At 35.8% G+C, this 57,671-nt stretch carries 52 protein-coding genes and 1 tRNA gene (2 of these 53 cut by a window edge); 29 read left to right on the top strand and 24 right to left on the bottom strand.

What is annotated here, in order from left to right; all coding sequences use genetic code 11:
• From hemW to ABD692_RS09985, 5 genes are all read left to right on the top strand, one after another.
• Nucleotides 1-656 carry the 3' portion of a radical SAM family heme chaperone HemW gene (gene hemW, locus ABD692_RS10005; protein ID WP_344766681.1) on the top strand. Its footprint begins 472 nt before the window's first position, so the window shows 656 of its 1,128 coding nt (coding positions 473-1,128); the start codon falls outside the window, past its left edge; the stop codon is at nt 654-656.
• 82 nt (nt 657-738) lie between these two features.
• Nucleotides 739-1,521 (top strand): SDR family oxidoreductase, encoded by a 783-nt coding sequence (locus tag ABD692_RS10000; protein ID WP_316755878.1) that lies wholly within the window; start codon nt 739-741, stop codon nt 1,519-1,521.
• 349 nt (nt 1,522-1,870) lie between these two features.
• On the top strand, nt 1,871-2,422 hold the full coding sequence (locus tag ABD692_RS09995) for a fasciclin domain-containing protein (RefSeq protein ID WP_344766679.1): 552 nt from the start codon (nt 1,871-1,873) through the stop codon (nt 2,420-2,422).
• 223 nt (nt 2,423-2,645) lie between these two features.
• A complete protein-coding gene (locus tag ABD692_RS09990; protein ID WP_344766677.1) occupies nt 2,646-3,431 on the top strand; it encodes a DUF3050 domain-containing protein in 786 nt (261 codons plus the stop codon).
• Between the two features lie 128 nt (nt 3,432-3,559).
• Nucleotides 3,560-4,438, top strand: coding sequence for a cupin-like domain-containing protein (locus ABD692_RS09985; RefSeq protein ID WP_316755873.1), 879 nt, complete (start codon nt 3,560-3,562; stop codon nt 4,436-4,438).
• Between the two features lie 155 nt (nt 4,439-4,593).
• On the opposite strand, the gene ABD692_RS09980 is transcribed toward ABD692_RS09985, so the two are convergent.
• The 11 genes from ABD692_RS09980 to ABD692_RS09930 form a co-directional block, all read right to left on the bottom strand.
• Nucleotides 4,594-5,847, bottom strand: coding sequence for a pyridoxal phosphate-dependent aminotransferase (locus tag ABD692_RS09980; RefSeq protein WP_344766674.1), 1,254 nt, complete (start codon nt 5,845-5,847; stop codon nt 4,594-4,596).
• Between the two features lie 96 nt (nt 5,848-5,943).
• Entirely contained in the window at nt 5,944-7,275 is a 1,332-nt protein-coding gene (gene argH / locus ABD692_RS09975) for an argininosuccinate lyase (RefSeq protein ID WP_344766672.1), read from the bottom strand.
• Between the two features lie 146 nt (nt 7,276-7,421).
• The gene (locus ABD692_RS09970; RefSeq protein WP_316755867.1) at nt 7,422-8,489 is read right to left on the bottom strand and encodes a M20 family metallo-hydrolase; all 1,068 of its coding nucleotides are present in this window, start codon (nt 8,487-8,489) and stop codon (nt 7,422-7,424) included.
• An 89-nt stretch (nt 8,490-8,578) separates the two neighbouring features.
• Complete coding sequence (gene proC, locus ABD692_RS09965; RefSeq protein WP_316755865.1) at nt 8,579-9,388, bottom strand: pyrroline-5-carboxylate reductase; 810 nt, start codon at nt 9,386-9,388, stop codon at nt 8,579-8,581.
• A gap of 376 nt (nt 9,389-9,764) precedes the next feature.
• On the bottom strand, nt 9,765-10,595 hold the full coding sequence (gene argB, locus ABD692_RS09960) for an acetylglutamate kinase (protein ID WP_316755863.1): 831 nt from the start codon (nt 10,593-10,595) through the stop codon (nt 9,765-9,767).
• Nucleotides 10,596-10,678: 83 nt separating this feature from the next.
• The gene (locus ABD692_RS09955) at nt 10,679-11,650 is read right to left on the bottom strand and encodes a Rossmann-fold NAD(P)-binding domain-containing protein (RefSeq protein ID WP_344766669.1); all 972 of its coding nucleotides are present in this window, start codon (nt 11,648-11,650) and stop codon (nt 10,679-10,681) included.
• Nucleotides 11,651-11,755: 105 nt separating this feature from the next.
• Nucleotides 11,756-12,058: a four helix bundle protein gene (locus ABD692_RS09950; RefSeq protein ID WP_316755859.1), complete on the bottom strand. Its 303-nt coding sequence runs from the start codon at nt 12,056-12,058 to the stop codon at nt 11,756-11,758.
• 129 nt (nt 12,059-12,187) lie between these two features.
• Entirely contained in the window at nt 12,188-13,318 is a 1,131-nt protein-coding gene (locus ABD692_RS09945) for an aspartate aminotransferase family protein (RefSeq protein ID WP_344766667.1), read from the bottom strand.
• A 154-nt stretch (nt 13,319-13,472) separates the two neighbouring features.
• The gene (gene argC / locus ABD692_RS09940; protein WP_344766665.1) at nt 13,473-14,459 is read right to left on the bottom strand and encodes an N-acetyl-gamma-glutamyl-phosphate reductase; all 987 of its coding nucleotides are present in this window, start codon (nt 14,457-14,459) and stop codon (nt 13,473-13,475) included.
• 107 nt (nt 14,460-14,566) lie between these two features.
• Nucleotides 14,567-15,760: an argininosuccinate synthase gene (argG, locus tag ABD692_RS09935; RefSeq protein WP_316755853.1), complete on the bottom strand. Its 1,194-nt coding sequence runs from the start codon at nt 15,758-15,760 to the stop codon at nt 14,567-14,569.
• Nucleotides 15,760-16,455, bottom strand: a complete 696-nt coding sequence (locus ABD692_RS09930; RefSeq protein ID WP_316755851.1) for a GNAT family N-acetyltransferase — start codon at nt 16,453-16,455, stop codon at nt 15,760-15,762. Before ABD692_RS09930 ends, argG begins: the two co-directional genes overlap by 1 nt.
• A 502-nt stretch (nt 16,456-16,957) precedes the next feature.
• Between ABD692_RS09930 and ABD692_RS09925 the strand changes: the two genes are divergently transcribed.
• The 7 genes from ABD692_RS09925 to ABD692_RS09895 all read left to right on the top strand — a co-directional run bounded on the left by ABD692_RS09925 (nt 16,958) and on the right by ABD692_RS09895 (nt 27,918).
• Nucleotides 16,958-17,668 carry a DUF4397 domain-containing protein gene (locus tag ABD692_RS09925; RefSeq protein WP_344766661.1) on the top strand — a complete coding sequence of 237 codons (711 nt, stop codon included), beginning with the start codon at nt 16,958-16,960 and terminating at the stop codon, nt 17,666-17,668.
• Nucleotides 17,669-17,933: 265 nt separating this feature from the next.
• On the top strand, nt 17,934-20,321 hold the full coding sequence (locus tag ABD692_RS09920; RefSeq protein ID WP_344766659.1) for a TonB-dependent siderophore receptor: 2,388 nt from the start codon (nt 17,934-17,936) through the stop codon (nt 20,319-20,321).
• 9 nt (nt 20,322-20,330) lie between these two features.
• Nucleotides 20,331-21,491, top strand: a complete 1,161-nt coding sequence (locus tag ABD692_RS09915; protein WP_344766657.1) for a PepSY-associated TM helix domain-containing protein — start codon at nt 20,331-20,333, stop codon at nt 21,489-21,491.
• A gap of 13 nt (nt 21,492-21,504) precedes the next feature.
• Nucleotides 21,505-22,422, top strand: a complete 918-nt coding sequence (locus ABD692_RS09910; protein WP_344766655.1) for a DUF6607 family protein — start codon at nt 21,505-21,507, stop codon at nt 22,420-22,422.
• A gap of 195 nt (nt 22,423-22,617) precedes the next feature.
• The gene (locus tag ABD692_RS09905) at nt 22,618-23,670 is read left to right on the top strand and encodes a M28 family metallopeptidase (protein ID WP_344766653.1); all 1,053 of its coding nucleotides are present in this window, start codon (nt 22,618-22,620) and stop codon (nt 23,668-23,670) included.
• Between the two features lie 177 nt (nt 23,671-23,847).
• On the top strand, nt 23,848-24,924 hold the full coding sequence (locus tag ABD692_RS09900) for a DUF5694 domain-containing protein (RefSeq protein WP_316755838.1): 1,077 nt from the start codon (nt 23,848-23,850) through the stop codon (nt 24,922-24,924).
• 213 nt (nt 24,925-25,137) lie between these two features.
• On the top strand, nt 25,138-27,918 hold the full coding sequence (locus ABD692_RS09895) for an outer membrane beta-barrel protein (protein ID WP_316755837.1): 2,781 nt from the start codon (nt 25,138-25,140) through the stop codon (nt 27,916-27,918).
• Between the two features lie 47 nt (nt 27,919-27,965).
• Here the strand turns inward: ABD692_RS09895 and ABD692_RS09890 are convergent, their stop codons facing one another.
• The 3 genes from ABD692_RS09890 to ABD692_RS09880 all read right to left on the bottom strand — a co-directional run bounded on the left by ABD692_RS09890 (nt 27,966) and on the right by ABD692_RS09880 (nt 30,470).
• Nucleotides 27,966-28,652 (bottom strand): class I SAM-dependent methyltransferase, encoded by a 687-nt coding sequence (locus ABD692_RS09890; protein WP_344766650.1) that lies wholly within the window; start codon nt 28,650-28,652, stop codon nt 27,966-27,968.
• Between the two features lie 135 nt (nt 28,653-28,787).
• Nucleotides 28,788-30,188, bottom strand: a complete 1,401-nt coding sequence (locus tag ABD692_RS09885; protein WP_344766648.1) for an MBL fold metallo-hydrolase RNA specificity domain-containing protein — start codon at nt 30,186-30,188, stop codon at nt 28,788-28,790.
• 63 nt (nt 30,189-30,251) lie between these two features.
• On the bottom strand, nt 30,252-30,470 hold the full coding sequence (locus ABD692_RS09880) for a YtxH domain-containing protein (RefSeq protein WP_344766646.1): 219 nt from the start codon (nt 30,468-30,470) through the stop codon (nt 30,252-30,254).
• A gap of 79 nt (nt 30,471-30,549) precedes the next feature.
• Here ABD692_RS09880 and ABD692_RS09875 point away from each other — a divergent pair, with 79 nt between their 5' ends.
• Complete coding sequence (locus ABD692_RS09875; RefSeq protein ID WP_344766644.1) at nt 30,550-31,179, top strand: HAD family hydrolase; 630 nt, start codon at nt 30,550-30,552, stop codon at nt 31,177-31,179.
• Nucleotides 31,180-31,221: 42 nt separating this feature from the next.
• Here the strand turns inward: ABD692_RS09875 and ABD692_RS09870 are convergent, their stop codons facing one another.
• Nucleotides 31,222-32,901 (bottom strand): DUF6600 domain-containing protein, encoded by a 1,680-nt coding sequence (locus tag ABD692_RS09870; protein ID WP_344766643.1) that lies wholly within the window; start codon nt 32,899-32,901, stop codon nt 31,222-31,224.
• Between the two features lie 279 nt (nt 32,902-33,180).
• Between ABD692_RS09870 and ABD692_RS09865 the strand changes: the two genes are divergently transcribed.
• Both ABD692_RS09865 and ABD692_RS09860 read left to right on the top strand, forming a co-directional pair.
• Complete coding sequence (locus ABD692_RS09865; RefSeq protein WP_316755825.1) at nt 33,181-33,882, top strand: SAM-dependent methyltransferase; 702 nt, start codon at nt 33,181-33,183, stop codon at nt 33,880-33,882.
• A 32-nt stretch (nt 33,883-33,914) separates the two neighbouring features.
• Nucleotides 33,915-34,694, top strand: a complete 780-nt coding sequence (locus ABD692_RS09860; RefSeq protein ID WP_316755823.1) for a nucleotidyltransferase domain-containing protein — start codon at nt 33,915-33,917, stop codon at nt 34,692-34,694.
• A gap of 206 nt (nt 34,695-34,900) precedes the next feature.
• Here the strand turns inward: ABD692_RS09860 and nadD are convergent, their stop codons facing one another.
• The 3 genes from nadD to ABD692_RS09845 all read right to left on the bottom strand — a co-directional run bounded on the left by nadD (nt 34,901) and on the right by ABD692_RS09845 (nt 37,005).
• Complete coding sequence (gene nadD / locus ABD692_RS09855) at nt 34,901-35,473, bottom strand: nicotinate (nicotinamide) nucleotide adenylyltransferase (RefSeq protein WP_316755821.1); 573 nt, start codon at nt 35,471-35,473, stop codon at nt 34,901-34,903.
• 29 nt (nt 35,474-35,502) lie between these two features.
• Complete coding sequence (gmk, locus tag ABD692_RS09850; protein ID WP_316755819.1) at nt 35,503-36,072, bottom strand: guanylate kinase; 570 nt, start codon at nt 36,070-36,072, stop codon at nt 35,503-35,505.
• A gap of 69 nt (nt 36,073-36,141) precedes the next feature.
• Entirely contained in the window at nt 36,142-37,005 is an 864-nt protein-coding gene (locus ABD692_RS09845; protein ID WP_316756829.1) for a YicC/YloC family endoribonuclease, read from the bottom strand.
• Between the two features lie 372 nt (nt 37,006-37,377).
• On the opposite strand from ABD692_RS09845, the gene ABD692_RS09840 reads away from it, so the two are divergent.
• Nucleotides 37,378-38,091 (top strand): hypothetical protein, encoded by a 714-nt coding sequence (locus ABD692_RS09840; RefSeq protein ID WP_344766640.1) that lies wholly within the window; start codon nt 37,378-37,380, stop codon nt 38,089-38,091.
• A gap of 352 nt (nt 38,092-38,443) precedes the next feature.
• On the opposite strand, the gene rnc is transcribed toward ABD692_RS09840, so the two are convergent.
• The 3 genes from rnc to ABD692_RS09825 all read right to left on the bottom strand — a co-directional run bounded on the left by rnc (nt 38,444) and on the right by ABD692_RS09825 (nt 40,779).
• The gene (gene rnc, locus ABD692_RS09835; protein WP_316755814.1) at nt 38,444-39,172 is read right to left on the bottom strand and encodes a ribonuclease III; all 729 of its coding nucleotides are present in this window, start codon (nt 39,170-39,172) and stop codon (nt 38,444-38,446) included.
• A 95-nt stretch (nt 39,173-39,267) separates the two neighbouring features.
• Complete coding sequence (gene fabF, locus ABD692_RS09830; protein ID WP_316755812.1) at nt 39,268-40,521, bottom strand: beta-ketoacyl-ACP synthase II; 1,254 nt, start codon at nt 40,519-40,521, stop codon at nt 39,268-39,270.
• A 21-nt stretch (nt 40,522-40,542) separates the two neighbouring features.
• On the bottom strand, nt 40,543-40,779 hold the full coding sequence (locus ABD692_RS09825) for an acyl carrier protein (protein ID WP_008508386.1): 237 nt from the start codon (nt 40,777-40,779) through the stop codon (nt 40,543-40,545).
• Between the two features lie 157 nt (nt 40,780-40,936).
• On the opposite strand from ABD692_RS09825, the gene ABD692_RS09820 reads away from it, so the two are divergent.
• The 6 genes from ABD692_RS09820 to ABD692_RS09795 all read left to right on the top strand — a co-directional run bounded on the left by ABD692_RS09820 (nt 40,937) and on the right by ABD692_RS09795 (nt 47,225).
• The gene (locus ABD692_RS09820; RefSeq protein WP_316755810.1) at nt 40,937-41,356 is read left to right on the top strand and encodes an IPExxxVDY family protein; all 420 of its coding nucleotides are present in this window, start codon (nt 40,937-40,939) and stop codon (nt 41,354-41,356) included.
• 146 nt (nt 41,357-41,502) lie between these two features.
• Nucleotides 41,503-42,933, top strand: coding sequence for a pyruvate kinase (gene pyk, locus ABD692_RS09815; protein ID WP_344766637.1), 1,431 nt, complete (start codon nt 41,503-41,505; stop codon nt 42,931-42,933).
• An 88-nt stretch (nt 42,934-43,021) separates the two neighbouring features.
• Nucleotides 43,022-43,106: transfer RNA gene (locus tag ABD692_RS09810), tRNA-Ser, on the top strand.
• Nucleotides 43,107-43,491: 385 nt separating this feature from the next.
• A complete protein-coding gene (locus ABD692_RS09805; RefSeq protein WP_344766635.1) occupies nt 43,492-45,627 on the top strand; it encodes a S9 family peptidase in 2,136 nt (711 codons plus the stop codon).
• A 134-nt stretch (nt 45,628-45,761) separates the two neighbouring features.
• A complete protein-coding gene (locus ABD692_RS09800) occupies nt 45,762-46,514 on the top strand; it encodes a peptidase associated/transthyretin-like domain-containing protein (RefSeq protein ID WP_344766633.1) in 753 nt (250 codons plus the stop codon).
• Between the two features lie 33 nt (nt 46,515-46,547).
• A complete protein-coding gene (locus tag ABD692_RS09795) occupies nt 46,548-47,225 on the top strand; it encodes an NAD-dependent epimerase/dehydratase family protein (RefSeq protein WP_344766631.1) in 678 nt (225 codons plus the stop codon).
• 159 nt (nt 47,226-47,384) lie between these two features.
• On the opposite strand, the gene ABD692_RS09790 is transcribed toward ABD692_RS09795, so the two are convergent.
• On the bottom strand, nt 47,385-48,038 hold the full coding sequence (locus ABD692_RS09790; RefSeq protein WP_344766629.1) for a hypothetical protein: 654 nt from the start codon (nt 48,036-48,038) through the stop codon (nt 47,385-47,387).
• A gap of 143 nt (nt 48,039-48,181) precedes the next feature.
• Between ABD692_RS09790 and ABD692_RS09785 the strand changes: the two genes are divergently transcribed.
• The 7 genes from ABD692_RS09785 (at nt 48,182) to ABD692_RS09755 (ending at nt 54,468) form a co-directional block, all read left to right on the top strand.
• A complete protein-coding gene (locus tag ABD692_RS09785; protein ID WP_316755797.1) occupies nt 48,182-48,667 on the top strand; it encodes a hypothetical protein in 486 nt (161 codons plus the stop codon).
• 671 nt (nt 48,668-49,338) lie between these two features.
• Nucleotides 49,339-50,130 carry a sensor histidine kinase gene (locus ABD692_RS09780; RefSeq protein WP_344766627.1) on the top strand — a complete coding sequence of 264 codons (792 nt, stop codon included), beginning with the start codon at nt 49,339-49,341 and terminating at the stop codon, nt 50,128-50,130.
• Nucleotides 50,131-50,132: 2 nt separating this feature from the next.
• Entirely contained in the window at nt 50,133-50,774 is a 642-nt protein-coding gene (locus ABD692_RS09775) for a response regulator (RefSeq protein WP_316755791.1), read from the top strand.
• Nucleotides 50,775-50,882: 108 nt separating this feature from the next.
• A complete protein-coding gene (locus ABD692_RS09770; RefSeq protein ID WP_316755789.1) occupies nt 50,883-51,260 on the top strand; it encodes a BlaI/MecI/CopY family transcriptional regulator in 378 nt (125 codons plus the stop codon).
• Nucleotides 51,257-53,260 (top strand): TonB family protein, encoded by a 2,004-nt coding sequence (locus ABD692_RS09765; RefSeq protein WP_344766624.1) that lies wholly within the window; start codon nt 51,257-51,259, stop codon nt 53,258-53,260. The genes ABD692_RS09770 and ABD692_RS09765 overlap by 4 nt, the downstream gene beginning before the upstream one ends.
• A gap of 10 nt (nt 53,261-53,270) precedes the next feature.
• Nucleotides 53,271-53,942: a TonB-dependent receptor plug domain-containing protein gene (locus tag ABD692_RS09760; RefSeq protein WP_344766622.1), complete on the top strand. Its 672-nt coding sequence runs from the start codon at nt 53,271-53,273 to the stop codon at nt 53,940-53,942.
• A gap of 133 nt (nt 53,943-54,075) precedes the next feature.
• Nucleotides 54,076-54,468 (top strand): energy transducer TonB, encoded by a 393-nt coding sequence (locus ABD692_RS09755; RefSeq protein ID WP_344766620.1) that lies wholly within the window; start codon nt 54,076-54,078, stop codon nt 54,466-54,468.
• A gap of 406 nt (nt 54,469-54,874) precedes the next feature.
• Here the strand turns inward: ABD692_RS09755 and ABD692_RS09750 are convergent, their stop codons facing one another.
• The gene (locus tag ABD692_RS09750) at nt 54,875-55,645 is read right to left on the bottom strand and encodes a succinate dehydrogenase/fumarate reductase iron-sulfur subunit (RefSeq protein WP_316755779.1); all 771 of its coding nucleotides are present in this window, start codon (nt 55,643-55,645) and stop codon (nt 54,875-54,877) included.
• Between the two features lie 88 nt (nt 55,646-55,733).
• Nucleotides 55,734-57,671, bottom strand: the 3' portion of a protein-coding gene (locus ABD692_RS09745) for a fumarate reductase/succinate dehydrogenase flavoprotein subunit (RefSeq protein ID WP_316755777.1). Its footprint extends 42 nt past the window's final position; 1,938 of the gene's 1,980 nt are visible here — the last part of the coding sequence; the start codon falls outside the window, past its right edge; its stop codon occupies nt 55,734-55,736.

The raw sequence follows: 57,671 nt of genomic DNA, 5'->3' as shown, positions 1-57,671 counted from the left end.
ACGGTTATCCATTGCTTACTGATTCGAAATGGTTGAGTAACATCGAAAAAGCTATAGCCTTGGAAATTTCGCATATTTCTGCTTATGCACTAACAGTTGAGCCAAGAACCGCATTGGCACACGCAATAAAGACTAAAAAACAAACTCCAGTAAATGACAACCAAAGCGCCAACCAATTTGTGATGTTAATGGAGCAGCTCGATCGAGCAGGCTTTGAACATTACGAAATCTCTAATTTTGCTAAACCGGGTTGCTATGCGGTTCATAATACAAATTATTGGAGAGGAGTAAATTATATTGGAATTGGGCCATCAGCGCACGGCTTTGATGGTCAGAACAGATACATGAACCCTGCGAATAATGCGCAATACATAGAAACTTTGGCCAGTAATAAACTGCCAGAAATTATTGAAGAGCTAAGTTTAAACGATAGGTTTAACGAATATGTAATGACTGCGTTAAGAACCATTTGGGGAATTGATTTAACGAAAATTAATAGTGATTTTGGTAAAGATTTTTATGATGAAACATTATATAATCTTCGCGGTTTTGAAGATAAAGACTGGCTGATTATTAACGACAAAAAAGTTAAACTAAGTCAAAACGGAAAACTTTTTGCAGATCACATTGCATCGGAATTGTTTATAGTACAGTAGCAAATTATTGAATTTTGAATGGTTGAATAATTTGCAATCTGAAGGGATAACAAACTCAATCGTTGTATAATTAAAAGCATATATGTCGAAAATTGTATGGATTACAGGAGCTTCATCAGGAATTGGCGAAGCTTTAGTGTACAAATATTTTAAAGCTGGAGATAAATTAATTATCTCTGGACGTAACCGAGATGAACTTTTTAGAGTAAAAGGAAATTGCCAAAATTCTTTCAACGTTCATGTTTTGCCTTTCGATTTAAGTGAAACTGAAATTTTGAAAAGTAAGGCTGAAGATGCCATTAAAATATTCGGAAAAATTGACTTGTTAATTAATTCTGGTGGCGTAAGCCAAAGAGCATTAGCTTTAGATACAGCTTTAGAAACAGAGCAGCAAATTATGAATACCAATTTTTGGGGAACTGTTACTTTAAGCAAAGCGGTTTTACCCATAATGATTAAAAATGGTGGTGGCCAGATTGTTGTAATAAGTAGCTTAGTCGGAAAATTTGGTACAAAATTACGCTCTGCGTATTCAGCATCTAAACATGCCTTACACGGCTATTTCGATTCCCTTCGTTCGGAAGTTTACGATAAAAATATAGCCATAACAATTGTTTGTCCTGGTTTTATTAAAACAAATGTTTCGATAAATGCTTTAACCGCAAGCGGAAAAGAACAAGGAACAATGGATGATGCGCAAGCAAACGGAATGAGTGCAGATGAATGTGCAAATCAAATTATTACTGCAATAAATGCTAAAAAAGAGGAAATTTATATTGGCGGAAAAGAAACAAAAGCCATATTCTTGAAGCGTTTCTTCCCGAATTATTTTTCAAAGAAAATTAGGAAGACCAAGGTTACTTAAATATTTTTTTGTTGATGTAAGCCTGCAAGTTATCGGAAACTTTGCAGGCTTTTTTATTTAAGATTTGCTTAGAAAACGGGCTGAACTGCAAAGAAACCGCGTTAAATAAACCCCATTTAAGCGATATACTTTTTGGGTAGTTATACTAAAATGTTTACACAAACTTTAACGAACAAGATATAGCGAAAAGGCGGACTGTCTTATCAAAAGAATTTCGGAAGCACCTTTACAAATAAAATTAAACACCTAAATTTCAGATGATTACATATTTATTTTCATTTCTAAAATCCAAGCATCTGTGTACCGTCGTAAATGGAATCAAATAACAGAAACTTAAAAATTAGAAATAATGAAAAAATTAATCCTATCTGCAATTGCCGTTGTAACTATGGCCTTTACAAGTCAAGTTTACGCTCAAAAAAATCCGATGGTTGGTGGCGCAGCCATGTATGCTACTAAAGACATTGTAGACAATGCTGTAAATTCAAAAGATCATACTACACTTGTTGCTGCTGTTAAAGCTGCAGGCTTAGTAGAAACTTTAAAAGGTGCTGGTCCTTTCACCGTTTTTGCACCAACTAATGCTGCTTTCGATAAGTTGCCTGCTGGAACTGTTGAAACTTTAGTGAAACCAGAAAACAAAGCTACTTTAACTAAAATTTTAACTTACCATGTTGTTGCTGGTAAAATGGATAGCAAAGCGATTGCTAAAGCAATTAAAGCTGGTGGCGGTAAAGCGGAACTAACAACTGTTGAAGGAGGAAAACTTTGGGCTTGGATGGAAGGCAAAAAATTAGTTTTAAAAGATGAAAAAGGTGGTATGAGTACAGTTACTATTGCTGACGTAAACCAAAAAAATGGTGTAATTCATGTAGTAGATACTGTTTTAATGCCAAAATAATATTCACATCCCTATAACTGTAATGAGAACGTTTCTACTTCGGTAGAAGCGTTTTTTTGTTAAAAATCAATCAGCTGCTCATTTATTTGTCAGTTGTTTTTCAGGTTTTAGATTTTGAACAAATTGCTGCTTATTAGTATTTAATTTTGCAGCACGTAAATTGAGTGAATTTTGAATAATTAAATCGTATCACTTAAAGCTCAATCGTTTAAAAACAAGCACAATGCATCCCAACATTAAAAAAATTCAGGAGAATATTGAGCCTTTAAGGCAGCAGATAATTAACCATAAAGTTTACGGTGAAATTAGTGAACTAGAAGATTTACAAATTTTTATGGAGCACCATATTTATGCAGTATGGGATTTTATGTCGCTTTTAAAAGCTTTACAAATAAATTTAACTTGTACAACTTTACCTTGGTTTCCTGTTGGGGATGCAGTAACCCGCCAGTTAATAAATGAAATTGTTGCTGGTGAGGAAAGCGATGTAGATGTAGAAGGAAATATTAAAAGCCATTTCGAATTATATTTGGATGCCATGGTACAATGTGGAGCTAAGGTAGAGCCAATCCGTAACTTTTTAACTTCATTACAAAAAGGAAGAGACTTCGACATGGCTTTCGAATTGGCTCAGGTTCCTGCTGCTGCAAGAGATTTTGTAAAATCTACTTTCGATACTATAAACAGCGAAAAAACACATCTACAAGCTGCAAGTTTTACGTTTGGCCGCGAAGATTTAATTCCGAATATGTTTTTTAGCATGGTTAACGATTTAAATAGCTCGCAGCCAGAAAAGGTTTCGATTTTTAAATACTACCTGGAACGCCATATTGAAGTGGACGGTGATCATCATAGTCATTTGGCGCTATCTATGACTGAAAAACTTTGTGAAAAAGATGAAACTTTTTGGGCTGAAGCAGAAGCGACCACTAAAATTGCTTTGCAAAAGCGTATTGATTTATGGGATGCTGCTTATGCAGAAATAGTAAAAAATAAAGTTTTAGCTTAGTTATTAAATTGTTAGGGAATTACTAATTTTAAATTACGTGATTTTCGTCACATTTGCTGGTTAGTATATATATTGTAAAATAAAATTTACACATTTGTTGTTCGGCACAAATAACCGATTTTAAGCGCATGAGTTTCATTTTAAAACCCGTTGATATCGTTGAGAGCATTACTCCTGAGGATTTCAAGAAAAATTATCTGAAAACAAAACGTCCGTTAGTAATTAGAGGCCTTACCAAAGATTGGCCTGCAAGAGAAAAATGGACTACTGAATACCTAAAAGAGATTGGTGGCGATTTAGAAGTGCCATTATACGATAACTCTAAAGCAGATCCATCGAAGCCAATTAATGCTGCAACAGCACACATGAAATTTGGTGATTATCTGGATTTAATCAAGCGTGAGCCAACTGAATTAAGGATTTTTTTCTTCAATTTATTTAAAAAGGTGCCAAGCTTAATCAACGATGTAAAAATTCCAAAAGATTTAATGGGTGGCTTTATCGAAAGTATGCCAGCTATGTTTTTTGGTGGCTCAAATTCAGTAACCTTTTTACATTACGACATCGATTTACCTCATATTTTCCATACGCATTTCGGCGGCCGTAAACACATTGTTCTTTTCGATAATAAATGGAAAGACCGTTTATATTGTTTACCAAACGCAACTTATGCTTTAGAAGATTACGATGTTGCTAATCCAGACTTCAAGAAATTTCCTGCGTTAAATGGTGTTGAGGGTTATGAAGTTTTCTTAGAACATGGCGATACTTTATTTATGCCAACAGGTATGTGGCATTGGATGAAATATCTTGATGGTTCGTTTTCATTGAGCTTACGTGCTTGGGACCAATCGATAACACGAAAAGTTGCTAGTGTATGGAGTTTATTTACTCACGGCGCAATTGATAGTTTAATTAAAATGACTTTCAAAGAAAAATACGCACACTGGAGAGAGAAAAGAGCAGTAAAAATTGCGGAGAGCGCTTTAGCAAAAGGCAAACCTTAATAAAACAAAAAAAGCGGAGTATCAAGTACGATACCCCGCTTTTTTTGTAATCAGGATTATATTTTTTTTTATTGAAAACGTGCATTATCCAATCATTAAACAAAATAGGCTGCTTTTAATTCAAAAGCAGCCTATTTTTATATTAACTTAAAAATTTATTTCAACTTGCTAAGTGCAGTTTTAATTCGCGGTAACATATCTTTAATATCTTGCAAAGTACAAGCACCAACCGATGCTCTGAACCAAGGCATGCTGTGTTCGTTTCCAAAAGCAGAGAAAGGAACTAATGCTGCTCCAGCTTCTTTAATCAGATAGAAATTCACATCTGCACTATCTTTTAAAAGCTGACCATCTTCAGTTGTTTTTCCGATATAATCAATTTTAATAGTCAAATAAATTGCACCCATTGGCTCCACGGCATCAACATTAAAGCCTTCGCTTTTCAGTTCGTTAAAACCGTTGTAAAGTGCATTCAAGCTATCCTGAATTTGAGCTTTAAAACTGGTTAAGAAAGTATCAACCTGTGCTTTGTCGTTAAAATAATTTGACATCGCAACTTGTTCGGCTTTCGGTGCCCAAGCGCCCATATGACCAACCAAAGCTTTCATTCTGTTTACAATATCTTCAGGACCGAAACCCCAACCCACACGTACACCAGTTGCTGCCAGGCATTTCGAAGTACCATCAACAAAAATGGTAAACTCACGCATCTCTGGGCGCAATGAAACTGGATTTACGTGCTCTTTACCAAAAGTTAAAAGCGAATAGATCTGATCGTACATTAAATACAACGGCTTTTCATCCGCTCCACGTGATGCATTTTCTTCTAAAATAACGTCGCAAATTTCAGCTAAGGAATCAGCATCAAACATGGTTCCTGTTGGGTTCAATGGCGAACACAAAGCCAACATAGTTGCACCTTTTAAATGAGGTTTTAATTGCGCTGCAGTTGGCATAAAGTTATGTGCTGCATCTGTTTCTACGGCAATTGATTTCGCTGAAGTTAAGTGGCAATAGTGGTTGTTATTCCAGGATGGTGCTGGAAAAACTACAGTATCTCCAGGATCTACAACGGCCAAATATGCGGCATAAATCAGCGGACGTGAACCACCAGACACTAATATGCTATTGGTATTGTAATCTAAACCAAATCTATCTTTTAATAATTCTGAAACAGTTTCTCTTAACTGCAAAACACCATCAGCTGGCGGATAATTGGTTTGATTAGCGTTGTAAGCATCTACAATTCCAGCTTTTAATTCGGTTGGAATTGGATAGATGTTCGAATCGAAATCGCCGATAGTTAAGTTAGCGATTGATGCGCCTTTGCGCTTCATGTCGTTAACTTCGTTACCAATTTTTATAATTTCTGAGCCAATTAAAGCACTGGCTAACTTTGATACCTTCATATTTATTACTTTTTATCGCCTTGTGCGTCATTGCGAGGCACGAAGCAATCTTAATATTTTAGCATTTGTATAAACTTCAGTCTCTGCAATGACGGTTTATTTAACCAAATCCTGTATTGCTTTATTCACTTTATCGAAACCGAATTGAGACAAAACAGCCTGCATTGACGCAGAAATTTGCTCATTACAAAGGTTGCCGATGCTTCCTTCGTGTGTATGATTTATTTGGCTCGATGGTGCAAAAGTACCATTTTCTATTTGTTCGCCAACTATTTTATAGGCCTCTCTGAAAGGAACACCTTGCAAAGCTAAATCATTAACAACTTCAACGCTAAACAAATAATCGTATTTCTTATCTTTTAAAATATCAGCTTTAATAGTGATGTTCTGAAACATAAATGTGGCGATTTCCAAACATTCGTTAAGCGAAGTAATGGCAGGAAAAAGATTCTCTTTCAACAACTGCAAATCGCGGTGGTAACCTGATGGAAGATTGGTAATCATCATCGCGATTTCATTCGGCAAAGCCTGAATTTTATTGCAACGTGAGCGAATTAACTCAAAAACATCCGGATTCTTTTTATGTGGCATAATGCTCGAACCTGTCGTTAATTCAGGCGGGAAACTGATAAAGCTAAAATTCTGGTTGATGAACAAACAAACATCCATCGCCATTTTAGCTAAAGTTGCTGCAACAGCACTCATCGCTTGAGCCAAAATTCTTTCGGTTTTACCGCGACCCATTTGTGCATAAACCACATTATAATTTAAACTTTCAAAACCCAATAAATTTGTGGTTAAAGTTCTGTTTAATGGAAATGAAGAACCATACCCAGCTGCAGAACCCAATGGATTTTTATTGGTAATTTTCCAGGCAGCAAGCATCAATTCCATATCATCGGCAAGGCTTTCGGCATAGGCACCAAACCATAAACCAAAAGATGATGGCATTGCGATTTGCAAATGGGTGTAACCTGGCATCAATTTATCTTTGTGCGTGTTGCTCAGCTCAATCAATAAGTTAAATAAGGTTGAAGTTTGGTTAACCATATCTTCAATACAAGCTCTGAAGAATAATTTCAAATCAACCAAAACCTGATCGTTACGTGAGCGTCCACTATGGATTTTTTTACCTGCTTCGCCAATGCGTTGTGTCAATAACCATTCAACCTGAGAATGTACATCTTCAACTGTATCTTCAATAGTGAAGTTTCCAGCCTCAATTTCAGCGTAAATATTTTTTAGCTCCTGCTGAACAGTTTTTAATTCTTCAGCAGTAAGAAGATTAATACTTTCCAACATTTGTGTATGAGCCAATGAACCCAAAACATCAAACTTTGCCATTTGTAAATCCAATTCCCGGTCTTTACCAACGGTAAAGGTTTCCACGAATTTATTTACATCTATATTTTTTTGCCAGATTTTCATTTTTACTTTATTTAACCGCAAAGGGCACTAAGTTTTTCGCAAAGTGCGCCAAGCTATTCTATTATTTTACCACGAAGTGCACCGAGTTTTTCACAAGGATTATTTAAGTTAGACACCCAAGCCCTTTACCCTAAACCTTAAAACCCTCAACCTTGTATTACTGGTTTCAACATATTCACATAGCCCTCAACGCCTTCAGCAACCTCACGAACGTATAAAAACTCATCAGCCATATGTGAGCGACCAGAAAAACCTGGCCCACATTTTACCGATGGAATATCCAATAAAGCTTGGTCTGAAGTGGTTGGTGAACCATAAGTTGTTTTACCTAACGCAACACCAGCCTGAACCACTGGATGGTTTTTATCAATTGACGATGGCTTTAAACGGATAGAACGCGGCGTTACATCGCAATCTACATTTGCCCGAATAATTTCCAACACTTCTTCGTTTGTGTAAGCATCGGTAACCCGAACATCAACGGTAAAAGTGCAATTTGCAGGAACCACGTTATGCTGCGAACCTGCGTTAATAATCGTCACTGTCATTTTCAGCGGACCGAAAACTTCCGACACTTTAGGGAACTGATAATTCCTGAACCACTCAATATCTTTTAGCGCTTTGTAAATTGCGTTTTCACCCTCTTCCCTAGCCGCGTGACCAGCTTTACCATGTGACACACAATCGATTACCAACAATCCACGTTCTGCAATAGCTAAATGCATTTCTGTTGGCTCCCCAACAATTCCAAATTCCAGTTCTCCCAAATCTGGCAGAACCAATTCCAAGCCATTATTTCCAGAGATTTCCTCTTCCGCGGTTGCAGCCAAACAGATATTATATTTTAAATTTTCTTGTTCGTAATAATACAAAAACGTACCAATCAGCGAAACCAAACAACCGCCAGCATCGTTACTACCCAATCCAAATAATTTATCGCCCTCAATGGCAGCATCGTAAGGGTCGCGGGTATAACCAGAATTTGGTTTAACCGTATCATGATGCGAATTCAACAATACCGTAGGTTTACTTGCATCGAAATGCTTGTTGTAAGCCCAAACATTGTTCATTTTGCGATAGATTTTAACACCGCGTTCTTCTAAAAACTGAGCAATTAAATTTGCCGTTCTGTCTTCTTCTTTACTAAACGACTGGATGCGAATTAACTGTCGCAATAAATCCAGACTTTCCTTTTGTATATTTTCTAACAACATAGTATCGAGTAGTTAGTATCAAGTATCAAGACAAATCGTATCTCAATCCTGCACTTTTCATTTGCTTTAAGCTTTATTTCTTTCTGCTTTTAGCTTTCCTTTGTGTACAAATTTCCTGCTTTTAGTGCCGATAATTTAATACCTTTTATTAATGATGAGCTAAAGCCGTTGTGTTCCATTTCGTTTAAACCTGCAATGGTACAACCTTTCGGCGAAGTTACCTTATCTATTTCTGATTCTGGGTGTGTGCCATGTAATAAAAGCAAGTCGGCCGCTCCTTTTGCCGTTTGTACAGCCATTTTAAGCGCTTCATCAGCATGAAAACCAATTTCCACACCACCTTGCGATGCCGCTCTGATTGCCCTCAAAAAGAATGCAATTCCACATGCACAAAGTGCCGTAGCCGAAGTCATTAAATCTTCGTTTATCTTCACAACCGAACCAACCGTTTCAAACATTTTGGTCACATTATCAATATTTTCTGCCGATGCATTATCGCTCGCCATACAAGTCATCGATTGCCCAATAGCGATTGCCGTGTTCGGCATTACGCGAATCACTTCCACATCGTCGCCCAATTTTTCGCGAACCGCAGCACAACTAACACCAGAAATCACCGAAATAACCAAGTGTTTAGCCGAAACTATAGATGAGTTAATTTCATCCAAAACCGTATTTAATTGTTGCGGCAAAACAGCAAGAATCACAACATCAGCATTTGATACGGCATGTTTATTATCGTTACTCACCACAAAACCAGCCTCCGCGAAAGGTTTTAAATGATCGATATTTCTACGGGTAAGCGTAATGTCTTCAGCTTTTGCAAAATCGGCTTTTACCAGGCCTTTCGCTAAAGACAAACCGATATTTCCGCTACCAATTATGGCTATTTTTTTCATGTGGTTCGTTTTATTTGGTTCAGTTACTCAAACTGATTTTTATATTTTTGAAAAGCAATTGCAGTTTTCAATTAATGTCAGTCCTGCTATTCACTTCAATCTTTTTAAACTCATTGTCATACTGAGGTACCAAGCATCTGCAACTTAGGAATCAGATGCTTCGTACCTCAGCATAACAGCTTATTCAAGTTTGTGCTAAAAAAAGTATTTCCGCTCCTATCAGGTTTAGTTCACATCCGTCATTGCAAATTATGAAGCAATCCTAATGCACTATATTAATAGCTACAGTTTTAAGATTGCTTCGTACCTCGCAACGACGTAGAGATTAAAGAATTGCAGCATGCTTATCCTCCATGCCAAGTCCCCTTTAGGTGATTTAAGGGTTCATCTTCGTACCAAAAGTACCTGCTGCAAGTTCAGCTAATTCATCGGCTTTGCCAATATACACCGCCGAAACCCCTTTCTTAATCGCCTCAAAAGCATTGTACAATTTGGGTATCATTCCGCCTTGTACCGTTCCATCAGCTTTTAAACCTTCAAATTCATCAGCTTTGATTTCTCTAACAACAGAATTATCATCATTTACATCTTTCAGCACACCTTTTTTCTCGAAGCAATATACCAAACGGGTTTCATATAAAGCCGACATGGCTACCGCAACTGCCGATGCAATTGTATCTGCATTAGTATTTAGCAATTGCGTATCTCCATCGTGTGTAATTGCACATAAAACTGGTGTTAATCCTGCATTTAATAAACTATCCAAAGTATTCGAAGAAACAGAATTGTCATCTAAATCGCCAACAAAACCATAATCTATAACTTCTCCAGCTAATGGACCTGGAGGTGTTCCATGTGTTTTTGTAACAATAGGTCGTTTTTTAGCTTTGATTATATTTCCGTCGGCGCCTGTTAAACCAATGGCATTACTACCTTTAGCTTGTAATTGAGCAACCATGTTTTTGTTAATCAACCCTGCATAAACCATCGTAACAATCCGCAACGTTTCAATATCTGTAATCCTACGACCTTCAACCATTTTCGCCTGAATACCTAAGCTTTCGCCCAATTCAGTTGCGATTTTCCCGCCACCATGAACCAAAATTTTATCGCCAGGTAAAGCCGTAAAATCCAACAAAAATTGATGTAAATTTTCAGAATTATCAATTACGTTTCCGCCGATTTTTATGATTGTAAGTTGTTTCATACTTTGAGTTATGGGTTGCCAGTTATGAGTTGCGAGTTTAGGCGCTTAGACCTATAACACGGAACCCGTAACCGGTAACTGTTTTATAATTCCTCCAACATCGATTTTATTACCGCTTGTGCGGCCCACAAACGATTTCCAGCTTCCTGTATCACCAATGAATTCGGTCCGTCCAATATCTCGGATGATAATTCCAAATCACGTCTAACGGGCAAACAGTGCATCACTTTCGCATCGTTTGTGAATTTCAACTTTTCGTTATTCATCATCCACCCATCCGGATAAGTTAAAACTTTGCCATATTCTTTGTAGCTGCTCCAGTTTTTAACATAAACATAATCAGCGCCAGCCAAAGCCTCTTCTATATTATATTGAATATCTGCACCAGGTGTAAATTCTTCAGCCAATTCATAACCTTCTGGTTGGGCGATGGTAAAATCAATCATCCCTTCGGCTTGCGCTTTACACATCCATTCGGCAAAAGAATTTGGAACCGCTTGTGGCAAAGCTTTTACGTGAGGTGCCCACGCCAAAACAACTTTTGGTTTTCTACCATCAGGTTGTTTAGTCCAGGTTTCGTGAATGGTAATTATATCGGCAAAACTTTGTAGCGGGTGGCGAGTTGCACTCTCCAAGCTCACTACAGGAACAGCGCAATATTTTACAAATTTGTTAAAGAAATCTTCGCTGTAGTCTTCCTCACGATTGTTTAATTTCGGGAAAGAACGTAATCCCAAAATATCGCAATATTGACCCATTACCGCAGCAGCCTCACGAATATGCTCAACAGTAGAGCCATTCATTACTACACCATCCTGTGTTTCCAAAGCCCAACCCTCTTTATCCAAATTCATGACCATCACATTCATACCTAAGTTTAGCGCAGCTTTTTGAGTGCTTAAACGGGTACGCAAACTTGGGTTCATAAAAACCAATCCTAAGGTTTTGTTTTTACCCAAACTTTGATGCGCATAAGGATTCGCCTTTAATTCAAGCGCATCTTTTACAAATTGTTTGATGCTCGGAACATCATGTACGGAAGTGAAAAGTTTCATTTTTTTAAGCTTAAAGGTTAAAGCTAAAGGCTTCAAGCTTAATACAAAATGTAGAAAACGTGGCCTAATCCCTAACTTATTATGTTCTCAGTCGCTTCAGCAAGCCTATGAGCATTGCCTTAACTTCATTGTTTTATTATTTATTTCTTGATACTTTTCATCATTTAAGTATCTCAAATCCTTCGCTAGTAAACAAGCATATTCGGCTTCATTACATGAGCCTAACGCCATATCTAAAAACCGAACGAAATCCATTGAAGAATTTCTACCTGCGCCTTCAACAATATTTAGAGGCACAGAATAAGCGGCTCGTTTGACTTGGCTATTCAATCGTATTTTTAAGATGGAGGAAATAATGGAAGTATATCTGAATAAACATATAGCACCATTAAATGTGCTTTCTCCCAAACTTCTAATTTTTGATAATCTCTCATTTTCGTTAAAACTTATGTTTACTAGAAAATAGGGGTATCACTAATTTAATTCTTTTCCACCATATTAGCTAATCGTCATCCGCTTTCAGCTTTAGTCTTTTAGCTATTTTACCAACTCACCAAAAGCCGCCAAAAATTCGTCAGCGTGTGCTTTGGTTAAATTCAAGGCTGGCAATAAACGGATAACATTTGGTTTTGCTTCGCCTGTAAAAATGAAATGTTTAAATAATAATTCCTTTTTAACATGCGCTAATTCTTCAGGCAATTCAATTCCAATCATCAAACCACGACCACGAACTTCCTTTACCTGCTCAAATCTCTTCAATTCAGTAATTAGATAATTCCCGATTTCTTCAGCATTTTTCATCAAGTTATCTTTTTCCATAACCTCTAAAACCGCTAAAGCCGCAGCGCAAGCCAAATGGTTACCACCGAAAGTAGTCCCCAATTCTCCATGCCAAGGCTTAAATTTTGGAGCAATTGAAATTCCCGCTACTGGAAATCCGTTACCCATTCCTTTTGCCATCGTATAAACATCTGCCTCAACGCCAGAATAATCGTGTGAATAAAACAAACCCGTTCTACCATAACCGCACTGAACTGAATCTGCGATATAAACTGCATTGTATTCATCACAAAGTGAACGGATTTTTTGCAAGAAACTTTTTGAGGCTTCTTTGATTCCACCAACACCTTGGATTCCTTCAATAATTACAGCCGAAATTTCATTGCCCTGAGCTTTAAAAGTTTCTTCCAAAGCTACTTCGTTATTGAACGGCAAAAAGATCACATTTTCAGATTGATTAACAGGCGCTACAATTTTAGGATTATCGGTTACCGCAACCGCTAAGGATGTTCTTCCGTGGAAAGCACCAGTGAAAGCGATTACTTTCTTTCTTCCGTTATAAAATGATGCCAGTTTTAAGGCGTTTTCGTTTGCCTCAGCTCCAGAGTTTACTAGGAATAACTGGAAATCTTTTTTACCTGAAACCTGCCCCAATTTCTCAGCAAGCTGAACCTGTAAAGGGATTTTAACAGAATTTGAGTAAAAACCAACTTTGTTTAATTGGTCTGTTAAACGACTTACATAATGCGGGTTGGTGTGTCCAATTGAAATCACTGCATGACCGCCATATAAATCTAAATATTTTTGTTCGCTAGCATCCCAAACATTGCTGCCAGATGCTTTTGTAATTTCTATATCGTTAAGAGGATAAACGTCGAATAAGTTCATATTTTCTGAGCTTAAAGACTAAAGCTAAAGGCATGAAGCTTCCCGCAAATTTATACAGGTTACTAGCCTAATTTTAGTCTATTAAATATTTAATTAATACTTCAGCATTTCGCTATTATGCTTTAAACTTTGAGCTTTCGGCTTTAAGCCTAAATTAAAAGTTCGCTGCTTTCAATCGCAGGCCTGCTGTTTCATCCAAGCCAAACATTAAGTTCATATTCTGAACCGCTTGTCCGCTTGCGCCTTTCAACAGGTTGTCAATAATGCTGATGATAAACAATTTATTGCCATGCTTTTCTACATGAACCAGCGCTTTATTTGTATTTACAACCTGTTTTAAATCGATGTTTTTCCGACTAACATGTGTAAAAGGATGAGCACTATAATATTCTTCATAAATATTTTGCGCTTCTTCCAAAGTCAAGTCACTTTCTAAATACATCGCTGCCAAAATACCACGCGTAAAGTCTCCGCGTTGCGGAATAAAGCTCAAAGTCTCCGAAAGTGATGGTTGCAATTGTACTAAGCTTTCGCCAATTTCATTTAAATGTTGATGCTCGAAAGCTTTATAAATGGAAAGGTTGTTATTTCTCCAGCTAAAGTGAGAAGTTGTTGCCAAACTTTGTCCTGCACCAGTTGACCCTGTAGTTGCATTAATGTGAACTTCTGCATTGATTAAACCTTTTGCAGCCAATGGAAATAACCCCAACTGAATGCAAGTAGCAAAACAACCTGGGTTAGCAATATTGCTTGCCGTTTTAATTTTATCGCGATTTAATTCTGGAAGCCCATAAACAAAATCACGATCTTCAAAACTAGCATTTGCTGCCAATCTGAAATCTTGTGATAAATCGACGATTTTTATATTATCGTTAATCGGGTTAGCAGCTAAAAACTTTTTTGCATCGCCATGGCCGACGCAAAGAAAAAGCACATCGATATCCTGTGGAATATCATTGGCAAAGCGTAAATCTGTATCGCCAATTAAATCAGTATGCACATCAGAAATTAGATTCCCAGCGTTACTGGTGCTATTTACGAAAGCAATTTCAACATTTGGATGATTAATCAGAATACGTAGCATTTCGCCACCTGTATATCCTGCACCACCAATTATTCCTGCTTTTATTTTATTACTCATAATCTGTTCTATCAATTATAGATGGATATGAAAATTAGTTTATATTCCTTCGACAAGCTCAGGATGACAATTTTGAAAGGCAAGATTTCTACTCTAGTCTTTCAGCTTTAAGCCTCTTCCCCATTAACTTTATGCCAAATCATTACCTGGTTACCGAAGATTTTGGAGAAACCCTTAACATCTTCGCCACTCCAGGCGTTGTTCATTTCGCCATAGCTTCCAAATTTATTGCTCATTAAATCGTGGTTAGATTCAATACCAATAATCTGGAAACGATAAGGCAATAATTCAACAAAAACTTTACCGCTCACAAATTTCTGCGTATCGGCTAAAAAAGCCTCAATATTCCGCATAATCGGGTCATGGAATTGACCTTCGTGCAGCCAGTTACCATAGAAAGAAGATAATTGCTCTTTCCAGCTTAACTGCCATTTCGTTAACGTATGTTTTTCTAAAGTATGGTGTGCTTTAATAATTAAAACAGGTGCTGCAGCTTCGAAACCTACACGACCTTTAATACCAATAATCGTATCACCAACATGGATATCTCTGCCAATTCCATAAGGTTGAGCGATGGCTTGTAATTTCTGAATCGCTCTAACAGGTGCTAACGTTTCTCCATCAATGGCAACTAACTCCCCTTTTTCAAAAGTTAATTCCACTTTACGCGATTCCGTTTCCGAAACCTGAGTTGGCCAGGCGCTTTCTGGTAAAGTTTGGTGAGAAGTTAAAGTTTCCTTTCCTCCTACTGAAGTTCCCCATAAGCCTTTATTAATCGAATATCTTGCTTTTTCAGCACTATATTCAACACCATGTTCGGCTAAATATTCTATTTCCGCTTCGCGGGATAATTTCAAATCTCTAATAGGTGTAATGATTTCAACTCCAGGAATAATGATATTGAAAATCATATCAAAACGCACTTGGTCGTTACCAGCACCAGTACTTCCGTGAGCAACATAATCCGCACCAATTTTTTTAACGTAATTCGCAATTGCCGTTGCCTGACTAACGCGTTCTGCACTAACAGAAAGTGGATAAGTTGCATTTTTTAATACATTTCCGAAGATTAAGTATTTAATACAACCATCATAATAACTATCGGTTTCATCTACCACAGCGTGAGATTTTACACCTAAAGCATAGGCTCTTTTCTCTATTTCTTGTAATTCTTCGTCAGAAAAACCACCAGTATTTACAATAACAGAGTGAACTTCTAAGCCACGGTCTTGAGCAAGATAAATACAGCAAAATGAGGTATCAAGACCTCCGCTAAAAGCTAAAACAACTTTCTTCTTCATTATTTATGAAATAATAGGGTAAATAAAACTATGATTGATTTTAATCCAGATTTTGGCTTAACCACTAATCTAGATTTTATGCGCATAAAACGCTCGTATAATCCAGGCTTCTTCTGCAACTCTTCGGCAAAAACCTTTGCGGCCTCGTGTTTCTTTTCGGCAGGATCGTAAAGCATTGCGGTACACATGCAATTTTTACGCTCTTTCATCTTCAAAATCTCGAAGTTTACGCAGCTTTGGCAACCTTTCCAAAAATCCTCATCTTGCGTCAATTCAGAATAAGTAACAGGCTCGTAACCTAAATCAGAATTGATTTTCATTACGGCTAAACCTGTAGTTAAACCAAATATTTTTGCCTTTGGATATAATTTTCTCGAAAGTTCGAAAACTGCTTCTTTAATCGCATGCGCTAATCCTGCTTTTCTATATTGCGGACTAACGATTAACCCAGAATTGGCTACAAACTGACCATGACTCCAGGTTTCGATATAGCAAAAGCCAGCCCAGGTGCCATCTTTATGAAAAGCAATTACGGCTTTGCCTTCCTGCATTTTACCTGAAATATATTCCGGCGAACGCTTAGCAATACCTGTACCTCTGGCTTTTGCTGATTCAGCCATTTCGGTTACAATCTCTTCTGCAAACACATGGTGTTCTGGGATAGCGACTTGTACTATAAATTCATTAATATTCATTCGTTTTCTAACGAAAAATTAAGGTATTCTTGTTAATTGGGTTTTTAGAGAGGATCAATTCCTCGTAGTATTAGTAAGGTGTACTAAATACGCGGCGTAAAATTTTGCCGACTTAGGGGATAATAGAATACAGGTTGAAAACGATTAATAAATAAACTCTCACCAGCTACCAAATGGGCTGTGAAACTTGAAAGTTTATGTAAAAATTGTTTAATCATTTCTTGCGTATTAAAACAGCTTTAACTCTATTGAGGTGCAAAGGTTTAAATAATAATTGAGTTACACAATATTAAACTGATTTTTTTATGTTTTAATAATAATTTATTAAACTAATCTGACCTAACTTTTCAATAAAGCATCTTTTATCAAAACTTTAACATCAGCTTAACAACATTTAACATTTTCAATTACTGTTTAAACACAATATTTGTATGCCTGTAGCGATTGTAGCATAGCAATCGTTTCTACTGGAATAAATATTTAAACTCAAAGCCGAAACAGTATGAAATTTTCTACATCTAAAAATTTAAAAAAAACATCCTTAAACGCATTATTTATAATAATGGCCATTTCAATTTTCAGTTCTTGTGCAAAAACAGATAATACCGACATCACCATTGCTTATTTAAGGGCAGTAAATGCATCTCCTTCGTTAGCAACCTATAATGCTTATCTGGGTGGTAGTCTAATTAGCGCGGCAGCCTTACCTTTCGCTGGTTCTTCAGCATACACTTCACGAACAGCAGGTACTTACAGTCTAAAGTTTACATCTGGTAGTAATACTGAAAGTTTATTTTCCAAAGACGTTGCATTAAGCCAAAACACTAGTTACTCTTATTATCTGATTAACAAACCTGGTCAGTTGGATGGTTTATTGATTAGCGATGACAGGAGTGTACCCTCTGCAGATAAAGCCTATATTCGTTTTATTAATTTATCTCCCGATGCACCTGCATTAGATTTAATTAAAACGGGCACCACCACTTCTTATGCAACAAATAAAGCTTACAAAACCAATACTAGTTTTGTAGCTGTTGATGCTGGAACCTATTCTCTTGATGTAAAAGACACCGCTAATGGCGCTGTAAAAACAACGAAGACAGATGCTGTATTTGCAGCTGGATATCATTATGATATAATTTGTGGCGGCCTGGTTACACCAGCAAACGATACCGAACGTGCCTTAAATTTGCAGGTTTTAACCATCAAATAATCATTTTTAATTTTAAATACGTTAATAATTCAGGATTATCTTAAACGATAATCCTTTTTTTATATATCTGATTTTGACCACATTCGCTCAAAATGTTAAACTTTCTAATTTAACAATCACTTATATATGCTGGTTAACAGGCAAATAACATCAAACTAAGTCTACTACTTGTTTTCCTTATTTAGAATTATTCAAAATTATTTGGATTATTAAGAATTGTGCCGTTATTTTGCAGCTGTTTAGAATTAATCCAAATAAATTTAAGATGCATAAAATCAGACTATTCAGCTTAACGCTTTTTCTCTCCACACTTAGTATAATTACTTTCGCACAGCAATTTTCAACCATAAAAGGTACGGTTACTACATCAAATGGTAAGGCAGCTTCTTATATTTCAGTTGGTTTAAAAGGAAGTGGAAATGGGAACACAACGGATGATAACGGCAGATATACAATTCACAGAATAAAACCAGGCACTTACACGATTAAGGCTTCTGCTGTAGGTATTAATTCAGCAGAGAAAAGTGTAACCGTAGTTGAAGGCGAAACTAAAATTGTAGATTTTGTTTTACAAGAAAATGATCAGAAATTAGAGGAAGTAACTATTGCTGGCAAAAACAACAGATATAAAATAGGCTTACCTTCCGCATCTCTTCGTTTAAACGAGCCGCTTTTGGAGGCTCCACAAAACATACAAACTGTTAGTGATCAAGTTATAAAAGACCAGCAAATCATAAGCATGAGTGATGGTTTAATCAGAAATGTGAGTGGTGCTACCCGAATAGAGCACTGGGGTGATATGTACACTAATATTACCATGCGTGGTTCTCAAATTCAGGCAATGAGAAATGGCTTCAACGTGGTATCATCTTTCTGGGGACCGTTAACTGAAGACATGAGCTTCGTCGATCACATTGAATTTGTAAAAGGTCCTGCTGGCTTTATGCTTGGCAATGGCGACCCAAGCGGCATGTACAATGTAGTAACCAAAAAACCTACTGGCTTTAATAAAGGCGAAGTTTCTTTCACTTTAGGAAGTTATGATTTATACAGAACAGCTGTTGACTTTGACCGCAAATTAACCAGCGATGGAAAATTATTATTTAGATTAAACGGAGCCGTTCAAAACAAAGGTTCTTTCAGACCTTATGAGCAAAATGATCGATACAGCATTGCTCCTGTGTTAAGTTATCAAATTACAGATCACACCAAAATTACCGCAGAATACACCTTCCAAAATGCAAAAATGACTGAAGTTGGTTCTTACTACATTTTCTCTCCCGACGGTTATGCAACTTATCCAAGGGAATTAACAATGACCCAACCAGGCTTACCTGCAACACGTATAAATGACCAAAGTTTATTTCTAAACTTACAACACAATTTTGACGAAAACTGGAAACTAACAGCACAAGCAGCTTACTTTAAGTATGATCAAGTTGGCTATAGTTCATGGCCTTCAGCTGTTAATGCAAATAGCACAGTTATTAGAAATGTTGGCATTTGGGATGCGGAAAGCAGCATGAAATTAGCACAACTATTTATTAATGGCCAAGTAAAAACTGGTGGAATTAATCACCGTATTTTAGCCGGTTTTGATGGTGGAAAGAAAAATTATATGGCAGATTGGGGTCAATCACATGATTTAGATCTAGCTTCTTCACCTTTCGATTTGAATAATCCAAATTACGACTTTCCTCAGAACGGCTACCCAAATTTCGATCGTATTACTTCTTTAGAACAAAGGGCAATTAATGCAGGTGGTTTAATGGACTCAAAGTATTTGAGTGCTTATGCTCAAGACGAATTAGGTTTCTTTGATAATAGAGTTCGTTTAACATTAGCTGGTCGTTATACCTATGTGAGTCAATCGGCTTGGGGCGGCGCACCAGATAAAGCTAAAAAAGTTACTCCACGTGTTGGTTTAAGTTTTTCAGTTGATAAAAGCACAGCAATTTACGCAGTTTATGACGAAGCTTTCACACCTCAAAGTGGCTTAATCCGCAATGGTGGAAAAGTAGAACCGATTACTGGAACAAATAACGAAATCGGTATTAAGAAAGATTGGTTTGACGGCAAATGGAACACCACTTTATCAGCTTACAGAATTTTGAAACAAAACGAACTAACTGCCGACCCAACAAACACACCAGGAACCAATTTTAGTGTAGTTTTAGGCGAAAAAAGATCGCAGGGAATTGAGTTTGATTTAAGAGGTAAAATCACTGATGGTTTAACTTTAATAGCAAACTATGCTTATACGGATTCGAAAGTTACCGAAGTTACTCCTGGCGTAACAGGCATTAATGTTGGTGATGTAATTCCTGGTTTTGCCAAACATGTTTCTAATGCATGGTTAACTTACACTTTGCAAAATGGCGCACTTAAAGGTTCGGGTATATCGGCAGGTTTTACTTACCTAGCAGATCGTGCAACCGATACCTGGAGCATTGGCTTACAAAAATTACCGAACTACTTTAAGTTAGACGGTGGTTTATTTTATGAACGTCCTAAATTTAAAATTACAGGTAATGCTTTTAATATCTTGAATAAATATTTATTCAGCGGATCTTATTACCAATATCTAAGCGCATACTATTACCAGGCAGAGGCGCCAAGAAATTATAGAGTGAGTGTAGCATATAAATTTTAATCAGGATTCATGTCTGAGAAGAAAAAAAATAAAACCTTCAAATATTGGGTCGGCAGAATCCACTTATGGCTGGGATTAACATCCGGACTATTCGTATGCTTTTTGGGTATAACTGGATGCATCCTTGCCTTTGAAAGAGAAATTGAAAATGTTACTCAACCTTATCGAAATCTTGAAGTTCAAAAAAAGGCCCTGCTACCACCTACGCAATTAAAAGCAATTGCTGATAAAGCATTGCCCAACAAACACGCACACAGCATTAACTATCAACCTGGAAAAAGTGCTCAGGTTGTTTATTACAATTTCGAACCCGAATACTACTATATCGTTTTCGTAAATCAATATACTGGCGAAGTACTAAAGGTTAAAAACATGAATGATGATTTTTTCAGAATTGTCATTATGGGCCACTACTATTTGTGGCTCCCACCAAATATTGGCCAGCCAATTTTAACTAGTGCTACATTAATTTTTGTTATACTGTTGATATCAGGTTTAATCCTCTGGTGGCCAAAAAACAAAGCTGCATCAAAACAGCGTTTTACCGTCAAATGGAATGCAAAATGGAGAAGGGTAAATTATGATTTTCATAATGTACTCGGCTTCTACATCACCTGGATCATAATCTTTATTGCTTTATCAGGTATGGTAATGGGATTTCAGTGGTTTTCAAAATCAGTCTATTTCGTAACCTCTGGAGGGAAATCATTAACGGAATTTAGTGAAGCTTTTTCTGATACGACCACCAATTTAAAATTGAAATTAAATCCATCGGCAGCTGATAAAATTTGGGAATCTTATCTAAATGCTGATCCGAAATTTCAAGGCAGCCTTGATGTACACGTTCCTGAAAATGAAAAGGCATCGATAGAAGTTGCTAAAAACCCAGATCCTGAAACCTATTGGAAATCTGATTACAGGTATTTCGACCAGCATACTCTTAAAGAAATTGAAGTTAAACATGCTTTCGGCAAATATGAAAACACAACAGTTGCCGATAAAATTTATAGAATGAATTATGATATCCATGTTGGTTCTATCGCTGGTTTACCAGGTAAAATAATTGCATTTTTTGCCAGCCTAATTGCAGCAAGCATGCCAATTACAGGTGTTTTAATATGGATTGGCAGGAATAAGAAAAAAAAGAAAGTATCCACAACAATCAGATAATAAACAAATAATTATGAAAATTTTAAATCTAATCCTGGTATTAACAGGCCTAGTAACTGTTAGTGCTAATGCTCAAGACAAATTAGAGCAAGACAGAAAAGCAATCAAATCATTGGCTGGCTTTTACGAGGTAAATTTCAATTACGGTGAGGTTACTTCACCCAGCCCAGAATATAAATTCAGCAAGCCTTACGAAAGTCATGGTAATGAGTGGGCCGAAATTATTGTCGATGAGCCAAAAAGAATTGTTATTCAGCATATGTTAGCCATTAACGATACTACGGTGATTAAACACTGGCGCCAGGACTGGACTTATGAAGACACAAACATTATGCTTTACACGCAAGATAACGCTTGGAAAAAAGGCAATCTAACTGCTGCTGATGTTAAAGGTAAGTGGACACAGAAAGTTTATCAGGTTGATGATAGTCCACGTTACCAAGGTATTGGAACCTGGAGCCATGTTGGTGGTCACGATTCTTGGTCGAGCGAAACAGATTCACCGCTTCCAAGAAGAGAATCTACTGTTCGTAAAGACTATAATGTTTTAACTCGCGGAAGCAGAATTACCATTACCAAAGATGGCTGGATGTTTGAGCAAGACAACAAAAAAGTACTTCGCACACCAGAAGGCGATAAATTATTAGCCGTTGAGAAAGGTTATGAAGAATTTACCAAAATCGATCCTAAAACTTTTGCTTATGCACAAAAATGGTGGAATAATCAACATACCTATTGGGCTGATGTTCGTAACGTATGGGCAGATGTTATTGGCTCAAACGATACTTTCAAAGTAAAAACAATGGCTAACGGTAAATTACTTTACGAAACATTATTTACACTTGGCGATCAGTCTATCAAAGAAAAATGGACCGCAGCACAAAATAAAGAAAAAGTTAAAACGGCGCTACAGCCATATTTAGCGAAATAGTTATTTACGATCACATCCTTTTAAAGCCGGGCAATTTAAAATTGTTCGGCTTTTCTATTTTTAATCGTTATAATTTATTTGCAAATTGTAGCCATGCAGGTTTCATCAGCAAAACGAACTTTATTATTTACATTCCTTTTTTTATCGGTTAATGGTCTCGCACAAGATTCTACTTACGTTCAAAAAACTATAAACATGCTTACATCTAAAGCCTTTTGGGGAAGAGGTTATACAAAAGGCGGAATGGCTAAAGCAGCTGATTTTCTTAGTCAGGAGTACTTCAAGATTGGCTTATTACCAATGAATGATAGCTACAAACAAGATTTCAAGTTCCCCGTTAATACCTTTCCAGGCAAAATGCTTATTGAAATTAACGGCAAAAAACTTACTCCAGGAAAAGATTTTATCGTTAACAACGAAAGCCCATCGATAAATAAAAAAGCCGATTTAAAAAAAATAGATAGTACCAGATTTCAGGCTTTACCAAATTTAGAAGTTTTATTAAAAGATAAATTAACCTGGTCGGTAGCCTCAGAGCTGTCTACCCAAACCAGCATACAGATTAATAAAAAGAACTTTAAGGAAATACCAAAAACTATTAATATTAATATCGAAAGCAAATTTATTTCGGATTTTAAAGCTTCAAACATTTGTGGTTTTTTAAAGGGTACAAAATATCCAGATTCTATATTATTAATAACCGCACATTACGATCATTTAGGCGGCATGGGTTCTGAAACCTATTTTCCTGGCGCTAACGATAACGCTGCTGGTGTTGCAACGCTATTAAGTTTAGCAAAATATTATGCTAAAAACCCTCAACCTTATTCAATTGGTTTTATTTGCTTCGCGGCAGAAGAGGCCGGCTTGTTGGGTTCGAGGTATTTTGTCGAAAATCCAAAAGTAGAATTAAGCAAAATTAAGTTCCTAATCAATCTCGATTTAGTCGGAACAGGCGAAAGTGGTATGACCGTTGTAAACGCAAGTGTTTATCCAAAAGCTTTTGCCTTATTAAATGAAATAAATGTAGAACAGAAACTGATCTCGAAAATTAATCCGAGAGGAAAAGCAGCAAATAGCGATCATTATTTCTTTACAGAGAAAGGCGTTCCTGCATTTTTCTTCTACACTCAAGGCGGAATAACGGCTTATCATGATGTATTTGACAAACCTGAAACCTTACCACTAACGGAGTATAACGACTTGTTTAAACTAATCATTTCTTTTAACAAACGAATGATGAAATAGGCGTTTCGTAGGACAAAAGTCTAAAAACGTTATATAAAATACGCTATTCATCTGACAACAAGTAATCCGTCTACTTTTACCAATTGGGATAATATTTAAACCTGTTCGGATAATTAAATATAGCCATTCGCATCAGCGCTGCATCTTTGAATCAACAAATAAGCAACAAGATTCATTATGAAAAAGATACAAAAACTTAGTCTGGCATTTTTTATGTTAATCGCCTTTGTGGTAAAATCAAATGCTCAAAATCAAATCGAAATTGTAATTGTTGGTTCAAGTCACGACAATTCGAAATCAACTCAAAACTTTCAAACTATTATTGATAAGTTAAAAAAATTTAAACCCGATATGGTTTTTGGCGAATACTTACCTGCCGAAGATTATGCGAAACTTGAAGATGATCATTGGGCGAAAACAGCCTTTATAAAAAAAGTTAACTACATCAACAAACTAAATCCTGAAACCCCAAAAAACCTATCTTCATTAATTAAAAAGAACCAAAAAGCACTAACATCATTTCCTTATTACCATAAGACACGCATGAATTTAGCGACGGAATATGCTAAACAATGGGATAGAGGAAATTTCGATTACCAGATGTTCGTATTGGAAAGTTATATGAAAGATAAGTTTGGCAAGGAAGAAAAAGCAGAGTATGCAGAACGATTTGGTAACATCGATTCATTAAAAAAAATAGGCATCATCAGACCAGGAAGCGAATACAACAAAATATTTTTCCCGTTGATTTACCAACTTGGCCAAAATCAGATTTATAACATGGATTGCCAGACGTACGATAAACCCTGGGGAATTGCATGGAGTAAAACAGATTCTTTATTCAATATTTTATCGAAAAAAGCAAAAACAGATCCCGCCTCTGCAGAAGCTAAAACTATGGAGGCAATTAATAAGTATTACGCTTATTCGAATGAAGAGGAAAAAGCTTTTGCTGCCGATGAGTATGCTGGAATGAATACACTAAAATATGCTGAAATGAATGACCTGTGGAACTTTTATGGCGGCCGAAAATTTTATGGATATGCGGGTTTCCCTACTGAAACGGTTAAAGAAATGATTGCACAATGGACACTTAGAAATGAAGGAATGTGCAAAAACATTATTGAGCAGGCACAGGCGAATAATGCAAAAAGAATTGTTGTTGGTGTTGGTGCTGCCCACGGAAAATGGATGGAAGATATTTTAGCAAAAAACAGCAATGTTAAAATTATAAACTATAACGAGCTTCCATAAATCGTAATTTTAAAAATTATCCAAATCCCTCGGCAAATACCTGCTCGAGGGATTTTGATTTTGATTCTCATTGTAATTTTATTGTGTCGATTTGCAAATCCAAAGTTGCAAAACTATCTTTACCTAAAGATTTAGTTGTTTTTAAAGAATGGATGCAACATTTTTCTAAACATTGCGTCATTTAACCAAAACTGCATTATCCCTCAATTATATATGAAGAAACTTATATTAACAATCTCGTTCCTATTAACAACCACATTTCTATTCGCTCAAAAAAACGGCAGTATCTTAGGCGTTTTAGTCGATAGTGCTAATCATAAAACCACACTAAATTATTCTACAGTTTCTGTTTATAAACTTGGCGATAGTGTACTAAGTACTTATAAGTTATCAGATGATAAAGGGACTTTCAAAATAAATAACTTACAAACAGGCATTAAATATCGGTTAATAATTACAGCATGGCTATACGGTACTTATCGTAAAGAAGTTGAACTGACAGCGCAGAACCCAATTGTAAATCTTGGCACTTTATATCTCTCTACAAAAGCCAATGATTTAAATGAAGTAAGCATAGTTGCCGAGCGGCCACCCGTTATTGTGCGTAAAGATACCATTGAATTTAATGCCGAATCTTTTAAAACGCTTCCATCGGCAGTGGTTGAAGATTTATTAAAAAAACTACCTGGGGTTGCCATAGCGGGTGATGGTTCGATACAAGTTAACGGAAAAACAGTAAGCAAAATTTTAGTTGATGGAAAAGAGTTTTTTGGAGGCGACCAACAAATTGCAACTAAAAACCTACCAGCTAACATTATTGATAAAATCCAGGTATCAGATGATAAAGATGCTAAACGCCAAGACCCAGATTTGCTAGCGGTAAATACGCCTCAGGTTATTAATCTAAAGCTAAAAAAAGCCATAAAACAAGGGGCTTTTGGTAAACTTTATGGCGGAGGCGGATTACCGAATGGCCGTTACGAAGCTGGTGGTATTATGAATTTCTTTAGAGATACAACACAGGTAAGTATTTTGGGTTACGGCAATAATGTAAACAAATCGGGCTTTTCTGTAAGTGAAATTATGAGAATTGGAGGAATGCAGCGAACAGGTGTTAACTCAATGATGGTCAATAGTGATGGCGGTTTTGCTCTTAATGGTGTTAGTTTTGGTGGTGCTGCCAGCGGCGTACAAACTTCGGCTGGAGCAGGGGCTAACTTTAATACGCTAACCAAAAAAGGTGCAAAATTAAATCTTAAATATTTCTTCGGATTAAGCAATCAAGAAAACATAACGCTTAGCGATAGCAGACAAAGCTTAGGAACAGGCGATTTGTTATCATCTACTAATCAAAATCAATTAAATAAATTATATAGCCATAATATTAGTGGTCGTGGCGAATTTAAAATCGATAGCTTACATAAGTTTATAATAACACCATCCGTAACCATAAATAACACCAGAAACGCAGGTTTGCTACTTACACAAACCCGCGACATTAATAACATTGAATTAAATAACGGCTACAATCAATCTAGAACTGTAGGCGATAATGTCGAATATCAGATCTCAAGCAATTTATGGAAAGACTTGAAAAAGAATAAAGGAAGCATAAACACGACATTAAATTTAATGAAGCGAAATAATTATACCGATTATTTCAACAATACAATCAGTAATTTTTACAACCCTAATTCAACTCAAATACTAGATCAGCTTCGAGATAATAACATTAAAAATCAAGGTGCGTATTTAAGCATTAACTTCACCAGAATTTTAAATAAGAAACTTAATTTAACAATAGCTGGCAACGGCAATTATCTGAATAACGAAAATGCTTTAGCTACTTTTTACAAAGATCCAAACAACCAGGCTTACGATATTGCAATTCCAACGCTTTCTCAAACCGTAAATCAAAAAGGTTTTAAAACGAATACCCGAACCTCGTTGAGATGGAAAATAACAAAAGATTTTTCAATTCAACCAGGCATTATTTTCAACACGATTAATTTAGAAAACAGCTTTACCAGTTATCCGTCGTTTAACCAAAGTTTTAAATTTATTGCCGCCTCAGGTACTATTCGATATAAAGATTTCAGCATAGATTATACCCCAAATTTCCGCGAACCTGATGTAAATTACATACAGCCTGTAGCTAACAATACTAATCCGCTTTACATCCAAAATGGAAATCCGAATTTAGTACCCACCAAAACACATCAGGTTAATTTAAATCTTTATAAATACGATGTAAAAAATTCGCTTAATTATAATGTTTGGGGCGGCGGAAGTATAGATAACGATGCTGTAATTATGGCCAGAACCATAAGTGCTACAGGTGCACAAACCTCTACCCCAATAAACGTAGATGGAATTATAAGATTAAATGCAGGTTTAAATTTTAGTAAGGATATAAAGAAAGATAAAAGGCAAATTACACTTGGAACAGGCTTTTACACCAACTTTACCCGCAATTTGGTACAAGTGAATAACATTCGCAGTTATGCCAAAATTTTAAGCATTACACCGCGTATTAGTGGTAAACTTAATTTAAATGATAAAGTTGAAATTTCTACAAGCTATAATTTAGGGATAAATAACAGTCGTTACGATGATAGCTATTTTACCAACATAAATTATTTTACACACATGAGCGATAACGAGCTTATTGTACGCTTACCAAAAAAGCTCGTTTGGGAAACTACTTATCGCATTAATTACAACACGCAAACTGTGGCAGGCTTTAATAATAAAATTCAGATTTGGAATGCTGGACTTACTTATCTTTTCTTAAAAAATGATCGGGCACAGCTTAAATTTTCTATCAACGATATTTTAAATACCAATACCAGACGATATGTTAGTATAAGCGAAAATACTATTCGCGATACCAGATACAATAATTTAGGCCGATACGGTTTGTTAACTTTTACCTATAACATCCAAAATTTTGGAGGAAAAGTTGGCGGAAAAGATACCTTTTTCAGATTTTAGCTTTCAGGCTCCTGTTTAAAAGCACGAGCCTGAATTCTATATGCCGATTAAATAACTGGCGTTAGTCTTACCAAATACTGGTCTTCCTCATCATCAAAAATAATCTCACTGGCCCAGCCTGTTTCAGCTGCAATAGTCTTTATGGTTTTCTGATCAATGTAAAGCCAATTAAACCAGTTTCCTTTTTCTCCTTTGTATTCATATTGGTAAGAAACTTCGCCATAATAATGGTTTTGAGGCTTTGGTAAATCCTCATATAAATAAGCAATGTCTGATGTATCAAAAAGAACCTGTCCGCTCGGATTAGTTAAACTTTTAAGCCTGATTAAAAAGTCTTTAAAACCTGGCAAAGTTCCTGTTAAACCGATGCCATTCATCAACATTAAAATGGTATCGAATTTTTCTTTGTAGGTAAAAATATCCTGAACGAATGCTTTTTTAACACCTCTATCTTTCATAATATTAACCGCAGCTTCTGATACATCTATAGCTGTAACATCAATATTAAAGGCTTGTAAAACTAATGCATGACTACCAACGCCTGCACCAATATCCAAAACTTTTCCTGTGCACATCTGCAAAGCCTGAAGTTCTAAAACTGGCATATCTTCGTCATCTCGATAGAAAAAATCGACTGGCATTTCTTCTGGTTCGTCATAAGAATTATGTAGCCAAAGAATATCGGCTTCGCCGTTTTCGTAAAAATCAATTAGGGCCTTGCCAAAAACATCCATAAAGCAAAGATAAGAAAAATGGAAGATGGATCAGGGAGATTATAGAGCTAACCGTCATTTCAATCAGAGTGAAACGAAAGGGAGAAATCTTTAAACATTTTCAAATTCAAAGATTTCTCAACTACGCATGAAATATTAATCTAACTCAAATTCCTGATGATATTCTGGTATCGCTACATGCTTGAAACCATGTTCTTTTAATCGGGTGGCGAAGTTTTGCTGCACCTCATATTCTCCGTGCACCAAAAATAATTGCTTAACTTTTTCAGGATCTTGTCCTGATAAAAACTTTAACAAATCTTCGTAATCGCCATGCGCACTCATCGATTTTATCGATCGAACTTCAGCTTTTACGTCATAATCATCGTGAAAAATATCGACTACTTTCTGTCCTGCTATTAACCTGCCACCCAAAGATGAAGGTTCGCAATAACCAACCATTAAAATTGTATTCTTTTGATTATTGATGTTATTTCTAATGTGATGTTTTACTCGCCCTGCTTCGGCCATTCCCGATGCAGAAATAATTACACAAGGTCTTGGATCGGAATTTAAAGCTTTGGATTCTTCTACAGTTTCAACAAAGCGTAGTCCTTTAAAAGCAAAAATATCATGATCAATTTTTAAGGTTTCCTTTACACCATTGTTATATACTTCAGGGTGGTTCTTCAAAATCTCTGTTGCTTTCGATGATAGTGGACTATCTACATAATAACGAACATCGGGTAGTTTATGCTTTAATTCTAAACTATTTAAAGCATATAAAAGTTCTTGTGTACGGCCAACGCTAAATGCTGGAATAATAACCTTACCCTTTTTTATATTACAGGTATTGTTAATAATCTCGTACAACATATTTTCGATAGGCTCTAAATCTTTATGCAGCGAATCGCCATAAGTAGATTCCATTAAAATATAATCGGCTTGACTAAATTGTTGTGGGCTTTTTAAAAGCAAATCGCCATAACGACCAACATCCCCACTAAAACTTACTCTGGTTGATTTACCATCTTCAGTTATAGTTAAATGAACGGCTGCACTACCTAAAATATGACCAGCATCTGTAAATTGTAAACGAATGCCTGGTTCAATTTCGAAATCTTCTTCATATTCCACAATCTTCATTTGGCTAACCGCCTTTATAACATCTTCATCGGTATATAAAGGTTCTTCTTTTTCCTGCCCAGGTTTTAAATGGCGATTAGAAAATTCAGCATCCTGCATTTGTATTTTAGCAGAATCCATCATTAAAATACGTGCCAAATCCATTGTTGCTGAAGTACAGAAAATTTTACCTTCAAAGCCTTCTCCAACAAGTCGGGGCAATAAACCGCAATGGTCGATGTGTGCGTGAGAAAGCACCAAATAGGTTACTTTTTTAGCATCGAAGCCAAAGTAGCCATTTAGCTTATCAGTAACTTGTCCCATGCCTTGAAAAAGGCCGCAATCTAATAATATTTGAGTGTTATTTTTAAGCGTAATAAGGTGCTTACTCCCTGTAACTGTACGGGCAGCACCATGAAAGGCAATTTTCATTTAGTGGTGGTTAGAAATTATAATTGAATAAAAATGCCGGATATTTCCGGCATCTCCAATTATTTAAGCTGTTATTTTATCTTTCACTTTATCAGCAACATCGCTAGCTCTGTCTGCTAATCCAGATAATTTACTTTTCGACGAATCCAAAAGATCGCTAAACCAATCTGATAATTTATCTTTAACCTCATTATTAGAATCTGAAGATAATGCTAATGCAATTGTTGCACCTAAAGCTGCTCCAGCTAATACACCTACTATAATTTTTGTTTCCTTTGTCATAATCGTAATTCTTTAATTATTAAACATAAATTAGCACTTGCTGTTTTATTTTTTTTTACAACACAAAAACCAATCCACAATGAAAAATATCTTTTTTATCGATTTAGATAATACTATTTATTTCACAAAACCAAACGAGCAACAGTTAATGGGTGGTCTTTACGGCGTTTTAGAAAATGAAGATTTAGGTATTTCTGATGAAGAATATCAATTGGCAAAAAAGGAAATGTTGCGAACACCTTTTCAAAAAGTGGCTGCGAAGTATGGTTTTAAACAAACCGCTATTGATAATGCAATAAAATATCTGGTGACCGGAGAAGTTACGGCTCCGTTAAGTCCATCTCAAGATTATCATTACATCAAAAACCTAGAGGGAAAAAAGTTTATTGTTACAGCTGGTTTTCTTCGTAAACAGACAACGAAAGTAAAAATGCTTGGCATTGCTGACGATTTTGAAGAAGTTTATGTAGTCGATGTAACCACATCTAATCAAAATAAAAAAGATGCTTTTGAAACATTAATTGAAAAACACATATTAAACCCAGCCGATATTCTGGTAATTGGGGATGATGCAGAATCGGAAATTAAATTTGGGCTGGAGCTCGGTTTATCAACCTTTCTTTTAGATCCTGAAAATCTTCATCCCAATGCGAATTCTACTTTTCGGGGAAGTGATTTGAGTGAACTTCACAAAGCAGCAGGTCAATAATATCCAATAAAAAAGTCCCGATTTTCATCGGGACTTTTAAACTTATCCTCTTCCACCTCTGGTTGGCCTTCCACCCTCACTACTTCGCTCTCCTCCACCTCTACTTTGTTGCTGTGGTTGTGCTTGTTGCCTAACTTCCGAACGTTGCTGCTCGCTTCTTTGTTGGCGTTGTTGTTCTGCCTGTTGTGAACGTTGCTGTTGCATTTGCTCATTTCTTTGTTGCATTTGCTGACGTTGCTGTTGTGCTTGCTGATCGCGTTGAGCCCTTTGTTGTTCTTGCATTTGCTGACGTTGCTGATCGGCCTGCTGAGAACGCTGTTGCTGTGCTTGCTGATCGCGTTGAGCCCTTTGTTGCTCTTGCATTTGCTGACGTTGTTGATCGGCCTGCTGAGAACGTTGCTGTTGCGCTTGCTGATCACGCTGAGCCCTTTGTTGTTCCTGCATTTGCTGACGTTGCTGGTCGGCCTGCTGAGAACGTTGCTGTTGCGCTTGCTGATCTCGCTGTGTTCGTTGTTGTTGCATTTGTTGCGATTGCAATTCTCGTTGTGAGTTTTGCTGATCACGACTCATACGATCCTGTTGAGTTCTCTGTTGCATTTGCTGAATACGCTCCTGATCACGGTTTCCTTGCTCACGAGTTCTTTCTGAAAGCTGACGATTTCTCTGTTCTGCATCATTACCGTTTTGGTTCGTACGATCAGTTCTACCCATCGCATCGCGATTATAAACTCCACCTCTTTCATTTGGCTGGTTATTATTATCTCTGCGATTATCTATACCTCTGTTGGGTTGAGTTGCTTTATTATCATCGCCTCTCTGTCCAATTCGGTTATCGTTATTTCCACCTCTTTGATCACGGTTAGAATAACTATTATCACCTCTGCCACTTCTATTAAAACCAGCATTACCCTGCTCAAATTTTCTTGGCGCAGCACTGCGATTATCTACTGATCCACGCTCAGGTCTTGGTCTGTAAATAGAAACCGATCTGTTATCAATTCTACTTGCTCCAGGTCTGTTACTTTGCGAATACCTGTAAACCGTTACATTACGATTTGTAGCTCTTCTAATGTCCTCCATCCTTGGTCCACCATAATAACTTCTTCTGTTGTAAACATAAGTATTGTTAATTATCGTTGTATTGCGGATATAAACATTGTTTCTACCATAGTTATATCTAGGGAACGAATTAATGTAAATATTGGATTGAGGAATAAAATTCCAGCAAAATTCAGGTACAGTGTAACGGCGACCGAAGCTTAAATTTATGCTAATACTTGGCGCCATTGGTGCCCAGCCATAATAACCATCGCCACTTCTCCAATCTACCCAGGCTGGTCCCCAATTCGTATCTGGTAACCAGATCCATTGTCGGTAGCTATTAATAACCCAACGGCCATAGTGGAAAGGTGCCCAGCCCCAATCGTAATTAGAAACCCAGGTATTACCATACTCTGTCATCGCCCAACGCCCATTGGTATAATAAGGACGAAATTCTTCCTGATTTACATCTGGACGCCAAACGTAACCATATTGCGGATCCTGAATCCAGGTGCCGTAAGGAGAAAGTTCATCATAAAAAGTTTGGAGAGACACATTACCAGTATTGTAACCATCATCCTGATAATTTTCTTCATAGCCTTGTGCCCTGACTAAGGTGGTGGTTCCGGCAAGGAGCGCAAAAAGCCCCAGCACAAGTGCCGTAGTTTTCAGTGTTTTCATTTGTGTGTTTATATTAATAACCTAATGTGTGTGTATCAATTAGAGAACCAAAATTATATATGGTTTAATATGCAAGCATAGTTTTTTCAGTTTTCTGCCAAATATTGTATTTCAAGGCATATTTAACTTGTATTTAACGTTTTGCAGCTCATATAATTGTGCAGAAAATAAGTCAATTAGAAATAAAATTTGCTACACCAGTGTTTACAAAAGAGATTATATTGCATTGTTTACAAACTTTAAAACTTAAATTCTATTTATTGTAAGTATTTTTGTAGCATGCAAAACGGCACCTTATATTTAATCCCTGTACCTCTGGCAGAAGAGGTTTCACACAAAACCTTTACACCTTATTTGGTTGATACAATTAATCAGATTGATACTTACATTGTAGAGAACAGCAAAACTGCCCGTAGATTTTTAAAAGAAGCAGGCTTAAAAACTCCACAAAAAGATTTAATCGTTCACGATTATGGCAAACATAACAGAAGCGATTTAGGTCAATTTTTTACTGAGCTTAAAGCTGGAAAAGATGTTGGTTTAATGAGCGAAGCGGGTTGCCCTGGTATTGCAGATCCTGGAGCCGACATTGTTGCCGAAGCACATAAACGCAATATAAAAGTGGTTCCGTTAGTTGGTCCGAGTTCAATTCTTTTAGCCTTAATGGCCTCTGGCTTTAACGGTCAAAGCTTTGCTTTTTGGGGTTATTTACCAATTGATAAAGAACAACGTACAAAGCGCATTAAAGATTTAGATCTATCTGCAAGTCGTTATAAACAAACTCAAATTTTTATAGAAACACCTTTCCGCAATAACCAAATGTTAGAAGAAGTTTTAAAAAGCTGTAAGCCGAATACGCAACTTTGCATCGCCAGTAATTTAACAGGAGCTGATGAGTTTATTAAAACACAAAGTGTGCACGCCTGGCGCAAAGAAGAAATAGATCTGCATAAAAAACCGACTATATTTTTGTTGTATTAAATTGGTAACTTGATTTTTAGCTTTCTGAATTTATGATTCAAATAGCATTCGCGAATAAGGCAAAAAGTATTTTATCGCAAGATGAAAACGTAATCGGATTAGCGGTTGCGGGCTCTTGGCTTACCAATGAACTGGATGAATTTTCGGATGTTGATCTAATTCTGATTACCAAAGAAACAATATCTGATAATAAGGATAAAATGATTGCCTATGCCAAAAGTATAGGCAATTTTATATCTGGTTTTACCGGAGAACATGTTGGAGAACCAAGAGTTTTAATTTGTCTTTACGATAATCCCCTACTGCATGTTGATATCAAGTTTATAACACTTAAAGAATTTGAAGTTAGAATAGAGAATCCCAAAATTCTATTCGACCGAGATAACCAACTTCAAACTGTTTTAAATAATTCTGCGGCAAAATTTCCGTTTCCTGACTACCAATGGATTGAAGACCGCTTTTGGACCTGGGTGCATTATACGCTTTTAAAAATTGGTCGTGGTGAGTATATGGAAGCTTATGATTTTTTCGGCTTTTTAAGAATGGTAGTTTTCGGCCCTTTGCTTCACCTAAAAAGCGGCAACTTACCTCGTGCGGTTAGAAAAGTTGAAATGGACTTAAAGCAAGGCGATTTAGAAAGTTTAATCAATACCATTCCCTCATACAACAAACTTGCTTTGTTAACTAGCCTAAAACACGCTGTTGAATTATACAAGCAACTCAGAAATACCCTATTCGATGATAAAGTAACCGTAAATAAGATTGCAGAACAAAAAGTAATGGAATATTTTATCGATATTGAGAATAGATAATTAATTTAATAAAATCTTTTTAACGACTAATGGAATCCGAGAATCGCTGGGGAATGAAACGGACAACAGATTATACTAGCTAAATTTTTAGTAAAAAAGCAGAATTACCAGGACAGATTTATAAAATATTATTCATTAAATCCATCTAACTAACCCTAGTTGATTAAAACCTTTAATTTAAAAGAAGTTACTGGTAAAGGAAAATCTTATTTATACATTCCCTTCCCGTCGATAAAATTGATGACGGAATCTGGGAGAAAAAACTGAACACTTTTATTTTCTTTTATCGCCTTGCGGATAAATGTTGAAGAAATTTCCATTAATGGGGTATTCGTAAAGGTTATTGAGGGATAATTTTCCCATTCCTTTACCTGTGCACCTGGCCGTGGGTAAACGTAAATCTGATAGTTTTTTAACAGCACTTCATAATTTTTCCACTTCTTCAGCGAAACCAAATTATCGGCCCCCATAATCAGCACAAATTCTTTTTCAGGATATTTTTCGTGCAAATAAGTTAAAGTATCGATGGTATAAGACGGTTGAGGTAAAGCAAACTCAATATCACTAACCCTAATGTTTTCAGTCTTTTCAGTCGCTAATCTGGCCATTTCCAGCCTGTCGTACATATTACCCAACCCACTTTTATCTTTCAATGGGTTATGAGGAGAAACAACTAACCATACCTCATCAAGCTCAGTATGGTTAGCCATATAATTAGCAATAATTAAATGCCCTGTATGAATTGGGTTATAAGAACCAAAGAAAAGCCCAGTTTTCATTTTAATTGCAAATTGAGAATTTAAAACGCTTAGCTATTTAAAAAATCGCTGACCAACTTTTCTGCTTCTGCACATGCAGTTGCCAAATCGTAGTTTTTTAAAATCACATCGAACTTATCTGCATAAAGCAACTCTTTCTCTGCTTTAATAAAGCGTTCCTGTAATTTTTCTTCACTATCCGTTCCACGACCGCTTAAACGTTCTTTCAAAACTTCTAACGATGGCGGCTGAACAAAGATTGCTAATGCATCATCTTCATATTTTCTTTTCAAGCGAATCCCGCCTTCAACATCAATATCAAAAATAACATGTTTATCATCATTCCAGATTCGTTCTATCTCTGAACGTAAAGTACCATAAAAAGTGCCATTGTAAACCTCTTCGAACTCCACAAATTCCTGGCGGGCAACCTTGTGTAAAAACTCTTCCTTACTGATGAAATAATAATCGTTTTCGTGCTGCTCTGCTCCCCTCAATTCGCGTGTTGTAGCAGAAATAGAAAAGCTCAGGTTAGGAAACTTCTTTAATAAATGGTGTACAATAGTTGTTTTACCTGCTCCCGATGGTGCTGAAAATATAATTAATTTACCTTGTTTCATTCTGTTAAGCATAAAGACAAAAGCAGAAAGTCCAAAGCTTTAGTCTTTGAGCTTTAAGCTTTAAGCTTTTTATAATACGTTTAATAACTGTTCTTTTATTTTCTCTAACTCTTCTTTCATTCCCACAACAAACTGCTGCATTTGAGCATCGTTTGCCTTTGCACCCATCGTATTTATCTCTCTACCAATTTCCTGAGAAATAAACCCTAGTTTTTTACCATTAGCTTCTTTACTCGTTAAAGTTTGAAGAAAGTAATCGCAATGACTTTTTAAACGTGTTTTTTCTTCCGTGATATCAATTTTATCGATGTAGTAAATTAATTCCTGCTCAAAACGATTCTGATCGATGTTAACCTTACCAACAGCATCATCTAAAAACTGAGTAAACTTATCTCGTATTGCAGAAATCCTTTTAGGTTCTAATTCCTCTACCGATTTAAAGTACGACAGAATATTTTTAATTCTTAATTCCAAATCAGCTTTTAAAACTGCACCTTCATCCGCTCTAAACTTATTAAAATTGGCTAAGGCATCAGTAAAAATTTTATATAACTGATTCCACTCATCTTCACTTACACTTTCTTCTTTATAACTAATAACCTCAGGAAAAGTTAAAGCAGTTTGCAGTAAGTTACTGCTATTGGCATTTAATTGATCGTTAACAGCAATAAGTTGATTGTAATAATGCGCAAGCAAAGCGGTATTTATATTAGCGCCCGTAACCTCACCCGAACTACGTTCTACGGTAATGCTTAAGCTAACCTTCCCACGTTCAATATCTTTACTACATATATTACGCAGTATTAATTCTTTATCAGAAAAAGCTTTTGGATATTTTAGATTTAGCTCAAGAAATTTACTGTTGAGCGATTTAATTTCGACACTATATTTAGCATTCGCATAATCGGCTGCTGCCAAGCCGTATCCTGTCATGGATTTTATCATGCGCAAAGGTAAGAAAAATTTAAAGAGTTTTAAACCTGTCAAAAACCGTTTGTATGTGCACGGCGCTTTAAACATTTGATGTAGCGCAAAACCTGTAGTTATTGGCAAATACAGTCCCGCTAATACTACAATCTTTTGGGTAACGTTAACGAATATATCAGTTTCTACTACCAAAAGTATTTTCGTTTATATCGGGGCTATTCAACAAAACTCGTTCTTATGGCAAATTCTAAAACCCGTTTTAACTAAAAAACAATATTATAAATGCAATAAGATTACAAACAAACAGAGCAGTATTAACGTTTTTTTAACAGATTACTTGGTTAACAATTGTTAATTTTACGAAATATCTCATACAATATGAAAGCCCGTTACCTATTTTTATTGCTTCTTTTCCCGCTTACCTGCCTTTATTACTCTGCAAAAGCGCAGGATTTTATTGTAAAAGGCGTTGTTTTCGAAAAAGGAGCAAATGTAAGAATTGCAATAGCCAATATTACAAATGTTCGTAATGGGATTGGTGTTACCAGTAATGATTTGGGCATGTTTCAAATTCGAGCATCAGTTGGCGACACGCTTTTAATCGATAAAGCCAACATGAACGATCAGAGAATTGTTATTACTGGCCATCAGGATATTTTGATTTATTTAGTTCGTAGTACTACTATGCTAAATGAAGTAACCGTTATTGGAAACACAAAAAAGGCCGATTTAGCTGAAATAAAAAAAGAATTTCAAAATAAAGGAGTTTATAATGGAGGTAGATCATCCTTTTTATCTGCCATATTTAACCCTTTAAATGGCTTATACAATTTGGTTGGCAGAGATCCAAAAAACGCCAGAAGATTTGGGCGATATGCTGATAACGAGATTAAACAATCGCAAATTGATGTATATTTTAATCCAACTATAATTAAAAACAATACAGAGTTACGAGGCGACACTTTAGAAAAATACATGGTCGATTATAGACCAGAATTCCAAAAAGCACAGTATTGGAACAGTTATGATTATATTAAATACATTAAAGAATCATCGAAGAAATTTACCGATACCTTAGGGAAAGGAAAATAGTTATGCATGGTGAATTAAGTCTGTAAAATCAGTCGATTTAAACAAGTGGAATCGAGCAATCAATTTATCTATCCGCCGATGGCTTTAACTTATTCTGAATTTTATTTTTAATCCATTCAGCTATAATTAGCATTTTCCCAGCTGCCAGCATAAAAACATGGATAATCATTGAAAAAAATATATATACCCTGCAAATTCAAGTTGTCGTAGCCATTTGAATTTAATACTCGATTTTATTTCGAAGTGACTTCACTTAACATCAACCAAGTTTAGGTTATCGATCTCAAAATCCTCCATCGAATCTGAGTGATAATACAAGTTTTTACTAATAAATTATCGTAAAGTGATTGGTTTAAATTGAAAGCGCCTCACAAGCTTTTTCTGCAGCAAGTTTTTCTGCATTTTTTTTGTTGTAATCTCTACCAGTACCTACTTTTTCACCTTCAACTACAGCGCTTATTGTAAATAGCTTATTGCTTTCACCTTCGCCATTTTCAACAAGTTCGAACATAATATCCTTACCATGGCGCTGGCACCATTCAATTAATTTACTCTTGAAATTAGTTTCTGTGAGCTCTAAAGTATGAATATCGATATGCGGTTTTACAATTCTACGCAATAAAAACTCTTTGGTAAAATTATAGCCCTTATCCATATAAATTGCCCCAATAATCGCTTCAAAAGCATCTCCAAGCATAGAATTATGCTTAGTTTGAATACTTACAGAACGTTGATCGAATTGGATTAATTTATCGAAACCCATTTTTTTAGCCAACTGGTTTAAGTTAGCTCGATTTACAATTTTGGAGCGCATTTCGGTAAGAAACCCCTCCTCTTTGTATGGGTAATGTTTAAAAAGCAATTCGGCAATTACAGAACCTAAAACAGCATCGCCTAAAAACTCTAACCGTTCGTTACTACTACGACTGCCATTTTTTAAAACTTTAGCAACAGAACGATGCCTGAACGCCATTTTGTACAGCGTTACATTCCCTGGAACGAACCCAAGAATATTCTTCAGCTTTTTAACAAACTCCTTTTCGGGAGAGAGATAAAGTTTATATAATTTTAATATCGGCATTAAATAAATAACACAATTAACGGCTAATTAGCATATTTAACTAAGTTATCTATTTTTAACTAGCATACAAAATTATATAGCAAGGCGCAGTTTAATTAATCTTCGTATTTTTTGAAAATTACTGAGGCGTTGTGGCCTCCGAAACCAAATGTATTACTTAACGCTGCCCTAACTGTACGTTTTTCGGCTTTATTAAAGGTAAAATTCAGTTTTGGATCAAATGCAGGATCATCTGTAAAGTGGTTAATTGTTGGAGGAACAATATCATTTTTTACAGCTAAAATTGCAGCAATCGCTTCAACAGCACCAGCAGCACCCAAAAGGTGGCCCGTCATCGATTTGGTAGAACTGATGTTTAAACGGTAAGCATCTTCTCCAAACAATGTTCCAATAGCCTTCGTTTCGCTAATATCACCAAGTGGTGTAGAAGTTCCATGAACGTTAATGTAATCTATATCAGCAGTTGTTAAACCTGCATCTTTTAATGCATTTGTCATTACCATTCTGGCACCTAAACCTTCAGGATGTGGAGCTGTAATGTGATTTGCATCAGCACTCATTCCACCGCCAACAAGCTCTGCATAAATTTTTGCACCTCTTGCTTTTGCATGTTCAAGTTCTTCCAAAATAATAGTTCCTGCACCCTCACCTGCTACAAAACCATCACGATCTTTATCGAAAGGACGGGAAGCTGTAGCTGGATCATCATTACGTGTAGATAATGCATGCATGGCATTAAAACCACCCATACCCGCTTCGTTAATAATTGCTTCAGAACCACCACTGATAATCACATCTGCCATACCCAAACGGATATAGTTAAATGCATCAATCATAGCGTTTGTAGAAGAAGCACATGCCGAAACAGTTGCAAAATTTGGCCCACGTAAGCCATACTTGATAGAGATATGCCCTGGAGCAATATCTATAATCATTTTAGGGATAAAAAATGGATTGTATCTTGGCGTACCATCTCCTTTAGCGAAATTTGAAATTTCATCTAAAAAAGTTTTCAATCCACCTATGCCCGCACCCCAAATAACGCCGATTCGGTTGGTATCTAATTTTTCAAAATCAAAACCACCATCCTTCACAGCCTCATCTGTAGCTACAAGAGCATATTGTACAAACGGATCTAATTTACGGGCTTCCTTCTTTTCCAAAAAATCTTCTGGATTAAAGTTTTTTACCTCGCAAGCGAATTTCGTTTTGAACTTTTCAGTATCAAAACCTTTAATAGGAGCAGCGCCACTCACCCCGTTAGTCAATCCTTCCCAAAAATCGGGAACATTATTGCCTATAGGAGTGAGCGCACCCAACCCTGTTACTACTACTCTTTTTAATTCCATTTATACTGAAAAAGCGTAACTCTATTTAACGTTTTTTTCCAAATAAGCGATTGCTTGACCAACTGTACCGATGGTTTCAGCCTGATCATCAGGAATAGCTACATTAAATTCTTTTTCAAATTCCATAATTAACTCTACGGTATCTAAAGAATCTGCACCCAAATCGTTGGTGAATGAAGCCTCTGGCGTAACTTCGCTTTCGTCAACACCTAGTTTTTCTACGATAATAGCCTTAACTCTTGAAGCAATATCAGACATAATTTTATAATTTAATGGTTAAATAATTCTGTGCAAAGAAAAATAAATTCTTACAATTTTCAAATGTTTTTATTTCGATACCTAATTTTGGCTCTCAAATAACAAGCGAATATAGAATTAGTTTTTTAATTTCGTTCTGTAAATAATTTATTTCCTTTTGAATAGAACTTACCTAAAATTAACTTTAGACCTTGATTTCATACTAATTGCGGTAACAGCACCCCTAAAAGACTATGTGTTGTGCCACAAAATTAATACGCGTTTAAACACGCATTTTGAAAAAGTAGAAGATCATGAAATATTTTTTAACATTGACGAACCAGCATGGTTTTTCTCCAAATATTACTTTTTTGTAGAGCAAAATGAAGTGGAATATTACTTAATTAGCAACAAAAGTAGTGATGGTGTACTCGTTCCTGAAATGAATAATGTTGATTTTTTTATCATTATTAAAGAATTTATTGATCAAGAAGATCTGGATTATTTGATAAGCGGATTAAACAAAATACCTGATATACAGGTAGCTGCAAAAATAAACCCAGCCAAACTTAAATCAAAAGAGAATTTGGTAATATAAAAATTATATACTTGGTGTATTAATTACACTATATTTGAGGGTTATAAAAAACTGAACAAAACAAAAAATATATAAAATTTAATGTGGTTTAATTAATTTAGATAATTAATTAGAAACAGAAACTGCATTGCTAAAACGAATAATAAATGAAACCTTTTCATTCCAGAACAAAAATTGTAGCCACACTAGGCCCAGCTTCAGCTAAACCAGATGTATTATATAGTATGTTTAATGCAGGTTTAGATGTTTGTCGTTTAAATTTCTCTCATGGTTCTCAAGCAGATCATCAAGCGGTTTTAGATACCATTCGTGATTTGAATAAAAAATACGATTACAACGTTGGTATTCTTGCCGATTTACAAGGACCAAAAATTCGTATCGGTTTAGTTAAAGAAGGTGGTATTAACCTGATTAACGGAAAAACAACAATCATTACTACCCAAGAGTGTATCGGTAATGAAGAACGTATTTACATTACTTACCAAAACTTTCCACAAGATGTTCAGGCAGGTGAAATTATCTTATTAGATGATGGAAAACTGCAAATGAAAGTAATCTCTACCAATTTAAAAGATGAGGTAGTTTGTGAAATCGTTCACGGTGGTATTTTAACTTCTAGAAAAGGTGTAAACCTTCCTAACACGAAAGTTTCTATTCCATCTTTAACTCCAGAAGATAGAGAAAATTTAGAATTCGTCTTAGAAAATGATGTAGAATGGATTGGTTTATCATTCGTTCGTAAGGCCGAAGATATTATCGAACTTAAAAAAATAATTGCTGATCGCGGCAAAACAGCTCGCGTAATCGCTAAAATAGAGAAACCTGAAGCTATTGCCAACATCGATGAAATTATCGCTGTAACCGACGGAATTATGGTTGCTCGTGGAGATTTAGGTGTTGAGTGTCCGATGGAAGAAGTTCCATTATTACAAAAAATGATTGTTGCTAAATGTAGAGCAGCTTCAAAACCTGTAATTGTTGCAACTCAAATGCTTGAAAGCATGATTACAACACCTCGCCCAACTCGTGCTGAGGTAAATGACGTGGCAAACTCGGTATTAGATGGCGCTGATGCGGTAATGTTAAGTGGCGAAACTTCGGTTGGAGAATTTCCTTTAATTGTTATCGAAACGATGCAAAAAATTATTCAGAACATTGAGGATAACAACTACCCTTTCAATCCTGATAAGTTTTTAAAACCAAAATCGCCTTCTTTCTTAAGTGATGCAATTTGCGATTCGGCTTGTTTCTTAGCTAAACAGACTAACGCTGTTGGTATCGTTTCTATGACTTTAAGCGGTTACACTGCTTTTGAAATTTCAAGTCACCGTCCTGAAGCTTTAACTTATATTTTTACTAGCAACAGAGCATTATTAAATGCGGTAAGTTTACTTTGGGGTGTTAGAGGCTTTTACTACGATAAGTGGGAAAGTACAGATAATACCATTATCGAGGTTAACGAATTCTTAAAAAGCAAGAAATTGGTTAAACAAGGTGATATCATCATCAATACTGCCGCTATTCCAATCGAATCGAAAGGTAAAACCAATATGTTAAAAATTACAGTTATAGATTAATTTCTAAAACTTATAATAAAATTAAATGCCTGAGTTTAACACTCAGGCATTTTTTTATGATTAAAAAATATACTTTTGCAATCCACACGGAGAGGTGTCAGAGTGGTCGATCGAGCACGCTTGGAAAGCGTGTGTACTGCAAGGTACCGCGGGTTCGAATCCCGCCCTCTCCGCAAAAATGATTGACCTGGCTAATGGATGTTATCGGCTGGGTTTTATTTTGCCCTAAAAGCTTTAGTTTTTAACGGAGTCCGATCTATTTTTAATACGTGCTTTACCTATGCTTACTTCCATTCCTATCCCTTACCTATCCGAGGGTAATCCGATAACAGTATATTAAAACTGCATTTTAAGGGATATGCTGGCAACCCCCAAGCAATAAGCGTTAGCTTAAGACTATGAAATAGCTACATTATAATTGATCTTTATGGAGGTGTTAAATGCACCAGAACCAGTTTTAAGAAATAGGCAAATAATAGATTTTGTATTATTATTGATAAATTAATTTCAAATCGTAAAACAGTATTATTTTTACCAGCAAGAATTAACTAACAAACTATGAATAAATATTGGCTTGGCGTATTGGCCTGTTCTTTGGCTATTAACGCAAATGCTCAACAAAAGGTGCTTTCAGCGAAAGATTACGAACATGCTGAAAGCTTTTTGAGTTATAACACCTCAAAATATATTGATCATACTTTCTCGCAACCAAACTGGCTTGATGGTGATAAATTTTGGTACACGACAAAAACAGCTGATGGCGAGCAAACTTTTTTAGTTGATCCACTAAAGAAAACGAAAACCTTAACTACCGAATATAAAAGCGGTGGTGGCGCTCAAAATTTCCGTCGTGGTGCTCGTGGAGAAGTTGTATCACCAGACGGGAAAAAATCAATTTTAATTAAGGATTATAACCTTTACGTTAAAGATATTGCCAGCGGCAAACTTACCCAGTTAACAACTGATGGAATAAAAGACTACGGTTATGCAACCGATAATGCTGGATGGAAACATAGTGATGGCGCAATCCTTCGCTGGTCGCCAGATTCGAAAAAGATTGCAACCTACCAGCAAGATCAAAGAAACTCGAAAGATATGTATCTGGTAAGTACCAATGTGGGCTCACCAAAACTTAGTGCATGGAAATATCCTTTACCTGGCGACAAGGCAATTGCAACGATTAGACGAGTTATTATTGATGTTGAAACACCAAAAGTAGTTTCTTTAAATATTCCTGCTGATCCACACCGTGCTACATTGAGTGATGATATTTCGAGCAGCGGAACTTTCGATGATATTGATTGGAAAGCAGATGGTTCTGAAGTTGCTTTCGTATCCACTTCACGCGATCATAAGCAAGAAAAATTTCGCATTGCAGATGCCACAACGGGAGCAGTTAGAGAAGTTTTCGAAGAAACGGTAAAAACTCAGTACGAGTCTGGTCAAGGAGCTATTAACTGGAGGTATTTACCTGCATCGAAAGAAATTATTTGGTATTCGGAACGTGATAACTGGGGTCATCTTTATCTATATGATTCTACAACAGGCAAGGTAAAAAACCAAATTACTAAAGGTAATTGGGTGGTAACACGTGTACTTAAAGTTGATGAAAAAACCAGAACAATTTATTTCATAGCAAATGGCCAGGATGCCAAAAATCCATATTTCGGGCATTTTTACAAAATAGGTTTTAATGGAAAAAATTTGGTTGATTTAACGCCCGAAGCAGGAAATCATATGGTTTCATTTTCACCATCTTCAAAATATTTTATCGATACCTATTCTCAGCCAGATGTGCCAGCTGTTAGCGTTTTAAGAGATATTGAAGGTAAACTGATCGCTAATCTTGAGAAAACTGATATTTCTAGATTAACTGCAACTGGCTGGAAAGCACCTAAACCTGTTACCATTAAAGCACACGATGGGAAAACAGATATTTACGGCTTGGTATTTACTCCAACAGAAATGGAGGCAGGTAAAAAATATCCTGTTATCGACTATATTTATCCTGGACCTCAAGGCGGAAGTGTTGGAAGCTGGTCTTTCTCCGCATCTCGTGGAGATAATCAAGCATTGGCCGAATTGGGCTTTATAGTGGTGGTTATCGAAGGAACTAGTAACCCTGACCGATCTAAAAGCTTTCATGACATGAGTTATGGTAACATGGCTGAAAACACATTACCAGATCAGATAACCGCAATTAAACAACTTTCGGCAAATTTTCCAATTGATACAACAAAAGTGGGCATTTGGGGGCATTCTGGAGGTGGCTTTGCTACTGCAGCGGCTATGTTCCGTTATCCTGATTTTTTTAAAGTTGGCATTTCAGAATCTGGAAATCACGATAATAGAAATTATGAGGATGATTGGGGCGAACGCTATAATGGGTTAGCAGAAAATTCGGACTACGAGGCGCAAGCCAACCAGAATTATGCTAAAAATTTAAAAGGAAAACTAATGTTAGTTCATGGCATGATGGACGATAACGTACCACCATATAATACTTTATTAGTGGTTGAAGCTTTACAAAAAGCTAATAAATCTTTTGATTTGGTAATTTTCCCGAACAGTGCTCACGGTTATGGTAGTTACTCACCGTACATGATGCGCAGAAGATGGGATTATTTCGTGCAAAATTTGTTAGGCGCTCAGGCCCCTTACGATTATCAAATGAAACCACCGACAATAAGATAATCTGATGTTATTCTAAAAGGTTCCAGTGCAAACTGGAACCTTTTTTTTTAAGAAAATATCAGGAACGTTAAGTTCTGTTAAACTTTTAATCATCAAGCAATTATCTTCTATTTTAGCTATAAGCTAATCAAAACATGAGATTCCTATTTATACTTTCACTAATCATATTCTCGAATAAAATTTTTGCTCAAAAAATTAACGGACAAATACTAGATTATGCATCGAAATTACCTCTAGAAAATGTAATTGTAAGCTATGGCACGCATACCGTTATTACTTCAGTAGATGGAAAGTTTTCATTTCAAAAAAGTTTATCCTTAGAAATTGTGCGGTTAAAAAAGCTAGGTTATGAGGATTATGAGCTTAACTTAAATTATACTTTTAAAGATCTTACAATCTATCTCAAATCTTCTGCAATAAATTTAAATGATGTACTCATTTTATCTAAACGCGATTACCTTTCCGATTCGCTAAAAATGAGAAAAGATTATGCAAACGTTTTTGCCTATAAAGCACCTACAATTAAAAATATTCTTGTAGAGAAGGGATGGCGTTACCCAACTGTCGGCTCTAATCTGGTTTCAAATTCGACCTCTTCTATTGTAAGCTTCGATATTTTAAAAACAATTGGTTTGCTTACAAAAGGTAGATCATCTATTTCCAAGTTACAAAAGGTACAGCTTAAGGACGAGGAAATGAACTATATTAATAATCGTTTTAATGCGGAAAAAATTGCTTCAATTACTAAACTCGAAGGCGATTCTTTGCAAAGTTTCATTCAAAAATATAAGCCATCAGCAATTGAAGTAAAAAAAATGAACGACTATCAGTTATTGATATATGTAAAAAAAAGTTACGCAGAATTTATTAAATCAAACAAAGATTAACTTTAGCAGTTAATCTAGACATACAGTTTAATCATGGGAAAATCCAGAAATCAGAATAATGTAATTATTACGGGAACAACAGGAATGGTTGGTGAAGGTGTTTTAATAAGATGCCTGAACAGTACTGAAATTGATTCGGTATTGGTAATTAATCGAAAACCTTGTGGCTATACTCACCCTAAACTTAAAGAGATTATTCACCTCGATTTCTTCAATTTTGCTCCTATTGAAGCAGAATTATCAGGTTATAATGCTTGTTTTTTCTGTTTAGGTATTACATCGGTTGGTGCCGATGACGATACTTATTACAAAATGACTTATACCTTAACTATGCATATTGCAGAAACACTAAGTAAATTAAATAAGGATATGACTTTTTGCTATGTTTCTGGCGGTGGCACTAATGCAGATGGTCGTTTAAAGTGGCAAAAAGTTAAGGGCAAAACCGAAAACGATTTAATGAAGCTACCATTTGAGCAGGTTTTTAATTTCAGACCTGGTTTTATTAAGCCCATAAAAGAGCAGAGATATGCGCATAAATTTTATAAATATATAAACTGGATGTTTCCGATTGGAAGGGCAATTTCTCCTAATGGCTTTTGTACTATGACAGAATTAGGCGATGCCATGATTAATACCCTGAGCCATAATAACGAGCGAAGAGTTTTAGAAGGAAAAGATATAATTGCTTTGGCTACCGAACCAGCTTAAAAGCTAAATAAACAAAAAAGGCCTCCGTTTTGCGGCAGGCCTCTTTTTGGGATTGTTTTTCATAATCCTAACTATAACTAAAAATTTGAGAGAATCGATTCTGCTGTTACCCAGATATCAACGTAATTTAGAGCAGTTAATATTTTATAGTCAGAAACATTAAACCGTTTCTGCTGTAGTAATTCCTTTGTAGTAAAAAGCCAAAGGCAATTGTTGTTTATTTTCTGTTTTTGTTTTGAACACACTAGTTAACGCTGGGGCATGAAAAGCTTCAAAACCATCATCCATAATTTTCTTTGTTCTTTGTCCGTATGTAATTATACAAACTGAATTACATTCTAATTGCTCAGCTTTAAACATTCTTTGTTTATCAAACCGTGCGGCTAGCCCCTGTCCGATAAATGATTTATGAATAACCAATTTGCTTAAAAAAGCAATAGGAAAACTTATTTCTGCCAACTCAACATCATTGTTTAGTTGATGTCCTGACAGACATTTAAGATTATTGTGTTTCGAGAGTCGTGCTGATGCGATGATATTATCATTTTTATCAAAGGCTGCCCAATGAAAAGCGTAATCATCGTGCTGATCGCAAAAGCGAGTTAAAAAACCTTGCTGAGCTGAGTGGAAATTGTTTTGCTCCCACACCGTTTTACGAAGTTTTAAAATTTCGTTTTTATGGTAGCTAAAGTTTATTTCTTTAATGATTATCATCGGGATTAATTTGATTTTCAATAGTCTTTTAATGATCCCATCTAAACTCAAACTACCAAACCGCACAGAAACCATTTGCAACCACTCTTCTCGATTCAAATCTACAAGGATGTTTAAATAATTTATGGCAGTAAACACCCTTTTTAACAGGGTGTTTTTACGGTATTAGAAAGGGGGATTTTGCGGTTGGTAAATTGCGTATTTATAACCATTTTTATAAATACTAAACACTCAACAAAACTATGATACAAACTCCTCGCGGAAAGGATGGAAAAGATAATACCATTCCAGTTGATATTGCAAAAAAGATGACTGCTGCTTTTAGAGAAAGTCAAAAAGCAGACAAAGGTACTTTTACTGAGGCTGCCTGGTTTCCCGCTCAACAAATCAAACAATTAGCAGAAAAGCTGGCAAAATTTGAGGGAGATGGTATTCGCGTTTATTTTGGAAGATACACACAGGAGATTATTGATTCGATTAATAAATTGGAATACGGAGATAAAATATCAGATAGATATGTTGATATGAACACTTTACTTTTCGTTGTCACAAAAGTTATTGATGGCAAACCAAGAACTGATTATTTTATAGAAAAAGTATCACACGGGCATCATCATCATAAAGATTCGTTGAAAAAATATGGCGGTACAACGCCTGATCCTACTGACCCTGAAAACAGAGGTGATTTGTGCCCAAATGATTGCGACATTAATAGTATATTAATGTAAATATAATTAGTAAATGAAGAATAGTTACCAATTATTAAAATGAATGGACTTGGAATAATAAGTTTGTTCTCAACAAATTCAACAATAGAATCAATTTGTCTAGTTTTTGCTGTTTTTTTCTTATCTAAAGATAAATCCAGGTTTTGGAAAATTACAATAGCATATATGGTTTTGGTGCCTTCTACGGAGTTATTAGGCAAGTATTGGGCCCACACATATCATAATAATATATGGATTTACAACATCTATAGCCTATTTGAAGCTGCTTTTATTTTATATGGACTCCATTATTTTTTAAAAGATTATATAAAAATACAAAAATTGATCATAGCAACATTCGTTCTAATTTTAAGTGTTTTTTCAATCTATACTTTTGTAAATGGCATTAGGGTATACAACAATCTAATGATTAGCATGATGTCTGTGTTTTTTATAATATATGCCCTACTTTACTTTTACTTATTATTGAAGGATGAGGCTTATGTAAATTTAAAATTTCATCCCGCTTTTTGGTGGGTAGGTGGAGTTTTAATATTTTATTTCGGCAGTACACTTGCTAATTTTTTCGATGACTATTTTAGAATAACGCTTTATGGAAAATATACATTGAGATTTTTTATATACACAACCATTAACATTTTTTTATATGGTTTTTGGTCTTATTCTTTTATATGCAGAGCCCGCCAACGCAAGTTATCTCTTTAGTAATACTGGCGTCATTAGTGTTTCTTTTGATGCCATTATTTTTACTGATGTATATCCGTTCTTACAATCGCCACAAAAAAAACCATATTGTGGAGAAGCAAAATATGCAGCAAAAATTTGAGGCCGAAATATTAAAAACGCATATCGAAGTACAGGAACAAACGATGCAAACCATAGCTACCGAACTTCATGATAATATCGGACAATTACTAAGCTTAACCACACTCACTTTAAACTCCATTAACGTTTCCGAAAACGAAAAAGCAACCGAAAAAGTTAATAACTCGCTTTCCTTGGTAAATAAATCAATTAAAGAAATTAGAGAACTAGCCAAAATTTTACATGGCGAACAAATTGTAGAATCGGGCATTGGCAATGCCATTGAACAGGAAATTAACTGGCTAAAAAGAGTTGGTGGCTATGAGTTAAGTATTAATAACGATTTACTCGATGTTAAGGTTTCATCGCCTGACAAAGATTTAATTATACTTAGGTTATTACAAGAAATAATTAATAACATTATTAAACATGCCCAAGCAACATCTATACAAATTGATACCTGTTTAAAAAATGATACTTTACTTTTAACTGTAAAAGAAAACGGTGTCGGCTTTGATTATAATGAAGCTAAAAACAAGAAAACCGGAATGGGGCTTGCATCAATTCAGAAGAGAATAGAAATGATTAAGGGAAAAATTGATGTAAATTCGGCCATAGAAAAAGGCACTTCAATTTTTATCGAAATACCATACCCTTAATTATGCTACCAAAATCACTATCCATTGGCATTGTAGATGACCATACGCTTTTCCGTTCGGGTTTAGCCAATTTATTATCCGAATTTGAAGAAATAAATGTAGTTTTTCAAGCTACAAACGGCATCGATATGCAGAAACATGTAAAGCTAAATCCAGATGTTCAACTTATTTTAATGGATATTAATATGCCTTTAATGGATGGTTATGCAGCAACAAAGTATGTCAAAAAAGAACATCCCACAGTTAATGTTTTAGCATTAAGCATGTTTGAAGATGAAAAAGCCATCATTGGCATGCTCAAAGCAGGAGCTGGTGGCTATATGCTCAAAGAATCTACCCCTTCCGATTTAGTTACCGCGATCAGAACCACCATTGAGAAAGGTTTCTTTATAAACGATATGGTATCGGGCAGGTTGTTGTTTTCATTAAAACAAGATGATCCAAAACCCCTAATAACAGAAAAAGAACTTACGTTTTTGCAATACTGTAGTACCGAACTTACTTACAGAGAAATTGCAGATTTAATGAATATCAGCCCAAGAACCGTGGATAATTATCGTGAATCGTTATTCGCCAAGCTTAACATTAAAACCAGAACAGGCCTTGTTGTATATGGAATTAAGCATAATTTAATAAAAATCTAACCTCCAGATAAATTTAAAAGATTTGTTAAAAAATTTGTTAAACTAAATAATTAGTTTTAACTTTAATATCAGGGACGCATTGCGTCTATTCCTATAATCAAAAGTAAAATGGATATTAAAGATTTAACCAAAGCCGAAGAACAAATAATGCAGGTTTTATGGCAACTGGAAAAAGCATTCGTAAAAGAGGTAATTGACGAGTTGCCTCTTCCAAAACCAGCTTACAATACTGTATCAACCATTATCAGAATTCTTGAAACGAAAGGATTTATTGGCCATGAAGCATTCGGTAAAGCACATCAATATCATCCCCTAATTAGTAAGGAAGAATATAAGCGCCATGCAACAGAAAAGCTATTGGGCAATTACTTCGAAAATTCGGTAGAAAGCATGTTCTCATTTTTTGTAAAAGAAGAGAAACTAGACTTAAGCGATGTGGATGAAATTTTAAAAATGATTAATAAAATTAAACACAGACCAAGATGAGTTTCGCCCATTACCTTCTGCAGGTAAACTTATATCTGATTGTTTTTTATGGTTTTTATAAATTGCTTTTAGATAAGGAGACCTACTTCACGTTAAACCGTATTTATTTGGTAAGTGCTGGCTTTTTATCGCTTGTAATTCCATTTATTAGGTTAGAGTGGCTTACTGAACAAAAAGCTGCACAACAAGTTTATACCACCGTTAAATGGGATGCTGTTTTGCAACAAGCCACAATTGTTACCGAAGCACAGGAAGGATTTAAATGGGGAAACTTAATCGTTTATATTTACTGCGCTGGGATTTTGTTTTTTCTGGGTAGATTAATTTATAATCTGCTCGCGGTAAACAAACTAATTAGAATGGCAAAAGATGGGTCTGCCTTTTCGTTTTTCAATAAAAAGGTTATAGACTTAGAATTGCCGCAGCGCGATGTAATCGATATACATGAAGAAGCGCACATTAAACAATGGCATACTTTAGATATTCTGTTTTTTGAAGTAATTGGAATTATTACCTGGCTTAACCCAATTATCTATTTATACAAAAAAGCAATTAAAAATATTCACGAATTTTTGGCCGATGAGCATGCTGCAGATTTTCAAGGTGATAAAGCAGAGTATGCTTTATTAATTCTAAGCAAATCTTTTGGTATTAGTCCGAACGCTTTAACTAGTAATTTCTTCGAGAAGTCTTTAATTAAGAAGAGAATTTATATGCTGCACAAAGAGCGCTCAAAAAAAGCAGCTGTAATAAAATATGGCATTTCGATTCCGCTCTTTGCAATCTTTATTGTATTCTCTTCGGCAACCATTCGGAAAAATAAAAAACTGTTAGTTTTTTCTGAGCAGATTCCTTTAGAAAAGCCAATAGCTTTGGTTGAAGAAATGGTTACCAAACCTATGGAATTTACTGAGGCGAAAGATTCGGTTTTAGTTCAAAATGTATCTATTGAACCAAACTGGAAAGATTTCTACAAATTTTTAGGTAAAAATATATTGTACCCTAAAGATGCACAAGAAAATTCATTGCAGGGAAATGCAGCAATAAAATTTACTTTAAAAAATGGTAAAGTAAGTGATTTAAGCACCAACGAAGATTTAGGCCGCGGTTGCGATGAAGAGGTAATGAAATCCATTTTATCTTATAAAGGATTTAAAGAAGTTGAAAACGGAAAATACTTATTAAACGTTGCTTTCAGGCTTTCTGGAGCAGATTCGGAAATTAAAAATGAATTTTCAGCAAACCCAAGAGGCTATAAAAAATTATCTCAACTTACGGTAACTGGCTTCGCTCCTACATCAGCAATATCAGATGAACATGAAAAAGTTTACGATTTTGTAAGCATTGAAAAAGTTCCTGACTTTCCTGGAGGAATGAAAAAGTTTTATGAATATCTTGGAAAAAGCATAAAATACCCAGTAACTGCGCAGAATAACAATGTTCAAGGGAAAATATTTTTAAGTTTTACGGTTGAAAAAGATGGACAACTTAATGATGTTCAGGTTATTCGTGGATTGGGCAGCGGTTTAGATGAAGAAGCTTTAAGAGTGATTAAAGGCAGCCCAAAATGGAACCCAGGCATCCAAAATGGAGATCCTGTTAGAGTTAAGTACCATATTGCGGTTAATTTTACCCTAGATAATGCTGAAACGAAATTGAGCACTACAAGCACTGCCCAAACATCTATATCAACATTATCCAGTAACAATAAAATCTCTCTCTCTGGTATTAAAAACTTTAACAGCGCTACAAGTCCTTTAGTTGTTTTAGATGGCGTAACTCAAGATCAGGATGCTTTAAAATTTATCAAACCAGAAACTATAGAATCCATATCCATTCTAAAAGATGGAAATGCTACTGCTTTATATGGAAATAAAGGATTGAATGGAGTTATTTTAATAACATCTAAAACGGTAAAGAATTCTGCTTTTAGAAAGCTTAATGATGCGGAACTTACCGTTGACAAATCGAATAATCAATTTACAAGACCAAGATTTTAAATAATTTATTATGAAAAAACTATTGATTTTATCTGCATTTTTAGTTTGCACACTTGCTAATGTTTATGCTCAAAGTGATAGTTCGGCTAATAAATTATTTAAAATAAATGCAGCTAAGAAAAACCCAATCTACACGATTGATGGAATAAGACAAGGCTTTTTTACCGATTTGAGTAAAAGCAGTTTAAAAGTAGAAAATATTGAAGCTGTTAAAGTTTTAAAAAGTGATGACGCCATTAAACTATATGGAGTTGAAGCCACAGGTGGTGCGGTTTTAATTACAACCAAGACGGGAAAAAACAATACAAGTAATTTAGATCTAGAGCAGAAACTTAAATCTCTGAATTTAGAAAAAAGTATAAGTACTTTCAGGAATACTAGTTTGACGCCAAGAATTAAAATCGAAACAGATTCTATAAAATCCTACAGCCAATCGCCCATAATTTTTCGAGGACTAAACCATTCTATTGACACTTCTAATGAACCTGTTTATGTGTTAAACGGTGATAAAGTTGAAAAAGCCTCTATTAACCTTTTAAATCCTAACACCATTGCGTCAGTCACGATTTTAAAGAAAGGTGATGAAATGAAACTTTACGGCTCACAAGCTCTGAACGGAGTCGTTATTATAACCACTAAGCCTGTACCTAAATTATCAGAAAAAGCTACAGATAAGAACTAAATAGTAGTTTTTATTAATTTAAAATTTATTAAAGTTTATTAATCTCTGATTCAAAAATGAAGAGAGAGGGATTCTATTTGCCTATTTTTTTTAACATGAACCAATAATATTTTAAAATTTAAAACAAAAAACAATGAAGAAATTAATCATTTTACCAGCGTTAGCCATCATGATGATGTTAACCAACATGGAGAGCAAAGCTCAAAAAGTTTATGACTTTGTAAGTGTCGATAAAGTTCCAGATTATCCTGGAGGGATGAAAAGCTTTTATGAATATTTAGGAAAAAGCATAAAATTTCCTGAAGCTGCAAAAAAGAACAAAACCCAAGGAAAAGTATTTTTATCTTTTATTGTAGAGCAAACTGGCAAATTAACAGATGTTGAAGTAGTTAAAGGTTTAACCAAAGAAACCAACGATGAGGCTGTAAGGGTTCTAAAAGAATCGCCAAAATGGAATGCAGGAACAATTAAAGGAAAACCAGTAAGGGTGAAATATAACATTGCGGTAAATTTCACTCAGGTTTAAAAAAGAAACCTTCAGAAAACACAAAGCCCCGACAAATTGCCGGGGTTTTATGTTTTCTCTCCTGTCTCGGAACAATAAATTTATAAAATCTTTAATGTATATGCAAATTTTACAGAATAATATTTTCAAATATGCAAAAAATAATATGCATACATAGGAAAAATACAAATTTTGCAAATTATAATTTGTTTTTAAAGGTTTCGATTTCTCCAGTTATACTTCCGAATATCTTCTGAAAATCACCAATTACCTTTGAAACGAAATAAAAGTGTTATTTATTGCCTCTTTTATTAAATGTAAAAGATTCACTTATTATGGATGATAACTAATTATACCATAAATAAAAAAGCCCCAAACTAGGTTTGAGGCTCAAGATTCCAAATTTCTTTGGAATGCACAGTATATCTTAAATTGTTTCTTCAGAAATGAATTTTGCAGAAGCAAAATCACGATTCATACGAGCAATGTTTTCTAAAGAAATTCCTTTAGGGCATTCAGCCTCGCAAGCGCCAGTATTTGTACAGTTACCAAAACCTTCTGCATCCATTTGCGCTACCATGCTTTGTACACGACGATAACGCTCTGGCTGGCCTTGAGGCAATAATGCCAATTGCGATATCTTAGCTGATACGAAAAGCATTGCTGATGCATTTTTACAAGTAGCAACACAAGCACCACAACCAATACAAGCTGCTGCTTCGAAAGCTGCATCTGCCTGAATTTTAGGGATAGGAAGGTTGTTCGCATCTTGAGCGTTACCTGTATTTACCGAAATAAAGCCTCCAGCTGCAATAACTCTATCAAATGCAGATCTATCTACCGTTAAATCTTTAACTACTGGAAATGCAGCCGCTCTCCATGGTTCAACAACAATGGTATCACCATCTTTGAAAGAACGCATGTGCAACTGACAAGTCGTAACTAAATCTTTCGGACCGTGAGGACGACCATTGATAAACATTGAACACATACCGCAGATACCCTCGCGGCAGTCGTGATCAAATACAACAGGTTCATCGCCTTTGTTAATCAGATCTTCGTTTAACACATCGAACATCTCCAAGAAAGACATATCTGGTGAAATATCAGATAATTTATAATCAACCAAAGCACCTTTGGTATTGTTATTTTTTTGACGCCAAACTTTTAGCGTTAAGTTCATATTTCCTGTACTCATGATATTGAGATTTAAGAATCAAGTATTAAGTATCAGGTATCAAGATTAATTAATTCAAGTCTTGATACCTGATACTAGTTACTTAATACTATTTATAACTTCTTTGTGCTACTTTAATATTTTCAAACTTCAATTCTTCTTTATGAAGTTCGAAGTTTACACCTTCTTTAAATTCCCAGGCTGCAACGTACGCATAGTTTTCATCATCACGTAATGCTTCACCTTCTTCAGTTTGATATTCTTCACGGAAGTGACCGCCACAACTTTCGTTACGGTTTAAAGCATCGATACACATTAACTCGCCCAGTTCAATAAAATCGGCCACACGACCCGCTTTCTCTAATTCAGTGTTCAATTCATCAGCCGAACCAGGTACACGAACATTACTCCAGAACTCTGTACGCAAAGCTCTGATTTCTGCGATTGCTTCGTTCAAACCTTTTTCGTTACGAGCCATACCGCATTTCTCCCACATGATGTGGCCTAAACGTTTGTGAAAATGATCTACAGATTTTGTTCCTTTAATATTGATTAAAGTATTCAAGATACCCTTAGCTTTTTCTTCGGCCTCTACAAATGCAGGATGATCTGTTGAAATTGCTTTTACAGATATTTCTTTAGATAAATAAGCACCAATAGTGTAAGGAAGAACGAAATAACCATCGGCCAAACCTTGCATTAAAGCAGATGCACCTAAACGGTTAGCACCGTGATCGGAGAAGTTAGCCTCGCCAGTACAGTATAAACCTTCCACGCTGGTCATCAAGTTATAGTCAACCCAAAGTCCGCCCATTGTATAGTGAACTGCTGGGTAAATACGCATTGGCGTTTCGTAAGGATTTTCACCTGTAATCTGTGCGTACATATCGAACAGGTTACCATATTTTTCCTTAATTACATCGGTACCTAAACGCATACAAGTTTCTTTATCAGGATTATGAATACCTGCTTTAGAAGCTTCTATTTTACCGTAACGTTCTGTATTTGCTTTAAAATCTAAGTATACTGCTAGTTTAGAAGCACCTACGCCATAACCCGCATCGCAACGTTCTTTGGCTGCTCTCGAAGCCACATCACGAGGAACAAGGTTACCGAAAGCAGGATAACGGCGCTCTAAATAATAATCTCTTTCATCTTCAGGAATTTCTGAGGCTTTACGATTATCATCTTTCTTTTTCGGAACCCAGATACGTCCATCGTTACGTAACGACTCAGACATCAGGGTTAACTTAGATTGGTGATCGCCAGAAACAGGAATACAGGTTGGGTGAATTTGAGTGTAGCAAGGATTGGCAAAATAAGCACCCTGTTTGTGTGCTTTCCAAGCTGCAGTTACGTTACTACCCATTGCATTAGTAGAAAGATAAAATACGTTTCCGTAACCACCTGTTCCTAAAACAACCGCATGACCGAAGTGACGCTCAATTTCACCTGTAATTAAGTTACGGGCAATGATACCACGTGCTTTACCATCGATTTTTACAACCTCAAGCATTTCATGACGGGTAAACATCTCTACTTTACCCATACCAATCTGGCGTTCTAAAGCAGAATATGCACCTAATAATAACTGCTGACCAGTTTGACCCGCAGCGTAAAAAGTACGTTGAACTTGTGTACCACCGAAAGAACGGTTATCTAACAAGCCACCGTATTCGCGGGCCAAAGGAACACCTTGGGCCACACATTGATCTATAATGTTAGCACTTACCTCAGCTAAGCGATGCACATTGGCCTCGCGAGCACGGTAATCACCACCTTTAATTGTATCATAGAATAAACGATAAGTGCTATCGCCATCATTTTGATAGTTTTTTGCTGCATTGATACCACCTTGAGCAGCGATTGAGTGCGCTCTACGTGGAGAATCCTGGAAACAAAAACATTTTACTTTGTAACCCATTTCGGCTAAAGTAGCTGCTGCCGAAGCGCCTGCTAAACCTGAACCTACAATAATTACTTCAATAGTTCTTTTGTTCGATGGATTAACCAAAGGCACAGAAGACTTATATTTTGTCCATTTGGT

Source organism: Pedobacter ginsengiterrae, from assembly GCF_039537385.1.
Lineage (GTDB): Bacteria > Bacteroidota > Bacteroidia > Sphingobacteriales > Sphingobacteriaceae > Pedobacter > Pedobacter ginsengiterrae.
This window is presented reverse-complemented; position numbering and strand designations above follow the sequence as displayed.

Bases quoted from the DNA above. Each gene is read 5' to 3' on its own strand.
- ABD692_RS09985 (WP_316755873.1), top strand. From the start codon at position 3,560: ATGAGTTTCATTTTAAAACCCGTTGATATCGTTGAGAGCATTACTCCT.
- ABD692_RS09905 (WP_344766653.1), top strand. From the start codon at position 22,618: ATGCTTACATCTAAAGCCTTTTGGGGAAGAGGTTATACAAAAGGCGGA.
- argG (WP_316755853.1), bottom strand. From the start codon at position 15,760: ATGAAGAAGAAAGTTGTTTTAGCTTTTAGCGGAGGTCTTGATACCTCA.
- ABD692_RS09765 (WP_344766624.1), top strand. From the start codon at position 51,257: ATGAGTTTCGCCCATTACCTTCTGCAGGTAAACTTATATCTGATTGTT.
- ABD692_RS09875 (WP_344766644.1), top strand. From the start codon at position 30,550: ATGAAAAATATCTTTTTTATCGATTTAGATAATACTATTTATTTCACA.
- ABD692_RS09760 (WP_344766622.1), top strand. From the start codon at position 53,271: ATGAAAAAACTATTGATTTTATCTGCATTTTTAGTTTGCACACTTGCT.
- ABD692_RS09770 (WP_316755789.1), top strand. From the start codon at position 50,883: ATGGATATTAAAGATTTAACCAAAGCCGAAGAACAAATAATGCAGGTT.
- rnc (WP_316755814.1), bottom strand. From the start codon at position 39,172: ATGCCGATATTAAAATTATATAAACTTTATCTCTCTCCCGAAAAGGAG.
- ABD692_RS09880 (WP_344766646.1), bottom strand. From the start codon at position 30,470: ATGACAAAGGAAACAAAAATTATAGTAGGTGTATTAGCTGGAGCAGCT.
- argB (WP_316755863.1), bottom strand. From the start codon at position 10,595: ATGAAACAACTTACAATCATAAAAATCGGCGGAAACGTAATTGATAAT.
- ABD692_RS09865 (WP_316755825.1), top strand. From the start codon at position 33,181: ATGCAAAACGGCACCTTATATTTAATCCCTGTACCTCTGGCAGAAGAG.
- ABD692_RS09955 (WP_344766669.1), bottom strand. From the start codon at position 11,650: ATGAAACTTTTCACTTCCGTACATGATGTTCCGAGCATCAAACAATTT.
- ABD692_RS09800 (WP_344766633.1), top strand. From the start codon at position 45,762: ATGAGATTCCTATTTATACTTTCACTAATCATATTCTCGAATAAAATT.
- pyk (WP_344766637.1), top strand. From the start codon at position 41,503: ATGAAACCTTTTCATTCCAGAACAAAAATTGTAGCCACACTAGGCCCA.
- ABD692_RS09890 (WP_344766650.1), bottom strand. From the start codon at position 28,652: ATGGATGTTTTTGGCAAGGCCCTAATTGATTTTTACGAAAACGGCGAA.
- ABD692_RS09780 (WP_344766627.1), top strand. From the start codon at position 49,339: ATGCAGAGCCCGCCAACGCAAGTTATCTCTTTAGTAATACTGGCGTCA.
- ABD692_RS09885 (WP_344766648.1), bottom strand. From the start codon at position 30,188: ATGAAAATTGCCTTTCATGGTGCTGCCCGTACAGTTACAGGGAGTAAG.
- ABD692_RS09980 (WP_344766674.1), bottom strand. From the start codon at position 5,847: ATGAAGGTATCAAAGTTAGCCAGTGCTTTAATTGGCTCAGAAATTATA.
- ABD692_RS09925 (WP_344766661.1), top strand. From the start codon at position 16,958: ATGAAATTTTCTACATCTAAAAATTTAAAAAAAACATCCTTAAACGCA.
- ABD692_RS09895 (WP_316755837.1), top strand. From the start codon at position 25,138: ATGAAGAAACTTATATTAACAATCTCGTTCCTATTAACAACCACATTT.
- ABD692_RS09970 (WP_316755867.1), bottom strand. From the start codon at position 8,489: ATGTTGTTAGAAAATATACAAAAGGAAAGTCTGGATTTATTGCGACAG.
- ABD692_RS09755 (WP_344766620.1), top strand. From the start codon at position 54,076: ATGAAGAAATTAATCATTTTACCAGCGTTAGCCATCATGATGATGTTA.
- argH (WP_344766672.1), bottom strand. From the start codon at position 7,275: ATGAAAATCTGGCAAAAAAATATAGATGTAAATAAATTCGTGGAAACC.
- ABD692_RS10000 (WP_316755878.1), top strand. From the start codon at position 739: ATGTCGAAAATTGTATGGATTACAGGAGCTTCATCAGGAATTGGCGAA.
- ABD692_RS09915 (WP_344766657.1), top strand. From the start codon at position 20,331: ATGTCTGAGAAGAAAAAAAATAAAACCTTCAAATATTGGGTCGGCAGA.
- ABD692_RS09900 (WP_316755838.1), top strand. From the start codon at position 23,848: ATGAAAAAGATACAAAAACTTAGTCTGGCATTTTTTATGTTAATCGCC.
- proC (WP_316755865.1), bottom strand. From the start codon at position 9,388: ATGAAAAAAATAGCCATAATTGGTAGCGGAAATATCGGTTTGTCTTTA.
- ABD692_RS09795 (WP_344766631.1), top strand. From the start codon at position 46,548: ATGGGAAAATCCAGAAATCAGAATAATGTAATTATTACGGGAACAACA.
- ABD692_RS09910 (WP_344766655.1), top strand. From the start codon at position 21,505: ATGAAAATTTTAAATCTAATCCTGGTATTAACAGGCCTAGTAACTGTT.
- ABD692_RS09860 (WP_316755823.1), top strand. From the start codon at position 33,915: ATGATTCAAATAGCATTCGCGAATAAGGCAAAAAGTATTTTATCGCAA.
- fabF (WP_316755812.1), bottom strand. From the start codon at position 40,521: ATGGAATTAAAAAGAGTAGTAGTAACAGGGTTGGGTGCGCTCACTCCT.
- ABD692_RS09840 (WP_344766640.1), top strand. From the start codon at position 37,378: ATGAAAGCCCGTTACCTATTTTTATTGCTTCTTTTCCCGCTTACCTGC.
- nadD (WP_316755821.1), bottom strand. From the start codon at position 35,473: ATGAAAACTGGGCTTTTCTTTGGTTCTTATAACCCAATTCATACAGGG.
- gmk (WP_316755819.1), bottom strand. From the start codon at position 36,072: ATGAAACAAGGTAAATTAATTATATTTTCAGCACCATCGGGAGCAGGT.
- ABD692_RS09785 (WP_316755797.1), top strand. From the start codon at position 48,182: ATGATACAAACTCCTCGCGGAAAGGATGGAAAAGATAATACCATTCCA.
- ABD692_RS09845 (WP_316756829.1), bottom strand. From the start codon at position 37,005: ATGACAGGATACGGCTTGGCAGCAGCCGATTATGCGAATGCTAAATAT.
- ABD692_RS09750 (WP_316755779.1), bottom strand. From the start codon at position 55,645: ATGAGTACAGGAAATATGAACTTAACGCTAAAAGTTTGGCGTCAAAAA.
- ABD692_RS09775 (WP_316755791.1), top strand. From the start codon at position 50,133: ATGCTACCAAAATCACTATCCATTGGCATTGTAGATGACCATACGCTT.
- ABD692_RS09930 (WP_316755851.1), bottom strand. From the start codon at position 16,455: ATGAATATTAATGAATTTATAGTACAAGTCGCTATCCCAGAACACCAT.
- ABD692_RS09995 (WP_344766679.1), top strand. From the start codon at position 1,871: ATGAAAAAATTAATCCTATCTGCAATTGCCGTTGTAACTATGGCCTTT.
- ABD692_RS09825 (WP_008508386.1), bottom strand. From the start codon at position 40,779: ATGTCTGATATTGCTTCAAGAGTTAAGGCTATTATCGTAGAAAAACTA.
- ABD692_RS09920 (WP_344766659.1), top strand. From the start codon at position 17,934: ATGCATAAAATCAGACTATTCAGCTTAACGCTTTTTCTCTCCACACTT.
- argC (WP_344766665.1), bottom strand. From the start codon at position 14,459: ATGAGTAATAAAATAAAAGCAGGAATAATTGGTGGTGCAGGATATACA.
- ABD692_RS09805 (WP_344766635.1), top strand. From the start codon at position 43,492: ATGAATAAATATTGGCTTGGCGTATTGGCCTGTTCTTTGGCTATTAAC.
- ABD692_RS09945 (WP_344766667.1), bottom strand. From the start codon at position 13,318: ATGAACTTATTCGACGTTTATCCTCTTAACGATATAGAAATTACAAAA.
- ABD692_RS09870 (WP_344766643.1), bottom strand. From the start codon at position 32,901: ATGAAAACACTGAAAACTACGGCACTTGTGCTGGGGCTTTTTGCGCTC.
- ABD692_RS09990 (WP_344766677.1), top strand. From the start codon at position 2,646: ATGCATCCCAACATTAAAAAAATTCAGGAGAATATTGAGCCTTTAAGG.